Genomic DNA, 57671 nt, shown 5'->3' with positions numbered 1-57671 from the left:
GCGAGCGTTTCGGTGTAGTCGCCGTCGATATCGACAGCTGCGCCGTCCTTGCGAACTGCAACGCACTTTGCAGCGGCTTGCTTGGCGTCGGTGATGAGCGTCTTGATGACGTCGGTGGCGCCGGCTTCCTTGCAGCCGTCAGCCATGATCTTCTCTTCGAAGACTTCGCGCGTGCCGTGCTTGGAGCCCGGGATGTAAGCGGCGATAGCGACGTCAGGCAGTTCCTTGTTGATTTCCGACCACTTCTTGTAGGGGTTGGCAACGAGCTTGCCGTCCTTGACGACTTCAGCGGCGAGCGCAAGGTAAAGATCCTTCGGCTCCAGCTTGATGTCCTTGTTGGAAGCGTCCATCGCAAAAACGATACCGTCGTAACCGATCTTCACTTCCTGAACGTCGGTAACACCAGCAGCCTTACAGGCGGCCAGTTCGTCGGCCTTGATCTTGCGCGAAGCGTTTGCGATGTCGATGGTGCCTTCGCCGACGCCGGAGCAGAACGCCTTCAGACCGCCGCCCGTGCCGCCGGACTCAACAACCGGAGCCTTGAAGTTCGGGAAGGTTTCGGCAAAGGTCTCGGCAACAATCTTGGCGTAGGGCAGAACCGTGGAGGAACCGGCAACCTGGATCTGGTCGCGAGCAGCGGCGGCGCCAGCGAAGGCGACAGAAGCCACCAGAGCTGCTGCGGAAAATTTAACGATGTTCATTTGTCTCTCCCGTCGTGGGCTTTGTTGTGGACGCAGCCGATAGCGACACTCGCTCTTAGCTTGCGCTCGGCGACCTTTTCTTAACCACCGTAGCCACTTCCTTTTATGTCACTTTGACGAAAGATTTGTGACAATTTAAACTATTGATTTTATTTATAAATATTTACCACATCAAAAACAGATGCATATTTTATGTCAAAATCTGACCGTGAAGTCCGTGCCGCTGCCCAATTCCGATTTAATGATGAGGCGGGCGCGATGGCGGGTGAGGATGTGCTTGACGATGGCAAGGCCGAGACCCGTGCCCTTTTTCGACCGGCTGTCGGCGACGCTGACACGATAAAAACGCTCTGTCAGGCGGGGCACGTGTTCGGCGGGAATGCCCGGCCCCTTGTCGATGACGCTCACCTCCACAGGTTTGCCGGGTTCGGCCCGCAACCAGACATCCACGACCTTGCCTTCCTGGCCGTATTTGCAAGCATTTTCAACGAGATTCTGGAACACCTGCACCAGTTCGTCGCGATCTCCCTGCACTTCCGCCGGCCGGTCCGGCAGGTGCAGCGTGATGGTCACCTCAAGCTCGTCGGCAAGCGGCAGCAACGTATCGCGCACATGGCCGATGACGGGAACGAGATCGACCCTCTGGTCCGGCGCGATATTTGCACGCAGTTCCAGCCGCGAAAGGGACATGAGATCGTCCACCAGCCGGCTCATGCGGGTTGCCTGATCCAGCATGATGGCGAGGAAGCGCTCCTGCGCCTTGGGATCGTTGCGCGCCGGCCCCTGCATGGTTTCGATGAAACCGCGCAGAGAGGCAAGCGGCGTGCGCAATTCATGGCTCGCATTGGCGACGAAATCGCTGCGCATACGGTCGATGCGGCGAAGCTCCGAGACGTCGCGGAAGGACAGGATGTAAAATGGCGGGCCTGCTCCCTCACCCACATCCGCACGGGCGATGCGGACGATGAAGACCCGTTCGGAAGGGAAGCGCTCCGAATGTTCGACCTGATTGGGCTGGCCGGTGGTGATGGTTTCGCGAATGACATCCAAAAGGCCGGGAGAGCGCAACCGGGCGGAAATATGCGCGCCGGCAGGCAACTGGCCGAAGGCGCGCTCGGCCGCGCCGTTCTGGAACAGCACGCTGGCGTTCCTGTCGAGCATGAAAACGGGCGTGTCCAGAACCGCGAGCCCCGCCCTTACGCCGGAAATGACGTTTTCGCCGGGCACTTCTTGTTCATCCGTCTCGGCAGCCGGACTTCCGTCCTTTGCGGAATCTGGCACCGGGCCCTCCCGGCCGGTGAGGATGGCAATGACGGCGCAAAGCCACAGGGCGGCGGGCATATAGGGCGTGTTAAGCTCGGCAACGGCCACGATGGCGAGCATACTGACGATGAGAAGGGGCAACCAGTTCCGGCCGAGCTTCTTTCCAAAACGCCTTAATCCACCATCGCCTTCCATGACTGCCATTTAAGCCTGCTCTTTCCACTTTCATCTGACAGCGCATCGAAATCTCATAGGCCAGCTTCATGACAGAGATTCATCACCGCGCATTTTCCACAACGTATATGCGCAAAATCGACGCCGCAATTGCCCTCGCCACCGCGGGCCGGTCAAGCGGTTCTGTTTCACTTGAATTCTGGCAACGGATGTGAACTCATTGGCGTTGAGTTGCCTTTACACAACAACGGCCGGAGGAAACCATGGGCGAAGAAACGAAGAAGCGGACGGTCGATATCACCGTAGACGGCAAACTGCGCAGCTTCGACATCGACGATCCCGTTCTTCCTGACTGGGTTGAGGAAAAGAAACTTTCCGCCGGCAACTTTCCCTACGACAAGAAGATGAAGAGGGAGGACTACGACACCACTCTCGAGGCGCTGCAGGTGGAGCTTGTCAAGGTGCAGTTCTGGCTGCAGACCACCGGCAAAAGGGTGATGGCGGTTTTCGAGGGCCGTGATGCGGCGGGAAAGGGCGGCGCGATCTTCGCGGCGAGGGCCTATCTCAATCCCCGCTATGCGCGCGTGGTGGCGCTGACCAAGCCGACGGAAACCGAACGCGGCCAATGGTATTTCCAGCGCTATATCTCGCATTTTCCGACCGCCGGCGAATTCGTTCTCTTTGACCGCTCCTGGTATAACCGCGCCGGGGTCGAGCCGGTCATGGGGTTCTGCACGCCGGAGGAACACAAACGCTTCCTCAAGGAAACGCCGCGCCTGGAAAAGATGCTGGTCCACGACGATGTTCATCTGTTCAAATTCTGGCTCGATATCGGCCGCGAAACGCAGATCGAGCGTTTTCATGACCGCCGCCACAGCCCGCTGAAATGCTGGAAGCTTTCGGATATGGATATAGCGGCGCTGACGAAATGGGACGACTACACGCAAAAACGCGACGAAATGCTGGCAAATACCCACACCGACGACGCCCCCTGGACGGTGGTGCGCGCCAACGACAAGCGCCGCGCACGGGTGAACCTCATCCGCCACATCCTTCTGGCGCTCGATTATGAGGGGAAGGACAAAAAGGCGATCGGCGAAATCGACGACAAGATTGTGGGATCGGGGCCGGATTTTATCAAATAGGACCCAAAACGCTGACAGGCGCCTCCTTTCGAGACGCCTGTTTTTCTCTTACTGGCCCGGCAGAATGCGCACGGAATAAAGATTAACCGGGCGGCCGCTGCCATCGATATCGCTGTTGATGAAGATCTTGCCTGGCGCATTGGGGGCGAGAGATCGTTCGAATGTCGTATTTAGCAGCATGTCCGCGCGCTCGGCCGTGGCGGTGAAGCGGTGGCGGGAGCAATCACCCAATGTCGCGAAATCACAGGCGACGGAAACCTGGGTCTGCCGGTCGCTGGAGGATTGCAGCGTGATCGAAATGGTCGAGGACTTGCCCGCCATATCCCGCATCACCTCCACCGGAACCTCGACGCTGACGGCGCCATCCTGCGAGACACTCCTCGAGGTCAGCTTTATCGCCTTGCCGGCGGGTGTGGCGATGTTTTCCACATTGGCGCGCGGGCCGGCCGAAACACCGGAACCGCCACGCTCCGCGTTGAAGATTTCCACCCAGTCATCGGAAAAACCACGGCCGGCGGAAAGGCGCGGCGCGGGCTCCGTCCCGTTGAAATCCTCCGCCTGCACCTGCGCCGGCGGATTGGGCACGCTGGTATCGCGCTGCTCCGGCGAGAGCAGGAGGCCAGAGGAATAAACCCACCAGGCGCCGAAACCGATGAAGGCCAGAAGCGTCACGTAGATGAAAAGCCGGGCGAAAAGCCCCCGGCGCTTGCGGCGGCCCACCGCGCCTTCCGGGCGGAAGGCAAGCGAAGAATCGCTGGCGCGGGAGCCTCTCTTCGGCGGCTTTCCATTGCGCTGTCCCGCATTCAACGGCGCCGGAGCGACGGCAGCACCCGGTCGAACATCTCGCGTTTCACCACGCAGTTCCGGCTCAACACCCAAATCGCCGTGGTGAGGCGTCTGCGAAACGGGATCGACCGCGTGATCATCCTGTGCCGGACTTTCCGCTACTGGCGGACGCAATTGCTGTTCCACCATATCCAGAAGCCGGTTGCGCTCTTCATTCTCGATCTGGTGGATCAGCCCTTCAAGCCGCTGGCGCTGCTGGGCGACAAGCTGCGGATCGTCTATGCCCTGCTTGCGCAGGCCCGCTTCCAGCGCCTGACGGGAAGATTGATAAATCCGCGCACGAACTTCGGCGTTCGATCTGTCCGATTTTTCCAGAGCATTTCTGATTGCCGTTTCCAGTCCGCTCACGACCGATCCTTGTTCTATTGCGCTTTGCAAAAATATGCGGCGCTGCGCCATGGGTTCACGATTCGGTAACGGCTATACCGCCCCTCCGCAAGCTTCGTTTATGATAAAGACCGGATTGATTTCAGGAAAATCGATCCATTGTGGCGCTACGAACGCAGATTCGAGAGGCGAATGCCGTGCTGTTTTCGCTTTCAATCTGCTGCTGAACGCGATATTGACTTACGTGCGCGTAAACGTAATTCATGGGAGGAGACATGCTACCGTCCGTGCTGAAAGACAATCTGCGTCTTCCGGTCATAGCATCACCGCTATTCATCATTTCACATCCGCAACTGACGCTGGCGCAATGCAAGGCCGGCGTCATCGGCGCTTTCCCGGCACTCAATGCGCGGCCTGAAAGCCAGCTTGACGAATGGTTGGCAATGATTACCGAGGAGCTTGAGGCTCATAACCGGGCCAATCCCGAGCGCCCGGCAGCACCCTTCGCGGTCAACCAGATCGTGCACATGTCCAACCGGCGACTGGAACATGACCTCAGCCTTTGCGTGAAATACAAGGTGCCGGTGGTGATTTCCTCACTTGGCGCGGTGCCGGAGGTCAATGCGGCCGTGCATTCCTATGGCGGTATCGTGCTCCATGACGTCATCAACGACCGCCATGCCCGCTCCGCCATTCGCAAGGGTGCGGATGGGCTTATCGCGGTGGCGACGGGTGCCGGCGGACATGCGGGCACGCTTTCACCCTTCGCCCTCGTTCAGGAAATCCGCGAATGGTTCGACGGCCCGCTGCTGCTGGCCGGCGCCATCGCCAATGGCGGCTCCATTCTCGCGGCGCAGGCCATGGGCGCGGATATGGCCTATATCGGCTCCCCTTTCATCGCCACCGAGGAAGCGCGCGCATCCGAAGGCTACAAGCAGGCGATTGTGGAAGCGCAGGCCAAGGATATCGTCTATTCGAACTATTTCACGGGTGTGCATGGCAACTACCTGAAAAGCTCGATCGTCGCCTCGGGCATGGACCCCGACAATCTGCCCGAAGCCGATCCTTCAAAAATGGACTTCGAAACAGTCTCCGGCGGCGCCAAGGCCTGGAAAGATATCTGGGGCGCGGGGCAAGGAATCGGCGCCGTCAAGGCGGTGGAACCGGTGGCGGTGCTCGTCGATCGCTTGGCAAATGAATATGAAACGGCCAAAAAGCGCATCTGCGGGAAAGGCTGAAGTCTCGGGCGGACAATGGACAGGCAAAGCTTTTTGCGGAAATTTCAAAACCAGCACATTCAAGGCTTGAAATCCGTGAACATTGCCTGTATCAGCCCGCCATGAAGCTGATCCGCAACAAGCGGGTCAAAATCGGGCCGCTTTAGCTCAGTTGGTAGAGCACGTCATTCGTAATGACGGGGTCACGTGTTCGAGTCACGTAAGCGGCACCATTTCTTCCTTCCAAGGAGTGATCATTACTCGATCAACGCGTCCATGCGATTGATCTTCGCATTGCAACGACCTTGCCGATCAGAGCGAGATTTGAAACCAAATTGCGGTTATACACGTTGACTGGCCAGTGATCACAAACTGGAAAGCCAATCCTCGTGGACGTCATTCGTATTCTCATCGCCATCATCCTCCCGCCCGTCGGCGTATTTCTTCAGGTCGGGCTCGGCCTGCATTTCTGGCTGAATATTCTTCTGACGCTTTGCGGTTATGTTCCCGGCATCATCCACGCGATCTGGGTGATCCTGCGGAGATGACACCCGCGCTCATCGGCGATCGGACGTCCGCAACATTTTAGTACGTGATTAAATTCTTATTGGATGTTGGAACTTCGTCTTCTCCTTCACGTTATGGTGATGACACCAGCCAAGGAGAAAATCATGAACCAGATCATCTACATCGTCGGCCTCGTCGTCATCGTTCTGGCGATCCTTTCGTTTTTCGGCTTCCGCTGATCCCCGTTGTCAATTCGCTTGCTTGCGCATATCCTAAGTGACAGTGACACACGGCTGCGTTCATGGGTTGCTTTGCTGTCGGGTGTATTTCGGGATCGCGTTGCTCTGGGAGGTGCACGATGAAGAACGAGAGATGGACAGAACCTGTCGAGGTCAACCTTGAGGCGAAGGGCAAGAGTGTCATCGCCGGCCCCTTCGAAGCGCTGACATTGTTGACGGAAGGCTGGCCCAGGATTGGCGGATTGAGCTTCGTGAAAGCCAGAAGCGCCTGCCGTGCCGCCCTTGACGGGCGAAAATCGCCCGAAGAAGCGCGCAAATGCTTCACCGATGCGGTTTCCGAGATGCAGAAAAACCCGCATTGATGCACCCAAAAGAAAACGGCTCCTGAAAAGGAGCCGTTCTTTTGTTTGCGACGCTTTCGATGATTAAACAGTCGGAAGCGCATTCTCCTTGGACCTTACATCCAATATGGTGCGACGCCATAATAGTCATAGACCTTACGGTCCCTGGCGTTTAGCAGGTCGTTATCATCGAGATTGGCGAAGTGAGGCGCATTTTCGATCTTTTCCTTGGTGAGGTCGATACGATAGCCGTCGAGTTCTTCGTCGTAATGCAGCTTTTCCCAAGGCAGCGGATAATAATCGTCGCCGATGCCGAGGAAGCCGCCGAAGCTCAACACCGCATAGGCGACGCGCCCGCCGCGCTTTTCGAGAATGATGCGCTGTATCGAGCCGATATGCTTGCTGTCGGCTCCATAGACACGGGTGCCTTCCACCTTGTCGCTGGCGATCAGGCTCGGCGTATCCTTGACATAGGGGTCCTGTCCGACGCGGGGTTCCTGATGCAACATGATAGTTTCCTCCATCGATTTCTTCGTTGGTGTCACGCCTGGTAAACCCCGGCACCCGGCAAATCGTTCCGAAGAGTTTCCGGCTTCGTGACCGGATTTTTTTGAAGGAGGAGGGAACGAAACGGCGCCTATTGGCGGATTTTCTGCCAGACGGAAGGGGAAACGCCGACCATCTTGCGGAAGACGCGGGAAAAATGCGCCTGATCCGAAAAACCGGCGGCAATCGCGATATCAGTCAGCGCCATGTCCGGCCGCATCATCAGTTCCTTGACGCGATCGATGCGTGCCTGCATCTGCCATTGGTGCGGCGGCACACCGGTTGACGCCTTGAAGGCGTGGCTGAAATGGGATTGCGACAGGTTGGTGAGTTCCGCCAGTTCCTCCAGCCGGATCGACCGCAGGCAATGTTCACGGATATAATCGGTCGCGGCCCGCAATTGCCAGGCGGCAAGCTTGCTGCGTTTCCTGACCGGCTCCCTTTTCACCTTGAGGAAATCCGTCAAGAGCGCCAGCACGAGGCTTTCGCCGTAGAGGTCATGCAGCGGATCGGGATTATCGCATTCCGCAGCAATCAGCCGCGCGAGCGCCAGCAGCCGTTCATCCTCGAACATCAGATGCGGGTCGAGCAGGCTGTGCGGATCGAAGCCCTGCGCCAACCGGGCGCCCAGCAATCCCGCATCGAAATGCAGATCGAGATGGCGCACGAAGGAGACATTGCTGAGTTCGGCGTGCACATCGAGATCGGCGGGCACGAAGGAAATCCGGTTCGCCCTGGACGAGCCGTAAGTGTCGCGGCGGCAGCGGTTCATCATGAAACGGCTGTCATCCGTCCCGTCCATATCCAGCAGGAAAACGAAACGCGGATCCTTGCCGACATAACGGCCGCCCGCCTTCGGGGCGCAACGCACATCCCAGAGATCGGCGACGACGCCGTTCCACACCCGCGAACGCGGCCCGCCGATGACGGCAAAGCCCTCGATCTCATTTTCCATCCGCACGCGGAAAGCCATGGCCTCTCGATCCCGCAGGGCGCCATGGCGCCACTATAAACATGATAAATCTATTCATGTTTATAGTGGCAAACTGCTTACCCCGCAACTGCCGGCCTTCGGCCAAGCATTACCACTTCTTGGAAAGCTTGAAGGTGACGGTGCGGCTATCGCCCCAGCCGCAAACGGAGACGCCGGCGCAGCTTTTCACATATTCCTTGTCGAAGACATTGGCGACGTTGACTGAGGCCGTCCAGTCGTTCTTCTCATAGCGGATCGCGGCATCAAAGACCGCAGCGTCTGGAACACGCAGCGTATTTGCCTCATCCGCCCAGGATTTACCCTGATACCGTACGCCGCCGCCGAGGCTCAGCCCATCGAGTGCATCATTGGTGAAGGTATAGTCCAGCCACAGCGAGGCGGTTTGGGTGGGCACGATCCAGGGCGATTTGCCGATAAGGTTCGGGTTGGCATCGCGGGTAATCTCCAGATCCGTATAGGAATAGGAGGCGAGCGCCTTCCAGTTCTCGCTGAGATTGGCTTTGGCCTCCAGCTCGAAGCCGGTGGATTCCACCTGCCCGAACTGACCGCTCGTGGTTATGCCGCCGGCGGTATAGGACACGATGGCGTTGTCCTTGACCAGTTTGAAAACGGAAGCCGTGATGCTGCCGTCGAAGAAGCTCGGCTCGTATTTGATGCCGGCTTCGAACTGATGCCCTTCCTCCGGGGACGCCGGGGTGCCGTCGGCAAGCGTATCGATCAGCGGATTGAAGAAGGTGGCGGCCGAGATATAAGGGGTCAGACCATTATCGAATTCATAGGCGAGACCGGCACGGCCGCTCAGCGCGTCGTCATTGGAGCGGCGGGAAACACCCGCCGGCAGCCTGTTGTTCAGTTCCGTATCGACGTAATCATAACGGCCATTCAGCGTGACCAGCCAGCCATCGCCAAACCGCAACTGATCCTGGGCATAAATGCCGATCTGCTGCTGGGTGACGATATTGTCGGCATAAACGAAGTTCGTTCCCTGTGTCGAGCCATAGACTGGCTTCAGCGCGCCGATCGCATTCGATCCGCAGCAGGCCTGCACCTGATCCAGCCGGTAATATTTATAATCAAGGCCGAACAGCAGCGAATGGCTGACCGCGCCGGTATCGAACTGGCCTTCGACGCGGTTGTCGATGCCGAAGCTGTCGACCTTCGACAAACCGTCATAACCGAAGCGGGTCAGCATATAGTCGTTGGTGGTGGGATCGAGGATCGGCTGACCGTTGGCATCGGCATTGGCCCAGCCGCCCGGATAGGGCCCTTTCTCATGCTTGTAGAGGTGGCCATAGCGGGCGTTCTGGCTGATCTTCCAGCCGTTGTCGAATTCATGGCTGACCTCGTAACCCACCATGGACTGGTAGACGCGGCCATTATCGATATCCGGCTCGCCATAAAAGGCCTTGCGGTCAAGCTTGCCGAAGGGTGCGTCGACCACGGTGCCGACATAGGGCAGGAAACCGTTGCCGATATGAACCTGATCAAGCGCCGAGAAATAGCCGTAGAGCGTGGCGCTTGTCTGTGCGTCCGGCTCGAAGGTGATCTGCGGCATGATGAAACCGCGCAGATCCTCGGAATAGTCAGTGTAATTGTCGCCGCCCGAGACCTTGCCGGTGACGCGGTATTTCCACACGCCTTCACCATCGACCTTGTCGCCGAGATCGAAACCGAAGAAGGCATTGCCGAAATTATTGATGCCGATTTCCGTTTCGCGCACCGGCTCATCCTGCGGGCGCTTACGGACCATCTGCACGATACCACCGGGATTGGCGCCACCGTAAAGCACAGAGGCGGGGCCCTTTAGAACTTCCACGCGCTCCAGACCGTAGGCATCCATCTGGAAACCGCCGAAACCGTAGCTGAACAGGTTCAGACCATCCAGAAACACGCCCGTCTGGGTGGCCTGGAAGCCACGAATGTAAAACCAGTCCGTGTCGGGGTCGGCGCCGAAAGGCTCCGCCGTCACACCGGGGGTATAACGCAGCACCTCGTCGATTTTCGTCACCGCGCCGCGGTCATCCATTTCCTGGCGGCCGACGACCGATACGGATTGCGGAATATCCTTGGTTTCCGTCTCGGTTTTCGAACCGCTGGCGCTTTTCGTCGCGACATAACCCCGGACCGGGCCAGTCGCGTTTTCCGCGCCCTGCCCGTCAACGGTAATCTGCTGCAGAACGGTCGTTTCCTGCGCGTGGCCCATCACGGGCCCCATCAGAACAACGGCAGCCGTTCCCAACAGCAGACGGCTCAAAAACATCCCATGCAAATTTTTCAAAGATATGCCCCGAAACAGATCGCAGCCGGTGTCATATCCGACAGGCCGCAGCGCCTCAATTAAGATGAGTGTTTACATCAGGATTAAGGCGGGATGCTTGTCGTTTTCGGGGCTGATTTGAAGCTTATTGGCTTCTCACACAGTTTCAGACCCGCCATTTGTGAGGGCGGACATGGAATCAGCCCTTGCGTCGGCCGATCCTCGCAAGCAGCACCACAGGGAGCATGCCGATGACGACAATCGCCAGAGCTGCGATAGACGCCTCCTCATAGGTGCCGCGTGCCGCTTCACCATAAAGATGGGTGGCGAAGGTTTCGAAATTGAGCGGGCGAAGGAGAAGCGTGGCGGGAAGTTCCTTGACGCAATCGACGAAGATCAGCAGTGCCGCCGCCGCCAGCGAAGCCTTGGAAAGCGGCAGATGAATCTGGCGGAAGGTCTGGGTCGCGGAACGCCCAAGCGTGCGCGAGGCGTGATCGAAGGATTGCGGGATGCGGCTGAGCCCCGCATCGACACCACCAGCGGCAATGGTAAGGAAACGGGCGCAATAGGCATAGATGAGGGCCGCACCACTGCCGATGAAGATAAGGCCGGTAGAAATGCCGAACCAGTCACGCATGGTCTGATCTACAAAACGGTCGAAACCGCCAAGCGCGATCAGCACGCCGATGGCGATGACCGTGCCCGGGGCCGCATATCCAACCGTCGAAAGGCGATAGGACCAGCGCGCGAGACGTCCCGGTGCAAGCCGCATTGCGTAAGCAACCGCGAGCCCGAGGATAAGGGTGATCGTCGTCGCCAGCCCGGCAAAGAGGATGGTGTTCGCGGCCTCCTCGGCAAAGCGCGCCGACAGGCCGCTGAAGCGGAACCGCTTCCATGCCTCGATGACGAGATAGCTCGCCGGCGCCACGAAGCCGATCAGGACCGGCAGGCTGCCAAGCGCAAAGGCCGCCCAGCCCTTCAGGCCGGTCAACCGCAGCGGCTCCAGTTCCCTGTTTTTCTGCGCCGAAACCGCATAACGCTGCCTGCGCCGCGCCCAGCGCTCCAGCGCCACGAGGGCAACAACGATGAACAACATGGATAGCGCGATCTGCGCCGCACCCGGCAGGTCCGATTTCGTGACCCAGGTGGTGTAGACGGAAACGGTGAGAGTGCGGACGCCAAGGAACTCCGAAGCGCCTATATCATTCAGCGCTTCCATCAGCGCAAGACTGATGCCGACCGCAATCGCTGGTCGCGCCAGCGGCACTGCCACCTTGAAGAAGGCCGCGCGTCTGGAAACGCCGAGCGTTCGCGCCGCTTCCAGCAGGTTTCCCGCCTGCGTCAGGAACATGGCGCGCACGGGAATATAGACATAGGGAAACAGCACGAAGCCGAGAAGGACGATGCAGCCCTTCATGGACCTTATGTCCGGCAGACGGAACTCACGCGGGCTGGAATAACCGAGCAGCCAGCGGATCGCACCCTGCACCGGTCCTATCGGATGCAGAATATCCAGATAGGCGTAAGCGACGATATAGGTGGGCATGGCCAGCGGCAGCAGCAGCGCCCATTCCAATATTTTGCGGCCGGGAAAATCATAAGCGGTGACCAGCCAGGCGGCATAGGTTCCGACGACACCGGCCAGCAGCCCGACCCCGGCGAGAAGGATCGCCGTATCCGGAAGCGCCGTCCAGAGCACGGTCGAGCCGAGATGCGCCCACAGACCGTCTGAGCCCTGCACCGCCTGCGAAACAAGCGCCAGAACCGGCACCATGGCGCCACAAACCGCCAGCAAAGAAAGGCCCAGCCACCAGGAGGTGGAGGAAAACCTGGCTCTCGTCGGGGATGTCGATGGCTGAATGGCGTCTGGATTCATGTGCTTCTGGAAAATACGCGGAAAGGCGTCCGCGGGTGCGAACGCCTTCCACATTGTTATCGTCGACTGGCCTTACTTGTCGAAACCGACCTTGTCGACCAGCTCGCTCGCCTGCTTGCGATGCGAGACGATTTCCGTGAGCGTCTTGTTGTCGATCTTCAGCGTGCCGAAGGAAGCGATGATCTCGTTGAGAGCCGCGCCCTGCTTGACCGGATATTCGTAGTTGGCTTCAGCATAAATCTTCTGGGCTTCGTCGGAGACGAGATATTCCAGAAGCTTGACGGCTTCCGCCTTGTTCGGAGCGTTCTTGGCCACGGCTGCGCCGCTGATATTGACCTGCGTGCCGCCATTTTTGAAGGTCGGCAGAACCACCTTGATGGCATCGCCCCACTTCACCTGCTCCTCGCCGCCCTTGCCCGAGCGCATCAGGCCGACATAATAGGAGTTGGCAATGCCGATATCGCAAATGCCGCCGAGAATGTCCTTGGCAACGTCACGATCGCCGCCGCCGGCCTTGCGGGCCAGGTTTTCCTTGACGCCAGCAAGCCACTTTTCGGTGTCCGCAGCGCCGTAATGGGCAATGTAGTCGGCAAACAGCGCCGTGTTATAGGGATGCTGGCCGGCGCGAATGCAGACCTTGCCCTTCCACTTCGCATCCGCCAGATCTTCATAGTTGAAGGCGGCGAGATCGAGATCCTTCGCTGCGTAGAGAACACGGGCGCGCATGGACAGCGCGAACCAGTGACCCTTGGCATCGCGAAGCTCAGCGGGAACAGCCTTGGTCAGGGTCTCGGATTCGACCGCCTGGGTGACACCCTGTTCGGCGAGATCAACGAGTTTACCGGCATCCACCGTCATCAGAACGTCGGCAGGCGAGCTTGCGCCCTCGCTCAGAACGCGCTCGGCAAGACCATCCTTCAGGAACACGGTATTGACCTTGACGCCGCTCGAGGCAGTGAAAGAGTCGAGCAGCGGCTGGATCAGGCCCGGTTCGCGGGTGGTATAAATGTTGAGTTCAGCAGCGCTGGCCGTTCCGGCCGCAAAGGCAACCGTGCTGGCAAGCAGGGCAAATCTCGTAAATTTCGTCATGTTTTGTCTCCCTCTGCGATAGCGGCAATATGGAGGAGCAGACATCATACATGACGCGCCAAATCAAGTTTTATTTCTCTGTTTTCAAGGCGGAATCGATCACCAAGAGTTGAAAATGAAGCGAGAATAAGCATGCAAATCCGCTCACTCAACCTCCAGTAAATATCAACACTCCCTTGGGATCGATACCGAAGCGCACCGTCTTGGTCCGGGTGGGTGTGCGCTGCATCGTCCTCACACGCAGATCTGCCGAAAGTCCGGGCACGGCTATGCCAAGCTGCTCGATCTCCCCGAGGAAGACACGGCTCGATATTTCGCCGGCAATTCCTTCTTTCGCCGCACCGTCCTCGATGATCGAAATCGCATTTGGGCGAACATAGGCAACGGCGGCGAGACCGTCAGGCAGATCGGACGCATCGCCCAGAAGCCCGAGCGGCGTTTCGACGCGGCCCTGTCTCATCCGGCCCTCGATCTTGTTGAAGGCGCAGAAAAAATCGGCGGCATAACGGGTTTTGGGATGATCGTGGATTTCGTAACCCGTGCCGCTCTGCACGATGCGACCTTGCTGCATCAGAACCACACGGTCGCCTGCGGAAAGCGCTTCTTCAGGATCATGGGTGACCATGATCGCCGTGGTGCCCAGCTGCCGCAGGAGCCCGAGCGTTTCCTCACGCACACTGTCTCGCAGCCCCCTGTCCAGATTGGAAAAGGGTTCGTCCATCAGAAGTAGGCCCGGCTGCGGGGCAAGCGCGCGGGCAAGAGCCACACGCTGCTGCTCCCCGCCCGACAGCGTATGCGGATAACGTTTCGCCAGTTCCTGCAGGTGAACATGTTCGATCATTTCCGCAGCACGACGACGCGCCTCCGCCTTCGGCAGCGACCGTAGACCGAACATGACATTCTGTTCCACGGTCAGATGCGGGAACAACGCATAGTCCTGAAAGACGAAACCGATATTGCGCTTTTCCGGCTCCACGAAAACAGCGGGACCGGCAACGACAGCGCCGTTCAGGGAAACGCTGCCATGGTCTGATGTCTCCACACCCGCCACGATGCGCAGCAAGGTCGATTTTCCACAGCCGGAGCGCCCCACCAGGCAAATGATTTCGCCGCGTTCGACGGAAAGATCGATATCGGACAGCACATCCGTATCGCCGAATCTCTTCCCGACCGATTTCAGTTCCAGCGCTACTCTGCCTGCCATTTCCAATCCTGCCCTGCTTTGCGAATTATGTTGATCGCTCAAATCAGGATTAAAGTCAAAAAAGCCTGGCGAAATGCGTTTCTCCTCACGGATTGGCGCAATGTGCGGCAGCAATATTGACGTTTACGTTAGAGTTAAATAAGCTTTGCCGACAAGATGGACGTTAAGGGATTACGCGTCTATCATTCGTCACCGGGGAGCGAGAGGAGCGGTCGATCCGGTGACGCCACACGGGGTTCCCTCAATCAGGCTGATTGGGCCGCCTGAATGCGGGCGCTTCGTGAATGTCAGGCAGCACAAAGCGCCTCTTCGCGGTTCATCGAACGCGCGGCGCGACAAAGACTCTGGGAGGAGCAGCATGAGTGAATTGTCCCTGGGACATCCGGAGAATGTCGGTGTTACCAAACGCTGGCTGGCATCCTATCCGCCGGGCGTGCCTTCAGAGATCCCCACCTCGACAAATGCCTCGCTCGTCGACCTTCTCGAAAAGAGCTGCAAGCAATTTGCCGATCGCAAGGCCTTTTCCAGCATGGGAAAGTCCCTGACCTATCGGGAACTGGACGCCGAGACCCGCGCGGTCGCTGCCTGGCTGCAGTCCAGAGGGTTGGAAAAAGGCGACCGGGTTGCCGTGATGATGCCGAATATCCTGCAAAATCCCGTCGCGGTTTATGGAATTCTACGGGCGGGCATGGTCGTGGTCAATGTCAACCCGCTCTATACCCCGCGCGAACTGGAACACCAGCTGAAAGATTCCGGCGCGAAAGCCCTGTTCGTGCTGGAAAACTTCGCCCATGTGGCGCAGCAGGCGGTACCAAAAACCGCGGTGCGGCATGTGGTCGTCGCCGCGATGGGCGATCTTCTCGGCCTCAAGGGTCATATCGTCAATCTGGTGGTTCGCAAGGTCAAGAAGCTGGTGCACGCCTACGCCATTCCCGGCTCGATCAGCTTCAAGGCCATGCTGAAGGAAGGCCAGGGATTTTCCTTGAAGCCGGTTAGCCTCACGGCACAGGACATCGCCTTCCTGCAATATACCGGTGGAACGACTGGCGTCTCAAAGGGTGCGGTTCTCACCCATGCCAACCTTCTGGCCAACAAGCTTCAGATCAGCCTGTGGCTGGACGCCGCCTTCAACGGCCGAAAGGACCGCCCTGATGTTCTGAACTTCATCTGCGCGCTGCCGCTCTGTCACATCTTCGCATTGACGGTGAATTCGCTGATGGGCATTGCGCTCGGCGGCCACAATCTGCTGATCGCCAATCCACGCGACATTCCCGGCTTCGTGAAGGAACTGACGCATTATCAGCCGCATATTTTCCCCGGCATCAACACGCTTTTCAACGCGCTGATGAACAATGAGGATTTCCGCAAACTCGATCTGTCATCGCTCATTCTGGTTCTCGGTGGCGGCATGGCCGTGCAGAGGCCTGTCGCGGAACGCTGGCTTTCCATTGTCGGCTGCCCGATTGCCGAGGGTTACGGCCTCTCCGAGACATCACCCGTTGCAACGGTCAATCGTCTCGATTCCACGGAATTCAGCGGCACCATCGGCCTGCCCATCTCCTCTACGGAAATCGATATTCGCGACGAGGACGGCAAGAGCCTGCCAACAGGTGAAGTCGGCGAGATCTGCATTCGTGGCCCGCAGGTCATGGCCGGCTATTGGCAGAGGCCGGATGAAACCGCGAAAGCCATGACGGCGGACGGCTTCTTCCGTTCCGGCGACATGGGCTTCATGGACGAGCGCGGTTACACCAAGATCGTCGACCGCAAGAAGGACATGATCCTCGTTTCCGGTTTCAACGTCTATCCGAACGAAGTAGAGGAAGTGGCCGCCAGCCATCCGGGCGTGCTGGAATGCGCTGCAATCGGTGTTCCGGATGAACATTCCGGCGAAACCGTTAAGCTTTTCGTCGTCAAGAAGGACCAGTCGCTCACGGAAGCGGAACTCAAGGCCTTCTGCGCCAAGAGCCTGACCAACTACAAAAGGCCGAAAATCATCGAGTTCCGCACCGAGTTGCCGAAATCGAATGTCGGCAAAATCTTGCGGCGCGAATTGCGCAATCTGAACTGATTGTCACGCGCAATGGGGAGAGCCGGACGACCGGCTCTTTCTTTCGTCCCGGCCCTTTTCTTTTATCAAAGTCGCCTTGATTTGGCCGCCTGAAAAAGAATAGTTTCCTCATCCTTCCACGGAAGCCGAGGAGCACAAGATGCAGGCCACCATCGAAAAACTGAAAGCAACGGCGAGCAGCACAGCCGCAACCGATCTGCGCGCCGCCTTTGCGGCAGACGACAAGAGATTCAGCCGTTTCAGCGCCAAATTCGATGACCTGTTGATGGACTACTCCAAATGCGCCGTGAATGAGGAGATCGTCACACTTCTCGAACAGCTCGCGCGCGAAGGCGGCGTCGAGGCCAAGCGCGAAGAAATGTTCTCCGGCAAGGCGATCAACTTCACCGAAGACCGCGCCGTGCTGCATACGGCGCTACGCAATCGCTCCAACACGCCGGTTCTCGTGGACGGCAAGGACGTGATGCCCGATGTGAACGCCGTTCTGGCGGCCATGGGCAAGTTTGCCGATGCGATCCGTTCCGGCTCCCTCAAGGGTGCGACCGGCAAAAAGATCACCGACGTCATCAATATCGGCATCGGCGGCTCCGATCTCGGCCCGGTCATGGCGACGCTGGCGCTCGCACCGTTCCATGATGGCCCGCGCGCGCATTTCGTTTCCAACATCGATGGCGCGCATATTGCCGATACGCTGAAGCTCATCGACCCCGAGACCTCGCTCTTCATCGTGGCGTCGAAGACCTTCACCACCATCGAGACGATGACGAACGCCGCCACCGCGCGCCGCTTCATCGCCGAGAAGCTCGGTGAGGCTGCCGTCAAGCATCACTTCGCCGCCGTTTCCACCGCGCTGGAAAAAGTTGCCGCCTTCGGCATCGAAAGCGACCGCATCTTCGGTTTCTGGGACTGGGTGGGCGGACGTTATTCGATCTGGTCGGCCATTGGCCTGCCGCTGATGATCGCCATCGGCCCGGATAATTTCGGCAAGTTCCTGGATGGTGCACATGCCATGGACAGGCACTTCCGCGAGGCACCGATCCGAGAAAACCTGCCGATGTTGCTCGGTCTCATCGGTTTTTATAACCGTAACGTGCTGAATTATCCGACACGCGCAATCCTGCCTTATGACCAGCGGCTGTCGCGTTTCCCCGCCTATCTGCAGCAGCTCGACATGGAGTCGAACGGCAAGGGTGTGACCATCGACGGCACGCCCGTCGAAGGCCAGTCCGGCCCGGTCGTCTGGGGTGAGCCCGGCACCAACGGCCAGCACGCCTTTTACCAGCTCATCCATCAGGGCACGAGCGTCATTCCGGCGGAATTCATGATCGCCGCCAATGGTTTTGAGCCAGAACTGCGCCCCCAGCACCAGCTTCTCATCGCCAATTGCCTGGCGCAATCGGAAGCGCTGATGAAGGGCCGTACGCTTGCAGAAGCGAAAGCCCAGCTCACCTCCAAGGGCATGGAAGACAGCCAAGCCGATTTCATCGCGCCGCACCGCGTCTTCACCGGCAACCGCCCGTCCATCACCTTCGTCTACGACAAGCTGACGCCTTTTGCGCTTGGCCGCCTCATCGCGCTTTACGAACACCGCGTTTTCGTCGAAGGCGTGCTGTTCCGTATCAACTCCTTCGACCAATGGGGCGTGGAGCTTGGCAAGGAATTGGCAACCGGCCTGCTTCCGGTCGTCGAAGGCAAGGAAAGTGCGGCGGGCCATGACAGCTCGACGCAGGGACTGGTGAAGGCGCTAGCGGGTCTGGCGGGCTGAGGTTCGTTACGACCAAGATCCAAAAAAGCCGGAGACACCTCCGGCTTTTTTAATGGGGCGGCTCAAATATAAAGCGCGGCCATCTTGCGCCACGCACCCGCACGGTGGGCGCGGCCGTCCCAGACGTGCATCCGATGCCCCACCTGCTTATCCGACAGGACACGGCTCAGATGATGATTGTTGTCCAGAAACGGGTCGGCATCGCCGATGGTGAAGACCATGTCGATACGCCGCAGGTGATCAAGCCGCCATGGGCAGTCAAGGCCCGGAAGAAAGTGGCTGGGTGTATGGAAATAGACGTCGTCGTCGTAATAACCGTCTAACAGATCGCCGAAGGATTCCACCTTCATCGTCAGATCATAACGACCGGAAAAGGCGACGAGCTTGCGAAAAAGATGCGGGTGGCGAAAGACGAGGCTGGCGGCCTGAAATGCACCGAGACTGCAACCCTGCACAATGGTGCTGCCGTGAGGATTTTTCTCGGCCATCAGCGGCAGCACTTCGTTCAGAATATACTCTTCGAAAGCGGCATGGCGGCGAATGCGATCGGCGGGATGATGCCGTGCCGCATAGAAGGTCTCTCTGGCCAGCCCCTCTATGCAATAAAGCTGAAGGTGGCCCGCCTCCAGCTTGTCGGCGAGACTGCCGACAAGGCCCAGTTCCTCATATTCGAAAAATCGCCCGTCGCGTGTCGGGAACATCAGCACCTTCGCACCGGCATGACCGAATATCAGGAGCTCCATGTCACGATGGAGCCTGTGACTATACCAACGGAAATATTCGCGTTTCATGGCACCTTGAAAAACCGTCTGACCTTGTCCTTATGGACCGCATCTTGCGATGCGCTGTCAGGGTAATCGAAATGTCCGGCGTCGAGGATGAAGATTTCATTAAATTTCGATTCTGGCAAAGCATTGGCCACGGCGAACTGGCAAGGTGGCGCCACTGCCGGATCGAAAAGCGCAGGCGCGACCAGCATCGGGACTTTTATGCGGGCGGCAGCACAGGCGGCATCGAACAGGCGCAGCGTTTCGAGCACATGGGCGTGGGTCTTGGAATAGGCCTGGACGGCATCCGCGCTGCCAACAGTCGGTAACGTCAACCAGAACGGCCTGTGGCCGAATGTCGGCACGACAAGGTGGCCACGATCAATGCGCTTGTCGAAAGGAATGGCCAGGGCACCGATGCCGCCGCCGAAACTGATGCCGCTGTAACCCACCTGCCCGTCCAGCCAGGGATAAAGGCTTATGAGCGTGGAAACGGCAACCCACAGATCGTCAACGCAGCCGCCGATGACGTAATCGTCCTTCCTGTCGATATTATAGAGAACATGTAGGGCCGGATCGGACGAGATCGGCGGACAGGTGCTGAGCGAAAGCCCACGAAAACAGGGAAACAACACGGCCGTCTCTTCCACGGGCACGTCAAAATCAGGAGCCTCGCGACCGCCATAACCATGGCCAACAACGAGGCCGCGACGCACCTGTCCCTCGCGCGGCAAAAGCAGCCATCCGCCGATGCGAAAACCGTCGGTGGATGTGTAGGTCAAATCTAGGACATGCCAGCGGGGGTCGCTGAGCCTGCTCTTGCGCAGCACCGGCCGGGGATCCGTGGCGAGCGCGCGGCGATAGCGCTTTTTCCAGAAATCATCGAAGCCGGGTGGCGCCTCGGGCGGGGTGATGGCCAGCAGCTGTTCACGCTGCATGCCATAGGTCGGGTCGAAATCAAAAGGATGGGACTTGGGAACGCTCATGCGACGCTTGTTTCGTGAAAAAACAGCGGACACAAGCTTCATAATATCGAAATAACGGTTTTTTACGGCTTTAGCGCCGGGAAGAGTGTTGAACCACTCGTTCAAAATGGTTCAACCGCGCCCATCACAAACCGATTTCATGCGCAAAGGGCGGATTTGCCCCGGCCCGCGAAACGGTGACTGCCGCAGCCTTTGCCCCCAGCGCAAGCGCCTTTCTGATCTGCTCTTCCGTCAGTGAGGCAACCTGCGCCTTGGTGAGAAGACCCTGCATTTTCAGCGAAGCCAGAATGCCGGCATCGAAGGTGTCACCAGCACCAACGGTATCCACGACCTCGACGCGTTCAGAGGCGACTTCAACCTTCAAGCCGGAGGTGTAGCCCACCGCGCCCTTGGCGCCACGGGTGACGACGACCAGCTTTGCACCGTGATGCAGCCAATGGCGGGCAAGCGTGTCCTCATCCCCTTCAAGACCGAACCAGGCGAGGTCCTCATCCGAGAACTTGACGATGTCAGACATGGCGGCCATGCGGCGGATGCGGGCCATATGCGACTGCTTGTCCTTGATGAAACCGGGGCGGATATTGGGATCGAGCGAAATGACACGGCTTTCATGCTCGCGTGTCATCAGCGCCTCATAGGTGCTGCCGCAGGGCTCCGGGATGAGGCTGATCGCGCCGAAATGCAGCGCCTCGCAATCCGCGCCCAGTGCCGGAAGCTCCTTCTCGGTAATCATCCGGCCAGCGGTGTTCTCGTCGTAGAACGCATAGGTCGCATGACCTTCCACCAGCTTCACGAAGGCGATGGTGGTCGGGCGCGAAAGGGTGGCGCAATAGCTGAAATCGACATTGCTGGCGCGCAGGGTTTCCCGCAGGATATCACCCATCATGTCATCGGAAAGACCCGTGAAGAAGGCGGAAGGAACGCCGAGACGCCCCAGCGCAATTGCCGTGTTGAAGACCGCTCCGCCTGCATAGGGGGCAAAACCCGCCTCGCCCAGCGTCGTCTGCCGGGGCAGCATGTCGATCAGGGCTTCACCACAACACAGGATCATTACGGTCCTCCTCAAAACAGCAAATCAAATGAACTTAAATCGATTTAGACGAAGATCGATCGGAAGGCCAGCCACAAGCTGGGCTGGCCACATCCGAAATCACGATTGCGGCAATTCGCTGACGCCGCCGTGCTTTGCCGACCAAGGCAGTGGATTGTCGAGGAAGGCTTCAACCTCTGACAGGGTCTTTTCGTCGAACAGTTTTTCAGCGCGGGCAACAGCCAGAACATCGCGCCAGGTCGTCAGATAATGCAGTTTGACATTGCCGTTGGAAAAGCGCGCTTCAGCCTCTTCGAAGATGCCGTAATAGAACAGCGCGATGCCGTGATCGACAATGCCGCCAGCCGCCCGGATAGCATCGATGAAGGTGAACATCGACCCGCCGGCCGTCGTCAGATCCTCGATGACCAGAACGCGAGCGCCTTCCGGCATATGGCCTTCGATCTGGGCGTTGCGGCCGTGGCCTTTCGGCTTCTTGCGGCAATAGATCATCGGCAGGCCGAGGCGCTCGGCAAGGAAAGCAGCAAAGGGAATGCCTGCCGTTTCACCGCCGGCGACACAGTCGAACTTCTCGAAACCCGCCTCGCGCATCACCGCCGCCGCCGCAAAATCCATGGCTGCGGAGCGAATGCGCGGGAAAGAGATCAGCTTGCGCATGTCGATATAGACAGGGCTCTTCATGCCCGAGGCAAAGGTATAAGGGCTTTCGGAATTGAAATGGACAGCCTTGATTTCCCACAACATTTTCGCAACCAGTTCCGCAACGACGGTGCGATCGGTGAATGTGAAGTGGTTCATAGGCGTTCTCCTTTTAGGCCTTGGTTTCTCGCTCCGAAAACCCGGATGGGTGTTCGGAAAGCACGCGTCTTTGTTCGGTATGCCGTCGCCCGCCGAGGTACTGGCAGACCATAACAAAACCGCCGGCAGTGCCGGCGGTTATAAAATCAGTCTACATCCCAATGGAGCGGGAACATCGGGTCAAATACGGTGACCGGCCCCGCGCCCGTCTCGATCTTGGCCGGGAATGATACCGGCTCGTCGCGCTTGACCAGCGTGATTGTCTCCTCGTTCGGAGCCAGCCCATACCAGGCCGGGCCGTTGAGCGAGGCGAAGGCCTCCAGCTTGTCGAGGGCGTTTTCATCCTCGAAGACGTGGGCGAGGCAGCTCATGGTGTTGATCGAGGTATAGATGCCGGCGCAGCCGCAGGCGCATTCCTTCAGCGGGTCCACATGCGGAGCGGAGTCCGTGCCGAGGAAGAAGCGCGCGTCGCCCGACGTCGCAGCAGCCCGCAGCGCAAGCCTGTGCTCCTCGCGCTTGGCGACGGGCAGGCAATAATAATGTGGCTTGATGCCGCCAACCAGAATGGCGTTGCGGTTGATGATGAGATGATGGGTGGTGATTGAGCCGGCGATGTTGGCCTTGGAAGACTTGATGTAATCCACGCCGTCGCGGGTGGTGATGTGCTCCATCGTCACCTTGAGCTCCGGCAGGCGCTGGCGCAGCGGTTCCAGAACCGTATCGATGAAGGCCTTTTCGCGGTCGAAAATATCGACCTCCGGCGTCGTTACCTCACCGTGCACGCAAAGCGGCAAGCCGATCTTCGCCATGCGTTCCAGAACCGGCATGGCCTTGTTGAAATCGCGCACCCCGCCGTGGGAATTGGTGGTCGCACCCGCCGGATAGAGCTTGACGGCAGTGATGAGGCCGCTTTTTTTGCCCTCTTCCACATCGTCGGCCTGCGTGTCCTCGGTCAGATAGAGGGTCATCAACGGCTCGAAACGGTCACCCGCCGGAATTGCCTTGACGATGCGTTCGCGATAGGCGCGGGCGTCGGCCGTGGTAACAACCGGCGGCACCAGGTTTGGCATAATGATGGCGCGGGCGAAATGGCGGCTCGTATCCCCGATCACCCCTTCCAGCATGGCGCCATCACGAAGATGCAGGTGCCAGTCATCAGGGCGGCGCAGGGTGAGCGACTTCATCGGGATACCTCGGAGCATGACGGAATTGGCGCCCGCTTAGCATCTTTTGCCGCGGGAAAACAGCCGCCAAAGTTCATCGGGCGGCTGTAAATGTCATTTTTTTAAAGCATGCCTCAGATGTTGCCCGCTTCCGGACCCCAGACATCGGTCATGGCAAAACCATCGGCCAGCGGGTCGAAGGGATCGAGGCCAACCTGGTGCAGACCGAAGGTGAAGCCGCGTCCGGCAATGGTCGGAATGACGGCAGGTCGGCCCGCCACCTCGGTGACGGCGGAGAGGCCGACATCGAATTCCGAACCGATGATCGAGCGGGATTTATATTCATCTCCCACCTTCACCTTGCCTCGAGCATAAAGCGTTGCAAGATTGGCGGAGTTGCCGGTACCACAGGGCGAGCGATCCGCGCGGCCTGGCCACATGGTGGTGCAGGTGCGGATCGAGCCATCGGCATCAACGTCCCGGAACATCACATAGGCGACGCCTGATATTGCCGGGATTTCCGGATGCACGACGGTCATTTCACGGTTGACCAGATCCTTCAGGATCATGCCGGCCGAGACCAGCTTGGCGGCATTGGCCTTTTCGATCGTGAGCCCGATCTGGCGGACATCCACCAGCGCATAAAAAATGCCGCCGTAGGAGATATCCATCGTCACCTTGCCCCATTCCGGCGTGTCGATGCTGACATCCAGCTCATGCACGAAGGACGGCACCATGGTCAGCTTGACCTTTTCGCAGCGTCCGTCACGGCAGGTGGCCGTCGCTTTGACGAGACCAGCGGCCGTTTCCAGAATGATGACGGTTTCCGGTTCCTGCATCTCGACCATGCCGCTTTCCAGAAGCGCGGTCGTCGCGCAAATGGAATTCGAACCCGAACTGGCATGCGCCTGATCCGGCTGGAGAATGACGAAGGCGGCGTGCGCATCGGGATGTTTCGGCGGCAGGAGCAGGTTGACCGACCCCATGGGCGTACCGCGCGGCTCCAGCGTCAGGAAGCGGCGCAAGGCTTCCCCTTGCGGATCGGTGTTCATCCAGTGCAGCTGTTCGGCCACGGTGTTGCCGGGAATTTTCGGCGCGCCGCCAGTGACGACACGGCCGATTTCGCCTTCGCAATGAACATCGAGAAGCTGGAGGGTGCGTTTCCAACGCATGGGGTCTACTCCGGAAGTTGGGTTGTTGGCCCGACCATACAGATAAAAATACAAGCTGTATACAAATCTGCGGGAGTGTGGTGACAAAAACGCCTGACGTTTCCGCCACCCCCGGTCGTATCGTGGCTTAGCGACTACGGCATTCCGCCCGGTTTCGATTTGCGGCGGCATCGCAGTTGACCCTTGACGACTGAAGCGCCTGATCGTCCACCACGGAACCGGCTGTATCGCCCACCGACCCGACGGTGTTTTCCACAGAGCGGCCAAGCCGCTCCACCTGCCTGCCATAATTTTCCCGCGTGCGTGGATCGAAGACCGCGATCGGCGCACTGACCACCACGCTCGCCGCCGTTCCGACGGTTTGCGCAGCACCGATACTGACGGCACCCAACGCTTCGCCCAGGCCGACATCGGAATCCGTCACCGTCTGGCCCGCGATAAGACGGTCGCCGATCAGGCGGACGACCTCGGGGCTCTCGGCAAATTTTCCGTGATTCAGACGATCACCGGATTGCAGCTTGGTGAGATCGAGAACGGTGATGCCAGCTTTTTCCAGCTGGCTGCGATAGGGCTCCACGGAAGGATCGATCTGGCCGAGGCGATCGACATTGCCGGAAATGCGACGCGACAGGCTGAGCGCGCGGTCATCCTGCGACACGAAGAGGGTGAATTTCGGCGGCGTTTTACCGAGGCTGCTGAATTGCCGGCTGAACACGTCGACATCGAGATCCGGAGCGGCCAGGATGACATTGCTTATCTTGGGATCAACGCGGCCGTTGCGGATGGCCATCTGGCGCAGCGCCTCCACCGCAAGCCAAGTGCCCATGGAATGGGCCATGACGGTGACTTCGCCGATGGACTTGTCCTTGGCGAGGCGGGTCAACATTTCCTCAAGCGCATCGCGCGAGTAATTGGTGCTTTCCTTGTCGTAATTATAATCAAAGATACTGGCTCGCGACGGCCAGGTGAACACCACGGGTACGACATCCGAGCCGGAATCATAGACGATCTGGGCAAAGCGATAGACGGATTCCTCGTAACGGTTATTAAAACCGTGCACGAAGACCAGCACGCGGCGGTCTTTCTGGATATGCTTGCTGATCCAGCTTTTCGTCTCCGCTTCGGAACGAATAGGCTCTACGGCCACCGTCGTGAAATCTTTCAGCGGGTTGGGCGGCAGCTTCTTCGGCCATTGCACCTGTCCGACCTTACGGTTGGCCTTGGGCGGAATGGAAATCGTGACCGCATCAACCTTCAGGCCCGTTCCACGCTCGCCGCCGAAAAGCACGGCGGCATTTTCGGACGGCGCCCGCGTGGTGGCGACGAGAAGGTTGACCGGCGTCGTGCCCGCCACCGTCTGGCCCGTCGGTGTCATGACCCCGATGGGCCGCCCGCCGCAGCCTGCAAGCAGGGCGACAATCGCGATCACGGCCACGAAACGAATGGGCATCACATCACTCTCCTACAACCCACAGCAACCGGATAGTGGCCAGGGTAAGAGGATTTTCTACCGGAGGCGGAACTGCCGCGCCAGCAACCAACTGGGATCAGCGACACTTTCCGCCCCGGTGTGTCCGAACGGACCCAATTGCCGGGCGACAGGCCGGAAACTCGGCCGCCAGCAAAAACGCCGGCCTATCGCTGCGGCAGCATGGTGCCTCTTTCCCGAACCGCGTTATGCCAGGACAGTGCCTCTTCGATGAGATGCGGCGTGTGCCCGCCCCGCGCCACCGCCCGCTGGTAATAATCCGTCAACGCATCGCGATAGGTGGGATGCACACAGTTTGCGATGATGACCGCTGCACGCTCACGCGGGGCCAGACCGCGCAGATCGGCAAGCCCGATTTCGGTGACGAGGATATCGACATCGTGTTCGGTATGGTCGACATGGCTGACCATGGGCACGACGCTTGAGATCGCGCCACCCTTGGCGATCGACTTGGTAACGAAGATCGACATATAGGCGTTGCGAGCGAAATCGCCCGAGCCGCCGATGCCGTTCATCATATGCGTCCCGCCGACATGGGTGGAATTGACGTTTCCGTAGATATCGAATTCCAACGCGGTGTTGATGCCGATGATACCGAGGCGGCGGATGACTTCCGGATGGTTGCTCACCTCCTGCGGACGCAGGATCAGCCTGCTTTTGTAATCGGCCAGTCGCGGCATGACCTGCTCGTTCATGGCAGAAGAAAGCGTGATCGATGAACCGGAAGCAAAGGTCAGCTTGTCAGCGTCGAACAGTTCGAAGGTCGAATCCTGCAGGACTTCCGAATACATTTTCAGATCATGAAACGGCGTATCGATGAAACCATGCATGACAGCATTGGCAATGGTGCCGATACCGGCCTGAAGCGGCTGGAGTTCGTGGGTCATGCGCCCATGACGCACCTCGTTCAACAGAAAGTCGGTGAGATGGCCGGCAATCGCCTTGGTCTCGTCATCCGGCGGCAGGACCGTGGAGAAACTGTCGCTTTTGTCGCTCAGCACGATGGCGGCGATCTTTTCCGGCGGCACCGGAATGAAAGGCAGACCGACGCGGCTATCCGTCGCGACAACGGGAATGGGCATACGGGTCGGGCGCTTGGCGGGAATGAAGATATCATGCAAACCCTCCAGCACCTCGGGCTGCGACAGGTTGATCTCGACGATGACCTTATCGGCCAGAATGGCGAAGCTTGCGGAATTGCCGACCGAGGTTGTAGGCACGATGCCGCCCTCCGCAGTGATTGCTACGGCCTCGATAATGGCGACATCGACGCCGTGGATCTGGCCGCCGCGCAATTGCTCGACCGTTTCGGAAAGGTGTTGATCGATGAACATCACCTTGCCGTCATTGATCGCTTTTCGCAAAGCCGGATCGGACTGGAACGGCATGCGGCGCGCCAGCATGCCGGCCTCGACCATTGTCTTGTCGAGATCGTTGCCGAGGGAGGCGCCGGTCATCAGGGTGATTTTCATGGGGTTCGTCTTGGCGCGCTCGGCCAGCGCCAGCGGCACTGCCTTGGCTTCACCGGCGCGCGTAAAGCCGCTCATGCCCACCGTCATGCCATCCTGAATGAGACTGGCGGCCTCTTCGGCGCTGACGATCCTGTTCAAGAGGGACGCGTTGCGGATACGCTTTTCAAGCATGCAATTCTCCATGATCTGTCATCACGATGGTACGGCATTGGTCGGCCACCTTTCGGCGACTATGGCGTGCCGTTTCATCGATGAAACTGACATAGATCAAGGGTGCGCACGGAACCATGGTTCCGATGCATCACATCCCGTTCAACAAACCAGAAGTGGCGCATCCCCGCGACAAGCAACGGGGGTCTTCTCACCACCGCAACCCTGTAATCGGCAAAAAACCTCGCACCCTACACCGGGAACAGGCACGAGGCGAAGGTCATCCCCGTATACCACGGAAACGGCCGGTGTCAGGGACCTTCGCAGACAGGCGCCTGACCGAGCACGAGCTGCCCAACTTCCGCGTCATAGGCACGCAGGCCGAATGCACCAAGGCTTATGATCCGGTAACAGGGATTGCCGCCCGTCCACAGCGGATCGACAACATCGATATCGGTGATGAAACGATGCGCGCAGGCCTGACCGGAACTGTAGGCGATGCCTTCGGCGGTCGTCCCTGCCATCGGCACATGTATATGGCCGAAAATGATGTGACGTATTCCGGCCGGATGAGCGGCGAGCCGGCGCATGACAGCACCCTCATCATGCATACCGATATGTTCGAAATGGCGGATGCCGCAATCCATCGGCGGGTGATGAATGAACACCGTCACCGGCAGGTCGTCCGCGCTTTCCAGCGCATTCTCCAGCCATGCCAGACGATCCGCGCCATACATGCCGCCGATGACATCGGCCTCGTGGCTGTCGAGAAACAGCAGCCGACCGAATTCCGTGTCGATGAAGGACTGGATATAGCCGTTGTCGTCACGCGGCTGCTCGGGAAAGGCAGCCACGAATTCCGGGCGACGGTCGTGATTGCCGAGCATCAGCCGCACAGGCACGGAGACCGGCGCGAGGATGTCTCGCAGCAGTTCATAGGCTTCCGGCTCGCCGTAATTGCAGAGATCACCCGTCATCACAAGAAGATCGGCGTCGGCGTGTTTTTCGACAATATCGGCCACCGCCGCGCGCAGCTGCTTTTCCGGATCGACACCGTTTACAGCAATGCCGGGGGGTACGAGATGAGTGTCGGTGATCTGGATGATCTTCATAACAGGGCTTTCTGCGCAAAATAGCTGCGGGAACGGATTTCCCCGCAGCCTTTTCAATGGTTTTGCTTATTTCAGCAGGGCGTTGGTCTGCTCGACGATCTGCTTGAGACCGTCTTCCGGCGTCACCTCACCGCGCATGACGGTGCCGATGATGTCGCGCTGGGTGCGCCAGATGCGGACGGAATCGCCACCCGGATAACCGGCCCAAGGCATAGAACGATCAGCCTGAAGCGAAGCGGTCTTCACATTCGGGTTCTCGACATAATAAGGAGCGAGGAAGTCCGGGCCGGTGGCCAGCTTGTTGGTCGGCAGGTAACCGGTGATGCGAACGATGGTGTTCTGTGCTTCCGGACCGGTGATCCACTTCAGGTACTTCCACGCCGCGTCCTGCTTGGCCTTTTCCTGGGTCAGAATAACAGCCGAGTTACCGCCGGTCGGCACGCCGCCCTTTTCCTTGTTGTCGAGCGGAAAGGTTGCGGTCTTCAGCTTGAAGCGGTCGCCGACCAGACCCTGGATCGTCTGAACGTGGGCGGGCGTTGAGAAGATAAAGCCGGTGAGGCCTGCACCGAACTGCTGGCGGGACTGGTCCCAGTCGAGCAGGTTCTGACCACCTTCGGTGACGAACTGACGGGTCATCTTCAGGGCGTTGAGGCCGATCTCGTTGTCGAAGCCAACGGTCTTGGCCTTCTCGTCAACGAGCTTTCCGCCCTGTTCGACGATGAGCGCCTGCCACAACCAGTCGTCCGGCCAGCCGTTGATGTCGTAGCTCATGCCGGCGAACTTCGGGTCGAGCGCCTTGATCTTCTTGGCGAGAGCAATGAGCTCAGCAAAGGTCGTCGGCATCTTGTCCGGGTCGCCGCCAGCCTTGGTCACGAGGTCGGAGTTGATGTAGATGATCGGCGAGGACGCATTGACCGGCAGGCCGTACTGCTTGCCGTCGATCTGGCCGAGGGCGGCCATCTTGGGACTGTAGTTCTTGTCGAGGAAAGCCTGACCGCCTTCAGCCTCAATGAACGGGCCGAGATCGGTGATCTGGTTGCGCGGTGCGAGCGTGTGAACGAGTTCAGCCGTCAGGTTGTAACCCGAGAAATAAACATCCGGCAGATTGCCTGTGACGGCGGAGCGCAGAACCTGCTGCTGGCCTTCATTGTAACCGGCGGCCGGAGCGAGGAAGTTGATCTTCACATCAGGGTTCTTCTTCATGAATTCATCGGCCAGCGGCTGATGGAATTTGGTGAACCCCGGCAGATTGTAAAGAACATTGAGCGTGATTTCGTTGGCCAGAACCGGCTGTGCGAGGCCAGCAAAAGCCATGCCAAGAGCCAGACCGCCCATCACAGCGCGTCGGTTGAGTTTCATATCAGTCTCCAGAAAGGTTGCGAGGAGGAAATCTGAACGGCGTCACTTGACGCCGGTCATCGTAATACCGGCGATGAAATGCCGCCGTGCGAGGAGGAAGCACAGCACCATCGGCGCGGTAATCAGTGTTGCGCCCGCCATCAGCGCACCGTAATTGGCGCCGGATTCGACATCCGCGAAAAGCATCATGCCAAGCGGCGGCGGGGCGAGATTGGTGTCGGAGACCACGATCATCGGCCAATAAAGGTCGTTCCAGTGGGCAACGAGCGAAAAGATCGAAAAAGCGGCAAGCGAAGGCAGAGAACCGCGAAGGACCAGCCCCCAGCAAATCTCCATTTCCGAGAACCCGTCCATGCGGGCGGCCTCGATGATTTCATTCGGATAGCTGCGGAAGGACTGGTTGAACAGGAAGATGGCGAAGACCGACAGGAAGAACGGCATCATCATCGCGAAATAGGTATTCAGCAACTCTGTCTTGGCCAGACCGACAAAGAGCGGCAGTGCCAGGGCCTGAATGGGAACGCAGAGCGCGGCAATAACAAGGCCCAGCAGCAGCTTGCGGCCCGGAAACCTGAGCTTCGCCAACGCATAGGCGGCCGGAACCGATGTCAGGACCTGTACGACGAGAATACCGACGCAGACGATGACGCCGTTCAGCATGAAACGCGCCATCGGCACCTGACCCGCCGCCCGTGCATAATTGTCGGCCGCGTCAAATTTCTGCGGGATGGGCCAGAGCGACACATCGAAAATCTCTGCCGGCGAGCGGATAGAGGTCAGCACCATCCAGTAGAATGGCAGGAGCATCACGAAAGCGCCGAGAGCCAGTACGAGATGCGGGAAATATTTGCGGAGTGCGGCCATCAGTAATGCACCTTCCGGTCCATATGCAGCGTCTGGCCGATAGACAGGACCAGCACGATCACAAGGAAGATAATCGTCAGCGCGGCGGCGTAACCGGTGTTGGAATATTCGAAACCTTCGAGATAGAGGTCGAACAGCAGGGTTTCCGAGCCGAAGCGGCCCTTGGTCAGCACAGCCACCGTCTCGAACACCTTGAAGGCTGAAATGGAGGTGGTGACCACCACGAACATGGTCGTGGGTCCGAGCATCGGCCAGGTCACTGTCAGGAACCGGTCAACCGGGTTCTTGGCGCCATCCAGCCGCGCTGCCTCGTGCAGATCCTTAGAAATGGCGGTGAGGCCGGCAAGGAACAGCACCATGTTGAAACCCAGAATCTGCCAGACGCCCATCAGCGCCATGGTGGGAATGAGGAGCACGGGATTGGAGAGAAAAGCGACGGGCTCGAAACCCAGCCATTTGATCGCCGCGTTCACTGGCCCAAGCGAAGGGTGCAGCAGGAACTGCCACACGGTCGCCATGGCGACGAGGGTTGCGGTGACGGGAAGGAAATAGGCCACCTCCCAGAAAGCGCGGCTGCGCTTGCGATTATACACGAGCAAAGCGACGCCGAGCGCCAGAAACACACCGAAGGGAATGACGATGAGCGCATAGATGGCGGTATTGGCCAGAGAGCGCAGGAAAACCGGGTCCTGAAACGCCTTGACGAAGTTTCCAAGGCCGACAAAGCGGGTGGAAAGCGAACCGAGCTGATAATCGGTGACGGCAAAACCGGCCAGAACGAACATCGGAACGATATAGATCGCCAGCAGCAGCAGGCTTGCGGGAGCAGCGAACATCAGGCCGCGCCAGATCATCCGCCGGTCCGCCTTTGACAGCCGCGGGCGAGCCTTCGCGCGCGCGGCCGTGGAAAAATCGACCGCCGTCATGCCGGCGCCCGCTCGCGCACCGTCACCTTGCGGCGCAGACCGTCGGCCGCAAAAAGATGCGCGCGTTCCGGCGCAAAGCCGAGATTCATCACGCCATTCATATCCGCGCCCACAGCATCGCCGGCGCCCTGACGCAGGGTGATGGCGACCGTCTCGTCGCTCAGCAGGCGGCAGCTCACAAAGCGGTCGGCGCCATGGGTTTCGCTGCGCACCACGCGCACGGCAAAACCTTCTTCGCCCGGACGCAAATCCTCGGCGCGAAGGCCGAGCGTCGCCGGGCCGGCATCACGGCCAGCACCTTCAATGCCGAGATCGCGTCCAAAAGCGGCGATCTTGCCTTGCGCATCGATTTCGACCGGCAGCAGGTTGATCGAGGGCGTGCCGATAAAACGCGCGACCGTCAGCGTCGCGGGCTTGCGGTAAAGCTCGTCCGGCGTACCAAGCTGCTCGATACGGCCTTCCGACATCAGCGCGATGCGGTCGGACATGGTCATGGCTTCGATCTGGTCATGGGTGACATAGATGAATGTTGCGCCGAGCCGGCGGTGCAGGCCCGCCAGTTCCTCACGCATATGGGCGCGAAGCTTCGCATCGAGGTTGGAAAGCGGCTCATCCATCAGGAAGGCGGCGGGCGAACGCACGAGAGCCCGGGCGAGCGCCACACGCTGACGCTGGCCGCCGGAAAGCTGCGCCGGCTTTCGATCCAGCAGATGCGCGATCTGCAGCGTCTCGGCCGCCTGCTCGACGGCGGCATCGATCTGCTTCAATGTTTCCGCAGGGGCCGCAAAACGTCCGATCAGCGGCAGGCGCGCGGCAAAAGGCAGGCGCCGCATCCTGAGCGGTGTGGCAATGTTCTGGCGCACGCTCATATGTGGATAAAGGGCGTAGGACTGGAAAACCATCGCCAGATTGCGATCGCTCGGATCAACCTCCGTCACATCCTGTTCGCCGATGGACACCGAACCGCGATCCGGCGTTTCCAGCCCCGCAATGATACGCAGAAGCGTGGACTTGCCGCAGCCCGACATGCCGACGAGAGACAAAAACTCTCCAGGGCGGATGGAAAGATCGATCTCTTTCAGAACATCGTCGGCCCCGAAGCCCTTGCCGATTCCTGAAAGTTCAAGTGATTGTGGCGTCATTCTGCGCTCCTTTTCTGGAGCGCATATGCTTTTATTGTATGACAATATGACGAAGGTTTGAGGAAGGTTCGATGACACTCGAAAGCCCGACAATCTCGGACTATCGGAAAACCCTTTGGTACAGGCCCTCAACCAAAACCACTAATATTTAGGGGGTATTGCTAAAATATTCCCCACTAGCATTTATAGACTGAGAACCGGGTCGGCAGTGCCGGTTTAAACGGCGGCGAGAATCACATGCGGTCGTAATTTTCCGGAATCGAATCCGCAAACACCTTGTCCGTTTCCAACGCGGCTTTCACCCCGGGCGCAGCTGATGAAGCGGTGATTTTAGCACATATTCGGAACGTTCGGAATTCGCGCGGCCCTACGGAGCCTCGAAGCATCCGTCTGAAGGAGTTGCCAATACCAGCGATATCGCGCGTGAGAGCGATTGTTTCAGGACTTCATTTTATCGGAAGAGAAATGGCGCACCCGAAGAGATTCGAACTCCTGACCCCCAGATTCGTAGTCTGGTGCTCTATCCAGCTGAGCTACGGGTGCGTGCCGTTCCGGTCGTTTCCGGTGGCGTGGCGATCCTCTAAAACGTCCTCATTCCGAATGCAAGCGATTTCGCTTCGAAATTGTCATTTTTCCGCAGCAATTCATGTATCTAATTGATTTTGTTTGACATTCCATGAAGATCATTTTCCACGGGCCAGATACCATGTCCGTTTGGGTGTGGAGAACGATTGTGCGAACCCACTGCGGAGCAGGTTTTTCAGGCGGTTCTAGCCGCCTGTACGGAAGCGGCGCGGTCGGCGATCTCGATGCGGAACTGCGTGCCGGGACCGGGCTTTTCGACGAGCGCGATCGTGCCGCCATGGGCAAGCACGAGTTCGCGGGCAATGACCAGCCCGAGGCCCGTGCCGCCGGAGCGAGCCGAACCCCTGAAAGCGGAAAACAGGTTCTCCTTGGCCTTGCGCGGCATTCCCGGCCCATTGTCATCGATGACGATGCTGACGACGCTGCCAGCCCTCTGGGCCGAGATGGAGAGGTGTCGAAGCCCGGCATTCGCGGTATCGGATTGCAAGGCCTGAACGGCATTGCGACAGAGATTGTGGATGACCCGGAAGAGCTGCTCGGAATCCGCATCCACCGTGAGATCGGAGGGAACGCTGTCCTGAAACTCGATGCCACTATCCGGATCGAGCGCCAGAATATCGCGCACATCCCGCACCAGAAGGCTCAACTGCACCATCTTGCGTTTCGGCGCGCCTTCGGTCGCCTGGCCATAGGCCAGAACCTCGCCGGTATAGGCCACGGCGCGGTCGATGGTGCGCAAGAGTTTCGGCGCGAAGCTCCTGACCATCGGGTCCTTGGCATCCACCAGACGGTCTGACATGAGCTGGGCGGAGGAGAGGATATTGCGCATGTCGTGGTTGATCTTCGAGACCGCGAGGCCGAGATCCACGAGGTTCTTCTGCTGCCGCAGGGTCTTCTGCAGTTCGGTCTGCATATCGGCGAGGTGGCGGCCGGCAACCGATAGTTCATTCGTTCCCTCATCAGGTACGAAAATCCGCTCGGGATTGCCCGGGTCCTCGGAGAAGTTCTGCATGCCGAGCGTCAGCCGGCGTATGGGCCGGATCATGATGCGGTTGATGGAGATGAAGATCAGGCCTGCGGTGATCAGCGACAGGACGATGGAAATCAGGAAAACGTTGCGGGCATAAGCAAGCATTGCCGCCCTAAGCTTGTTTTCGCCAAGCACCAGTTCGATGATCGTGTCGCTGTCGCCGACGACGTCGAAAACGCGGATGATGCGGTTGCCGCCGAACAGCAGGGTGGAAAAGGCGTCCCGCACCGCCGCCACCTGCGAAACGTCGGAAAGATCATATTGCTCATCGACGCCCGGCGGCGTTTCCGCCACGGCGAGCAAGCGCGACGTGCCGTCCTTGCGCAGGGCGATAAGCTTCGCTCCGGTTGCCATCAGCGTGTCGTTCTGCACGCTTCTCGGCAATTCAGCCTGCAGGCCGTCGATGACAGCCCCGGCGGCCGCAGCCGTATTCAGACGGTCGCGCAACCATGAAAGACGCATATTGGCGACGGAAGGTACGAAGATCAGCACTTCGGCGATCATCACGAAGATGACTGTGAGCAACAGCAACCGCCCCGAAAGACCGGCGGTCAATCCCGGCATGCAATGCACCCGATCGTCTTGCGTGCGGTCCAAGCTGTCTACGCCTTTAGAAAACACCGGGCCCATGATCCTGTATGCGCGCCGCTGCTTGCGTGGAACGGCTCGGTTTATATGCAGTGATGATAATAGGACCTAATGGATATTTTTCCAATGCACTGCAAAGTAAAGGTTTTCATTGCCGGAAAAACAAACGCCGCCCGGCAGGGGCGGCGTTCGAAAATGAGCCGGTCTGAAGCGGACCGCTTGTCGTCTAAAACTCCTGCCAGTCGCCATGCGCGGGTGCCGCCGCAGGCTGGGCATTGAGCGCGCGGCTGACGCTGTTCATCAATTTACGGGCCGGAGACGCCACTGCCGGTGTCCTGCCGGAGACCGCCACCGGACCGGCGGAGACCGCCGTCGGTCTTGCGGGCTGCTCAATGCGGGGGCTGCGCTGCACATTCTCCACGCCGACGTTAAAGCGCGCCACGAGCGTCACGAGATGGTCCGCCTCGCTGCTCAGCTTGTGGGTTGCGGCCGAGGTCTCCTCCACCATGGCGGCGTTGCGCTGCGTTACCTGATCCATCTGGTTGATGGCGGTATTCACCTCGTGCAGTCCGGTGGACTGTTCCCTGGCGGCCGTGGCGATCGAGTGGATGTGCTCGTTGATTGCCAGAACGCGGGTCTCGATCTCGCTCAGTGCGCCGCCAGTTCTTTGCACCAGCGATACGCCGCGCCCAACCTCCTCGCCCGATTTGGTGATCAGCGCCTTGATGTCCTTCGCAGCGGTTGCGGATCGTTGCGCAAGTTCTCGCACCTCCTGAGCGACGACGGCAAAGCCCTTGCCCGCCTCGCCTGCACGGGCGGCCTCCACACCGGCATTCAGCGCCAGCAGGTTCGTCTGGAAGGCGATTTCGTCGATGACGTTGATGATCTGGCTGATTTCGCGCGAGGCATGCTCGATACGATCCATGGCGGACACGGCGTCGCGCACGACATTGGCGGACTCCTCCGTCTTCTGCTTCGTTTCGGCAACCATGGCGCTGGCTTCCTGCGCACGATCGGTCGAATTGCGAACAACGGCGGTAATCTCATCCAGAGCGGCTGAGGTTTCCTCCAGCGCCGCCGCCTGCTGTTCCGTCCGCTTCGACAGGTCATCGGCCGCCGAGCGCAATTCGTTCGCGTTGCCGCTGATGCCTTCCGTGCTGCCGCGCACTTCGCGCATCGTCTCGCGCAGCTTGGTCAGCGTCTGGTTGACGTTCACCTGAAGTTCGGCGAAAACGCCGCGGAACTCGCCATCCATTCTCTCCGTCAGATCGCCCCGCGCAAGGCCTTCAATGACGCGGCTGGTCTCGGACACGCCATTATGGACCCCGATGAGGAGCGAATTGATCGTCGCGGCAAAACGATTGAGGTTGTCGTCGCCATAATCCTTGTTGATGCGGCGGCTGAAATCGCCCTGGGCCGCAGCGTCGACGACGATGGCCATGCCGGCCTGCAGATCGTCGCTTTTCGCGCGCATGGCGGCTTCCTGCGCATTCATGCGGCGCACTTCGCTGCCGTTTTTCTTGAAGACCTCGACGGCCGCGGCCATTTCGCCGATTTCATCGTTGCGGCCGAGATAGGGGACGGCGGCGTCGAGATTTCCGTCGGCCACAGCATTCATCACCTGCGAAACCCTGCGGATGGGTGCGCTGAGTTGCCGCGTTCCCATATACAGGCCGAAGGCCGCTCCCGCGCCGACACCTGCAACCGTCACCGCGACAATCACCCAGAATATGGCGGTGCTGAAAGAATCGACCCCCGCCTTCACGACTTCGAGTTCGGCAAGGTCGTTTTTCACGACACTGTCGATCTCCGCCTGATAAGCCTTGCGGTTGGTGCGGTTAGCCTCGTTATTACCCTGCTGGTTGGCCGCCTGGGGCCCGACTTCCTTACCGAGACGGACCGTCTCCAAGCGGAAGGACCGAAACTCCTTGGATCGGCTGACAAGCTTGTCGAAACTCGCTTTTTGCTCGGCCGGCACCAGCGGGGCCCAAGTAGCGATCAGCTTTTCCATGGCGTCGAGATTTTTCACCATGCCGTTAGCAAAGGGGGTGGCCGCAGCCACATCGGCGGCCGCATAGATACCGCGCGCGTCCATGACGACTGCCGTCACCAGTCGGTTGAGCGCCTCTCCCTTATAAGCCCTTTCGGCGGCTTTCTCGAAATGATGCGAACGAACCCAGAATTCGTTGATCGCATAGATGGACAGCCCGCCAATGGTACAGGCAACAAGGCTCATCAGCCCGACAAGTAGATTGATACGACCGCGAATTCTCAACTTCGTTCCCCCAACAAAAACCAGCTGCGCGATGAAAATGGGAAGCTGGCATAACTTTTCGCGTCACAAGATTTATCAATGCCGCGTTAAGAAAGAATTTCGGATTTTACCGATGACGCGCTGGAATTGGCCTCTATCGGCTGTCGGCGAAGAAGATGGCGATGCGTTTTCCGCAAAAGGTGAAGCGCGAAAACCCCTTCGGCAATTGACTTTGCTCGGCCTATGCCCTTATAAGCCGCGCACGCTCGGCCATTGAAAGCTCGCCCAGGCGGGGTTAGCCGTGCAAAAAACGAAACGCTCTTGCAAATTATTGCAAATTCAAGAAGGGCCGCACACCGCGGTATTAAATAAATGTCGAAGCGTACTTACCAACCGTCCAAGCTCGTCCGCAAGCGTCGTCATGGCTTCCGCGCCCGTATGGCTACCGCCGGCGGCCGCAAGGTTCTCGCAGCCCGCCGTGCGCGCGGCCGCGCTCGTCTTTCGGCTTAATTGCCGTCTCTGTGACCCGGTGAAAGTCGCGGGCACATGAGTAAGACAGGAAAACTGCCCGGCCGGCTTAAAAACCGGTCGGATTTCCTTGCCGTTCAGGCAGGAGAAAAACGGCGGGGAGGCAGCTTTCTTCTGGAAGTGCTTGACCGGAAAGCCCCGGAAACCGAGCCTCGCGTCGGTTTTACCGTAACGAAAAGACAAGGCAACGCGGTCGAGCGAAATCGCATGCGCCGCCGTCTCAAGGAAGCCGTCAGGCTTTCTGCCGGGGTCGCAATGAAGCCCGGTCATGACTATGTGATTGTCGCCCGCAGGGACGTGCTTGATACAGCCTTCCCGAAACTTCAGTCTCTCCTTAACGAGCGAATTGAAGGAACGGCGAAACCGAAACGGTCCCAGGAGACCCGCTCCAGGAAAGAATGATGGAAAAGAACCGCAATTACTTCATCGCGATAGCCCTTTCGGTTGTCATCGTCCTCGCCTGGCAATTCCTTTACATGAATCCGCGTATCGAGCAGCAGCGCCGCGCCGAAGAGGCCCGCCAGGCGCAGCAGCAAACGACGCAGCAACAGCAGCCTGCGCCGGGCGCCGCACCGGGGGCCGCCGTTGAAGGCGCACCGCCCGCATCCTCCCCGCAGGCCGCCGCCACCGCGACCCGCGAAGAGGCAATCGCAAAGACCCAGCGTGTCGCCATCGAGACCAGCGCCATCGCCGGCTCGATCAACCTTACCGGCGCCCGCTTCGACGACATCCGGCTCAAGGACTACCATGAGACCGTCGATGACTCGAGCCCGATCATCACGCTGTTCTCGCCCTCCGACACCAAGGAGGGCTATTTCACCGAACTCGGTTACGTTGCGGCACAGGACGTCGGCGGCGTGCCCGGCCCGACCACCGTTTGGACGCTTGCCAACGGCGACGAGCTGACGGAAACCACTCCGGTCACGCTGACCTACACCAATTCCAAGGGCGTCATCTTCTCGCGTACGGTTTCGATCGACGAGCATTATATGATCTCGGTGGCCGACAAGGTAGAAAACCCGGGACAGGCTGCGATCTCCTTCGCCACCTATGGCCGTGTGACGCGCAACAACAAGCCCGCGGTTCCCCCGGTCTTCGTCATCCATGAAGGTTTCCTCGGCGTCTCCGGCAAGGATGGCAGCCTGACGGAAGAAAAATACAAGGACGTCGAAGAAGCGCCGGTAACAGTTGCAAAGGCGACCGGCGGTTGGCTCGGCATCACCGACAAATATTGGGCCGCGGCCATCGTTCCGCCGCAGACGACACCGTTCGAGACGCGCTACTCGCACATCACCGGCAATCAGCCGAGCTACCAGGCAGACTTCAAGAGCGATGCCCTGACGGTCGAGCCCGGCCAGTCGATCGAGCTGAAGAGCCTCGTCTTTGCCGGCGCCAAGGAAGTGCCGCTGGTCGACCGTTACGAAACGACCTACGCCATTCCGAAGTTCGACCTTCTGATCGACTGGGGCTGGTTCTACTTCATCACCAAGCCGATGTTCAAACTGATGGATTTCTTCTTCCGTTATTTTGGCAATTTCGGCGTGGCGATCCTGCTCACCACCATCGTCGTCAAGGCTCTCTTCTTCCCGCTCGCCAGCAAGCAATATGCCTCCATGGCGAACATGAAGCGCGTGCAGCCGAAGATGGAAGAGCTGAAAGCCAAGCATGGCGATGACCGCATGGCCATGCAGCAGGCGATGATGCAGCTCTACAAGGAAGAGAAGATCAATCCGGTCGCCGGCTGCTGGCCGATGCTTTTGCAGATCCCGGTCTTCTTCGCGCTCTACAAGGTCATCTACGTCACCATCGAAATGCGGCATGCGCCGTTCTTCGGCTGGATCCACGACCTTTCCGCGCCGGATCCGACGTCGCTGTTCAACCTGTTCGGCCTTCTGCCCTACGACGTGCCGCACTTCCTGATGATCGGTGTCTGGCCGCTTGTCATGGGCATCACCATGTTCCTGCAGATGCGCATGAACCCGACGCCCCCCGATCCGACGCAGGCGATGATCTTCAACTGGATGCCGCTGATCTTCACCTTCATGCTGGCCTCCTTCCCGGCCGGTCTGGTCATCTACTGGGCATGGAACAATACGCTCTCCATCACCCAGCAGGCCGTCATCATGAAGCGCCAGGGCGCCAAGATCGAGCTGTTCGATAACATTAAGGGGCTGTTCAAGCGAAAGCCGGTGCAATCGAAATGAGTGAGACCGGCACGGCAACCGAAAAGCCCCTGTTCGGGCGACCCTGGATTTTCATTCGCGGCGTTCCCGCAATGAAATTCCTGCCGCCCGAAGGGCCGCCGGAGATTGCCTTCGCCGGTCGTTCGAATGTCGGCAAGTCCTCGCTCATCAATGCGCTGGTGGGCCACAAGGGGCTTGCCCGCACGTCCAATACGCCCGGACGCACGCAGGAACTGAACTATTTCGTTCCGGATGGTTATTCCGGCGAAGCGGGCGATCTGCCGCCGATGGCGTTGGTCGACATGCCCGGTTACGGTTATGCGCAGGCCCCCAAGGATCAGGTCGACGCCTGGACGAAGCTCGTCTTCGATTATCTGCGCGGCCGTGCGACGCTGAAGCGCGTTTACGTGCTGATCGATTCCCGCCATGGCGTGAAAAAGAATGACGAGGAGGTTCTGACCCTGCTCGACAAGGCGGCCGTTTCCTACCAGATCGTGCTGACGAAGACGGACAAGATCAAGGATGCCGGCGTTCCGCGGCTGATCGGTGAAACGCTGGAGAAAATCCGCAAGCGTCCCGCCGCCTATCCGGAAGTTCTCGCCACATCCTCGGAAAAATCATTCGGGCTGGATAGCCTGCGGGCCGAGATCGTCAGAACGATCTCTCTTTGAGGGGCATGCCTCTCAGGCGATGGTGAAAAGCAGAACGGCGGTCCAGAGCATCGCCGTTAACGCCAGAAGGCGCCAGAAGCGCACGGAATGCCAGACCTCCGAAAATATGGCTGCGAACATGCTGCCGCCCCGTAGCGGCTGGCCCCTGAATGGCAGGCCGGAGCGGCTCGGGTCCCGTTCCAGCAGTGCGGCGACGGTTGCGTTTTCGCGATATTCGGTTTCCGCCAGATTGTCCCGCCAGCGCCTGACCATGGCCGCGAACTGGCGGTCGCGTTTGACGCGCTTGGCAAGCTCCGCCATGCTTTCCGGCGGCAGCGCACCCAGCACATATTCGCCCGCAAGCACTTCATCCTGCAAGCCGCTTTGCTTGTCTCGATCGGGTGCCGTCATGTAGTTTCTCGCTCCTCGGTCGTTCAGGTCAGCATCGCTCCCGCGGCGCGCGACATCACCTGTCACCCTGAATTAACCCCTCCCCTTTTCGGTGTAAGGCTGGTCCCATTGGACCTTTATGTCAATCTCATTACGGGGCCGGGACAGCCAAAAAAAAGAAATTTGACCGTTGCCGACACAATAAGGCCAGGAGGTTATTTCATCCGTCAAAGACTTGCTTTAGAGCGGTGGCAGGCTTTCAACGGCCGCAACCACAGACCGAGGTTTTTAGATGACGTCTTCCGAAAGCGAAACTCAGGCGCGGCTGCTCGCACAGGCTCTGCCTTTCATGCAGAAATACGAGAACAAGACCATCGTGGTGAAATATGGCGGTCACGCCATGGGGGATTCCACGCTCGGCAAGGCTTTCGCGGAAGACATCGCCCTGCTGAAGCAATCGGGCATTAACCCCATCGTTGTGCATGGCGGCGGCCCGCAGATCGGCGCGATGCTGACCAAGATGGGCATCGAATCGAAATTCGAGGGCGGTCTGCGCGTCACCGACGCCAAGACGGTCGAGATCGTCGAAATGGTCCTGGCCGGCTCGATCAACAAGGAAATCGTCGCCCTCATCAACCAGACGGGCGAATGGGCGATCGGCCTGTGCGGCAAGGACGGCAACATGGTCTTTGCCGAAAAGGCGAAAAAGACCGTCATCGATCCTGACAGCAATATCGAACGTGTGCTCGATCTCGGCTTCGTCGGCGAAGTCACCGAAGTCGACCGCACCCTGCTCGACCTGCTCGCCAAGTCGGAAATGATCCCGGTGATCGCCCCGGTCGCGCCCGGCCGCGATGGCGCCACCTACAATATCAATGCCGATACCTTTGCCGGCGCGATTGCGGGTGCGCTTCACGCCTCGCGTCTGCTGTTTCTCACCGACGTTCCCGGCGTTCTCGACAAGAACAAGGAACTCATCAAGGAACTCACCGTCTCGCAGGCGCGTGCGCTTATCAAGGACGGCACGATTTCCGGCGGTATGATCCCGAAGGTCGAGACCTGCATCGACGCCATCAAGGCCGGTGTTCAAGGCGTTGTGATCCTCAACGGCAAGACGCCCCACTCCGTCCTTCTGGAAATCTTCACGGAAGGCGCCGGCACGCTCATCGTGCCCTGATGTGCTTCAGGTGGCGGACGGCAAGCCTGTCCGCCACAACTGACATTCAGCCGAATGCCAAAAGCGACAGCACACCCACGACAATCAGCAGGCAGCCGGACAGTTCGAGCCGGTTGATCTTCTCCTTGAAGAAAAGCACGGTCGAGGCGAAGGCGAAGAGCATCTCCACCTGCGCCAATGCCTTCACCACGGCGGCCTGCTGCAGGGTCATCGCCGTGAACCAGCCGAACGAGGCCGTTGCGCCCACGAAACCGACCGCAAGCGACGGTTTCCACACCTTGGCGATGCGCCGCAACTCTTCCCGCTCGCGCCAGACGATCCACAGGAACATCGACACCGTCTGCATGACGATGACGACAACCAGAGTAAAGCCCGCCTGCATCATCGCATCCGGAGTGGGAAGGCTCGGCGCAAGCGCGAGCGACGCCGACCGGTAAGCGACTGATGACAGGCCGAAGAAAGCGCCCGAGGCAAGACCGATACCCGCTGTCCGGCTGAAGATCGAGGTGAAGAAGGAAGCGGGCGTGACTTCCGTGCGCGCCACCGAAATTAGCATGACGCCGGCGACCGAGATGGCGATGGCCGCCAATGTGCCGCCATTGACGCTTTCCCCGATGAAAATAAGCGCGAACAGTGCCGCCTGCGCCGGTTCTGTGCGGGAATAGGCCGTTCCAACCGCGAAATTGCGGAAGGAGAACAGGTGCACGAGCAGGAAGGTGGCGGCAATCTGCGCCATGGCGCCGACCGTCGCCCACACGGCAAAGGACATGTTCGGCACCGGCAGAGGGCGACCGAGCCCGAAATGCAGGAAAGCAAGATAAGCGAGAGCGAAAGGCATGCCGAACACGAAGCGCACGAAGGTCGCGCCCGTGGTGCCCATCATGCCTTTGAGGTGCTTTTGCAGGGTCGAGCGCAGGTTCTGCAGGAACGCGCTTGCGAAAGTGATACCAATCCAGAGTTCCATGGCTTTGCCGGTATCATGCGCGGGAGCCCGCAGCCAAGCCCGATTTTCTGATCAATCGTCGTCTTTTCGATTTTCTTCGGCCTTCGAAACAGGCATAAAGCAGCCCATGGACACAAAGCCGAAAAACCTGCCCGAAGCCGCCGATTTCGCCCATGTGAGCGAATGGGTCTTCGATCTCGACAACACGCTCTATCCGCATCACATCAATCTGTTTTCGCAGATCGACCGTAACATGACGGCCTATGTGGCGGAGCTTCTGAAGCTCGATCCCGACGAGGCGCGGGCGCTGCAGAAGCGCTATTATCACGACCACGGCACGACGCTTCAGGGCCTGATGATCCATTACGGCATCAGCCCGGACGAGTTTTTGGAACGTGCCCATGCCATCGACTATTCGGCGCTGAAACCGCATCCGGAACTTGGCGAGGCGATCAAAGCTCTGCCGGGCCGCAAATTCATCCTTACCAACGGCAGCGTCAAACATGCGCAGGCCGCCGCCGGTGCGCTTGGCATTCTCGATCATTTCGAGGATATTTTCGATATCGTCGCCGCCGGCTATCTGCCGAAACCGGCCAGCGCGACCTATGAGAAGTTCGCGGCGCTTGCGAAGCTCGACACGCAAAAAGCCGCCATGTTCGAGGATTTACCCCGCAATCTCGCGGCGCCCAAGGCGCTTGGCATGAAGACCGTCCTGCTCGTCCCCGCCAATCTCGAGGGTGTCGTCATGGAACGCTGGGAAATCCCGGCCGTCACGGATGCGCATATCGACTACATCACCGACGATCTGACCGGCTTCCTGACGAAAACCATCGCAGGCTGAGCAGCGAACATTACCGAAGCTTCATACACCTTACCGATGTTTAAGTGGTGGGGCTTGCTGGACGTCACTATCTTCTCTTCAGGGACACCAAAGAAAGGTAATGACGATGACCACACGTAAAATCGCCCTGTCTGCTCTTGGCGCAGCCCTTGTGCTCAGCACGGCCGCAACGGCAAGTTTCGCCGCACCCGGCAAAGGCCATAAGGATCGCATGCCAATCCGCCAGGAAGCCGCCTTCGTTCACCTCTTAAAGGTTGCGGATGCCAACAAGGACGGCAAGATTTCCAAGGAAGAATTCGCCGCCCGTCAGGACGCGCTCTTCACCGAGATCGACAAGGACAAGGACGGCTCGATCACGCCGAAGGAAATGCGTGAGTATCGCCAGGCGAAAATGGAAGCTTTCCGCGCCGCCAACCCCCGTCCCGAGCGTGAGGAGGCCAAAGCCGAAGACGGCAAGGGCCCCGAGGGCAAGCGCGCCGAAAGACATGCCGAGCGCGAACATGGCGGCCGTTTCGGCCATCAGGGATGGGGCAAGCATGGCGGCAAGGGCGCAGGTTTCGCGCTGATCCGCTGGGCCGATACCGACGAGAACGGTCAGGTCAGCAAGGCCGAATTCACCGCCGCCGGCGAAAAGATGTTTGAACGGCTGGACAAGAACAAGGACGGCGTCATCTCCATCGACGACATGCCGGACCGCCCGTTCCTTTAACCCGCGAAAGAAAAGCCCGCTCAAAAGCGGGCTTTTTTCTTCAATGCAGGCTGACGGTCTGGAGATCGTCTTCGGCAGCCTTGAAAAACGTACTGGACCGGTTGTCCGTCAGGAGGATCGGCGTACCATCTGCACCGAACAGCGCCCAAAGGTCCAACTGCGGATCGAGATCGGGCGCTTCCGGGAAACAGCGGCTGACGTCTTCCGCGCGAATCTTGCGGATATATCCCACTTCTCCTTCGCCGATATGGGCGAGCTGGGATTGGGTGAGACGCGCATGCGCTTCTTTCAACAGCATATTTCAGCCTCCTTCTTCACGCCGAGCGATTCGTGTCGGATTCCGGCGTTCATGGTCTACTCTGAGACGGAAATATTAATTTTCTTCACCACGTTTGAAATTTCCGGCCGGACCAGATCGATGGAAAGAAGGCCGTTGCGCAGGCGCGCCTCCCTGACCTGCATGCCGTCGGCAAGCACGAAGACCCGCTGGAACTGGCGCGCCGCGATTCCGCGATAAAGAAAATCGCGCTTCTCCTGTTCCTGCTGGCGGCCGCGGATGACAAGCTGGTTATCGGCCGTCGTGACATCCAGATCGTCCTGCGAAAAACCGGCAACCGCGATGGTAATCCTCAGGCGCTCGGGCACGTCATCGTTGCCGGGCAGACGCTCTATGTTATAGGGAGGATAGCCGTCATTGGCCTTCGCCATGCGCTCCAGCGTTTTTTCCATGGCATCAAAACCCAGCAAAAGCGGGTGGGTGAATGGCGTCATGCGGCTCATGTCTCTTTTGTCCTTGCAACCAAGCGACGTTTCGCGGCCCCGCTTCCGGCAGCCTTGCCGGTCAATCGCACCGACCCTTGCAATATGGGAAGCACAACCGCAATACGCAAGACGCGGCGACGAGCAAAGGGGATACCGGGGAATGAGGCTTGACAAGTGAGCACCCGCCGCTCGAAAAAAGCGCTCATCTCAACGGCGGGCAAGACATGGCAGAACGCAGAAAAATCATTATCGACACCGATCCGGGCCAGGACGACGCGGCGGCAATCATGCTCGCTTTTGGGAGCCCTGACGAAATCGACATTCTCGGGCTGTGCGCTGTTGCCGGCAACGTTCCGCTGAAACTGACCAGCCGCAACATCCGCATCATCTGCGAATTGTGCGGCCGCACCGATATTCCCGTCTATGAGGGCGCGGAGAAGCCGCTGGTGCGCAAGCCCATCACCGCCGAGCATGTTCACGGCAGCACCGGCCTCAACGGCCCGGTTCTCGATGAGCCGACCATGGAAGCGCAAAAGCAGCATGCGGTCGATTTCATCATTGAAACGCTGATGCGCGAACCCGCCGGCACCGTAACGCTCTGCACGCTCGGCGCGCTGACCAACGTGGCGCTGGCGCTCCTGAAGGCCCCGGAAATCGCCGATCGCGTCAAGGAGCTGGTGATGATGGGCGGTGGCTTCTTCGAGGGCGGCAACATCACACCGGCGGCGGAATTCAACATCTATGTCGACCCGCAGGCCGCCGATATCGTCTTCCGCTCCGGCATGCCGATCGTCATGATGCCGCTCGACGTCACCCATCAGTTGCTGACGACCAAGGCTCGGGTCAGCCGCATTCGCGACATTGGCACGCGGCCGGCCATCGCCATGGCTGAAATGCTGGAATTCTTCGAACGTTTCGACATTGAGAAGTACGGTTCGGATGGCGGTCCGCTGCATGACCCGAGCGTCATTGCCTATCTCATCAAGCCCGAGTTGTTCGAAGGTCGCGAATGCAATGTCGAAATCGAGGTCCATTCCGAGCTGACCATGGGCATGACAGTGGTGGACTGGTGGAATGTTACCGAACGGCCCGCCAATGCCCGTGTGATGCGCAAGGTGGACGCCGACGGCTTCTTCGAATTACTGACGGAACGTTTCGCCCGTCTGTGACGGAATACGAACACCAAAAAGGGCCGCTGGTATCCCCAGCGGCCCTTTTTATTTGAAGTCAGGAAGGCCTGTCAGAACTCCGTCCAGTCATCCTGCGCCAGCGCGTTTGCACCGCTGGTTCTCGGACGGGCGCGAGGAGCCGCAGCCTGCGCCCTTGCCGGAGCGGCGGGGGCGCGCATTGCCGCCGCCGTGGCGCGCAGTTGCTGGCTGGAATGACCGCCGGAAACGGAGAAACCGGCCACGAGCGACTTCAGCGTTTCGGCTTCGCTGTTCAGCGTCACGCTGGCCGCCGTGGTTTCTTCCACCATCGCCGCATTCTGCTGGGTAACCTGATCCATCTGCGTGACAGCGGAATTGATCTCTTTAAGGCCTACCGCCTGCTCGCTGGCGGAGGCGGAAATCTGCCGTATCAACTGGTTGATCTGCAGAACCTGATCGGCGATCTTTTTCATCGTCGCACCGGCCTTGCCGACCAGTTGGACGCCCTCGTCCACCTGGGTGGCCGAGGTGTTGATGAGGCCCTTGATCTCCTTGGCCGCGGTGGCGGACCGCTGCGCCAGTTCGCGCACCTCCTGTGCTACGACGGCAAAGCCCTTGCCGGCATCACCGGCGCGCGCGGCTTCCACACCCGCATTCAGCGCCAGAAGGTTGGTCTGGAAGGCGATCTCGTCGATAACGCCGATGATGCGGGAGATTTCGGCAGAGGATTGCGCGATGCCTTCCATGGAGTTCACGGCCTGCTGCACGACTTCACCCGATTTGCCCGCATCGTCGCAGGCATGGCTGACGGCTCCGGCCGCCTCTGCGGCGTTTTCCGCGCTGGAATTCACCTGCGCGGTCAGCTCATTGAGGGCGGCGGCGGTTTCTTCCAGGCTTGCGGCCTGCTGTTCCGTGCGGTGCGAAAGATCGCTGGCTGCGCGGGTGATCTCGCCGGTGCCGTTCCCGATGCTGACGACGGTTGCGTTGACCGTGGAAACGGTTTCCTCGAGGCTGGCGAGCGCCGAGTTGAAGTCCTCGCGCAGCTTCGCATATTCGCCGGGGAACTCGTCTTCGATACGGTAGGTGAGATTGCCCTGCGAAAGCGCATTGAGGCCAGCACCCAGCACGCCGACAATGTGCTGCTGCATGCGGCTGTTTTCAGTACGCTCGGATTCCGAGCGCTGGCGCGCCGTTTCCGCGTGACCACGCTGGGCCTCGGCTTCGGCCTCCATCTCGCGGATACCGGCAAGCTTCGCGCGGAAACCTTCAAGTGCAGTAGCCACCGCACCCGTCTCATCCCGGCGCTCCTGTCCGGAAACCGGTACATCGTAGCGACCGTCGCTCAGCGTCCTGACGTCGGAAACCAGCGAGGCAAGCGGATTGCGGACGAAATGGCGCACGGCGAAATAAAGCGCAGTGATGACGGCAGCGAGAATGACGATCGCACCGATGATCATCATGTAGGTCTGTTCCTGAACCGGTGCGTTCAGGGCCTGATGGGGAATATCCACCAGCACCACCCAGGTCGCGTTGAGGCCCGGAACGGCGAAGGGATAGACGAGACGGTTATAGGGCGCGTCCGTATCGAGGCCGAGATTTTCAATGAGGCCCTGTTTGCCGGAGGTAATCGCCGCCTGCACGGTGCTCGCACCGTCTCCGTCGTAAGCCTTCATGTTCTGCTCGGGCGTCGGCGGCACCAGCCACTGGCCGCCCTGCGAAACGAGCGTTACGCGGCCGGTTTCGAAAGGATGCAGCGCCTGCAGCTTCTGCGACAGCGAGGCCAGCGAGATATCGACACCCGCCACACCAATCATCTTGCCGTCCGACATGACCGGATAGGCAAGCGAGGTCATGGTTGTGGGTACTTCCGTGCCTTCGGCGAGATAAGGCTGGGTAATGGCGCCCTTGCCGGATTTGGCGGCGAGCGCATACCATTCCGCCGCATAATCGTTCTTGAAGGTCGAAAACTGGATGTCGCCCTTCTGGGTCTTCGACCAATAGGGGGCAAACGCGCCGTTTTCATTGGTGCCAAGATCGAGCCTGCCCGCAATCTCCGTGCTCTGTCCATCAAAAAGGCCGAGCTGCTCGCAAAACCAGCTTCCGAAAGCAAAAGTATTCTGCTCGACATTGGCCTTGAGGATGTTGACGATGCCGGGCCGGTCCATCGATTTCGCCTGATGCGCGCGGCCGATGACGCCGGCCATGGAGCGTGCGGCGCTGCCGAGTTCGCCCACATCGGCGGCGATCACATTGGCGATAGCGCGCGCTTCGGTATTGGCCTGATCCATGGTCAGCGCGTGCACGCGCTCACTCGTCTGGGAAATGAGAAAGGAATTCGATGCAACGAGAACCGTGGTGATGGCGCAGCCGGTTACGAGGATCAGCTTCGTCGCAAGCGACTTCACTTGGAAATTGAACATTTTGGCCTCGATCAAATCGCCCGCCCGAAGAAGGCTGACGTCAACGGATGATAAATCTCCGTCATGGAGGCCCGTCCGCAGGGGACAGTGCGCTGCAGCGCGACGAGGTGAAATTAGAAGAAGATTGCTAATTAAACCCTAAAATTACTTCGCCGCGCCAAGCATAATCAGTGTTCGTAGTGGGCCGAGATGAGTTTCCATGCATCTTCGGCCGTTTCGGCGAAATGCAGCAAATTCATATCATCCGGTGCAATGGTGCCGAAATCCGCCAGGAATTTGAAATTGATTACCGATCGCCAGAATTTCTCACCGAACAGGACGAGCGGAATGGGCTCCATGCGCTTCGTCTGGATAAGCGTCAACGTTTCGAAGAGCTCATCAAGCGTGCCGAAACCGCCGGGAAAGATCACCACCGCTTTCGCCCGCATCAGGAAATGCATCTTGCGAATGGCGAAATAGTGGAAGTTGAAGCTCAGCTCCGGTGTTACATAGGGGTTCGGCGCCTGCTCGTGCGGCAGGACGATGTTGAGGCCTATAGACGGGCCGCCGGCATCGGCAGCGCCGCGATTACCCGCTTCCATGACACCGGGACCGCCGCCGGTGACCACGACATATTCGAGGTGATCTGATTTCGCGGCATAATCGGTGCAGAGACGGGCAAATTTGCGCGCCTCGTCGTAATAAACTGAGGATTGCTCCAGATTGCGCTTCTGCGTCTCGTTGCGCGCCGCCCAGGCCTCGCCGCCGGGTTCAGGAATACGGGCGCCGCCGAACATGACGACGGTGGATTTGATGCCCCGCTCGGCCAGCGCCATTTCTGTCTTCAGAAGTTCTAGCTGAAGCCTGACGGGACGCAGTTCCTCGCGGCAGAGAAAATCCATGTCCGCATAGGCAAGCCGGTAGGACGGGGAATCCGACTGTGGCGTCCTGGGAATGACCTCGGCCTGCTGCTTGTCCGCAGAGCTGCGCTTCAACGGGTCCCATACCCCGTCCTTGCGCCGCAATTTGCCGTTTTTCAGTCGTGTCATTTCCATGCCTTTCGTCTGACGCGCCAAATCATCCAAATCACATTGACGCCTTTCCAACACTCCCTTAGATCAAATGACCAAAGCCTTCCAGCGGCGCGGGACCATCCGTGACCACGAACACCACGCGACATTCAAGGAATTTTCCATGAGCCTTACGGATCTAACCTCCCTCGAAACCATCATCGAAACCGCATTCGACAACCGCGATGGTGTGAACGTATCGACGAAGGGCGAGGTTCGCGATGCCGTGGACACATCTCTTCAACTTCTCGACAGCGGCAAGGCGCGCGTGGCCGAAAAGCAGGCTGACGGAAACTGGAAGGTGAACCAGTGGCTGAAAAAGGCCGTGCTTCTGTCCTTCCGCCTGAACGACATGGAAATCGTGACCGGCGGACCGGGCGAATCCACCTGGTGGGACAAAGTGCCGTCGAAGTTCGAAAACTGGGGTGAAAACCAGTTCCGCGCCGCCGGTTTCCGCGCCGTGCCGAACGCCGTCGTGCGCCGCTCTGCCTATGTCGCCAAAAACGTCGTTCTGATGCCGTCCTTCGTCAATCTCGGCGCCTATGTCGATGAAGGTACGATGGTCGATACCTGGGCAACGGTCGGCTCCTGCGCGCAGATTGGCAAGAATGTGCATCTTTCGGGCGGCGTCGGCATCGGCGGCGTTCTGGAACCCTTGCAGGCGGGCCCGACGATCATCGAGGACAATTGCTTCATCGGCGCCCGTTCGGAAGTCGTCGAAGGCTGCATCGTGCGTGAAGGCGCGGTTCTCGGTATGGGCGTCTTCATCGGCAAGTCCACCAAGATCGTGGACCGCGCCACCGGCGAGATCACCTATGGCGAAGTGCCACCCTATTCCGTCGTCGTTGCCGGCACCATGCCGGGCAAGCCTTTCCCGAACGGCGAACCGGGCCCAAGCCTCTATTGCGCCGTGATCGTCAAGCGCGTCGATGAAAAGACCCGTTCCAAGACCGGCATCAACGAGCTTCTGCGCGACTGATAAAAGCTGATACCATGACCACGACCGATCCCGTTGCCAATCTCGCCGCCCTCATCCGTTGCCCTTCGGTAACGCCTGCGGAAGGCGGCGCGCTTTCCCTGCTCGACACCCTGCTTTCGCCGCTCGGCTTTAAGGTGGACAGGATGGTGGCGAGCGAGGCGGGAACGCCTGACGTGGAAAACCTCTATGCACGGCTCGGCACCGAAGGTCCGCATCTGATGTTTGCGGGCCATACGGATGTCGTTCCCGTGGGTGATGAGGCCGCATGGAGCCATCCGCCCTTTTCGGCAGACATCGCCGGTGGGGAAATGTACGGTCGCGGTGCGGTGGACATGAAAGGCGGCATCGCCTGTTTCGTGGCGGCCATTGCCCGCCATATCGAAAAACACGGCAAGCCGGACGGCTCCGTTTCTTTCCTGATTACAGGCGATGAGGAAGGCCCGTCGATCAACGGCACTTCCAAGCTGCTGGAATGGGCAGCCGCCAGAGGCGAGACATGGGACGCCTGTGTCGTGGGCGAGCCGACCAATCCCGACCAGTTGGGCGACATGATCAAGATCGGCCGCCGGGGTTCGCTCTCGGGCCGAATCACGGTCCACGGCGTTCAAGGCCACGCCGCCTATCCGCATCTCGCCGACAACCCCATTCGCGGTCTTTTGCAGCTTACCCATGCGTTGATGCATCCGGCTTTCGATCACGGCACGGATGATTTCCAGCCTTCCAATCTGGAAGTGACGACCGTCGATACCGGCAATGCCGCCACCAATGTCATCCCGGCGCGGGCGACGGCGGCCTTCAACATTCGTTTCAACGACAGCTGGACGGCAGAGAGCCTGCGGGCGGAAATCATCCGCCGCCTCGATGCCGCCGCAGCCGAAGGCGAGCTTCGCCCCGACCGGGCTCCGGTCAAATATGAGATCGTCTGGGCGGACCGTCCGAGCCATGTTTTCCTGACGCGCAACAATGCGCTCATCTCATCGCTGTCAGGTGCGGTGGAAGCCGTGACAGGCAAAGAACCGAAGCTTTCGACCACGGGCGGCACCTCGGATGCGCGCTTCATCAAGGATTATTGCCCTGTCGTGGAATTTGGCCTTGTCGGGCAGACCATGCATATGGTCGACGAGCGCGTGGCCGTTGCCGATCTCGAGATGCTGACACGCATTTACGAGACCTTTATCGAACGCTGGTTCGCCCATGCCGACGGCAAGTGAAGTAAGGCTCTATCTGACAGGCCTGTGGCTTCTGCTGCTCGGCGATCATAATGGCGCGCGGTATCTCGATCTCTCCGAGCGCGGCATGTGGCGGTCCTTCTATTCAGCGCTGTGGTGCCTGCCGGCCATGCTGGTTTCCTGGCTGTGGCTGCGTGCCGCCTTTCTCGCCAGCTATCCGCCCGGAACCGGAACGGGCTTCATCTTCTTCTTCCGCCTGGCCATGGTCGAGGCCATCTGCTGGATCGTGCCGCTGCTGTTGATCGGCATGCTGCTCTACGCCTTTGGCGCCCGGGAAAAATTCGCGCCGCTCGTCACCACCGTGAACTGGCTGTCGCTGCCCTTTTCTTATGCCTATGCGGTTCTCATCCTGATCGCATTCTTCCTGCCGCCGCTGCAGGGGTTGATCGCCATTCTCTGGCTGGCACTGCTTCTGTCGCTGGTCTTCGCTTTTTCGCGGATCGTCAGATTTTTCATCCGCGACCAGTCGCTGCTCGTCTCGGCCGTCGTCATGACGCTGCTGGTGCCCGCCATGTTGCTGTCGGAAGCATTGCAGCGTTTTCTCGGCGTATATCCGGCCTGAGAGGCAGTGAGGCTTCAGGTCAGTCCGCGTCTTCCGTCACTTCGACTTCGGGGCGGCGGCGCGGCGGAATGACATCGGGATAATCGACCTGCATGAAATAAAGACCGTCCGGCGGCGCAACGGGACCGCAGGCCTTGCGATCTCGTGCCTCCAGCGCGGCACGCACATCATCAGGCGTCATAGTGCCTTCACCTGCCATCTTCAGCGTGCCGGCGAAGGAGCGTATCTGATTATGCAGGAAGCTTTGCGCGGTCGCGCGGATTTCGATGAGGTCGCCGTTGCGGGTCACGTCCAGCCGGTCGAGCGTGCGGACCGGGCTGTTTGCCTGGCAATGGACCGAACGGAAGGTCGTGAAATCATGCCGGCCGACCAGCATCTGTGCGGCTTCATGCATGCGCTCGTGGTCCATATCCTTCGATACCCACCATGCCCGCTTGTGCTCCAGCGCCAGCCGGGATTTGCGACAGATGATGCGATAGAGATAATGGCGGCGCAGCGCTGAAAAACGGGCGTCGAAATCCTCGGTCACGGCGGCGGCATCGAGCACGGCCACGGCCTCACCCGCCATGGCGAGATGCGCGTTCAAGGCATTGCGGAGCTTGTAGGGTTCCCAATCGCGGGAAAGATCGATGTGGGCGACCTGTCCAACGGCATGCACGCCGGAATCGGTGCGGCCGGCACCGCGAATGGAGACGCTCTCTCCCGTCAACGAGCGAACCGCAGCCTCCAGCGCGCCCTGAACCGAGGGGCCGTTATCCTGTCTCTGCCAGCCGTAATAAGGCGTGCCGTCATATTCGACGGTCATGCGGAAACGTGGCATCAGCCGAGCCTCGTTGCGGTCGGAACCGGTGTGCCACGCACGAAATCGGCCGCCGACATCGGCTTGCCACCCGCCTTCTGCAAACGGGTGAGCCGCACGGCGCCGCTACCGCAGGCAATGGTCAGAGCATCGTCGAGCGCTGCGCCCGCTTCTCCCATTCCGCTTGCCAGTTCGGAGGCCAGAACCTTCACGCGTTCGGGTTTGCCGCCGATATTCATCTCCAGCCATGCGCCGGGAAACGGCGAAAGCCCGCGAATGTGGTTATGGACATCCTGTGCGGGCCTTGAAAAATCGATATGGGTCTCGCCCTTGTCGATCTTCGCGGCGTAGAGCACGCCCTCTTCCGCCTGCGTGACGAGGGGCAGGTCGCCTGCCTCCAGCTTGTCCATCGCCTGCCGCATCAACCGCGCACCCGCCAGCATCAGGCTGTCATGCAGTTCGCCCGCCGTCATATTCTCGTCGATCGCGACCTTTGCGGTGAGCGCGACGGGGCCGGTATCGAGCCCCTTTTCCATTTTCATCACCATCATACCGGTTTCGGCATCGCCGGCCATGATCGCCCTCTGGATGGGGGCAGCCCCGCGCCAGCGCGGCAGCAGGGAGGCGTGACCATTATAACAGCCGAGACGCGTGCCGGAGAGGATCGCTTCAGGCAAAAGCAGACCGTAAGCGACGACGACGGCTACATCGGCGTTGAAATCCCGGAAATGCTGGCGGTCTTCCTCGGCCTTGAAGTTTACGGGCGTCAGCACCGACAGCCCCAGCAAGTCGGCTGCCTGATGGACCGACGACTTCTGCAAATCGAGACCACGGCGGCCGCCGGGACGCGGCGGCTGGGTGTAGACGGCAACGATCTCGTGGCCCGCATCCACCAGTACACGCAATGTGGGAACGGAAAAATCCGGCGTGCCCATAAAAATGATGCGAAGAGCCATCGTCGCCCCCTTCCCTGTCGTCCACTCCAGCCCAAAGAGGACGGATCAGATCTTTGCGCGGGCCGCTTTCGTGAATTTCTTGATGACCATGTCGCGTTTGAGCCGCGAAATATGGTCGATGAAGAGAACGCCGTTGAGGTGGTCGATCTCATGCTGCAAACAGGTCGCGAGCAGACCGTCCGCCTCGACCGTCTGCTGCTTGCCGTCACGGCCGACATATTGCACGGTGAGCGACGCTGGGCGCTCCACCTCGGCATAATAATCGGGGATGGAGAGGCAGCCTTCCTCATAGGCCGAGACATCGTCCGACACTTTGAGGATTTCCGGATTGATGAAAACGACCGGAGCCTTTTCTTCACCTTCGCGTGCCACGTCGATCACCAGCATGCGGCGCGGCACGCCGATCTGAATGGCGGCGAGGCCGATACCCGGCGCATCATACATGGTTTCGAGCATATCGTCGGCAAGGCGCAGCACCTCAGCATCCACCTGTTCGATGGGCTTGGATTGCTGACGCAGCACGGGATCGGGCAAAATGATAAGCGGTTTGATGGTCATGGCTTCCCATAACGTATCTCTTGCGCGGAGGAAATAAAAAACACGAGGTTCAAACCGCCTCCGGCATGTGCCCCGCCTGACTCATTTCTGCCGCAGGAATGTTCTTGTTTTGATCTTACGAATCATTGGAAATCTGTTAGATTTGGCCATGAGCATAGACTTTTCAGTTCTCCTTCAACCCGCGCTGCGGGCCGGCTCCGTCGATATCAGCTTCGGTGCGCTTCTCGCTGCCGCGGTTTTCGGCCTCGCCGTGGCGTGGCTTGTGACGGCAAACCGGTCGAAAAAGGCTGGAGCTGACGGTGAAATTTCCGATCTCCTGAAAACACAGTCCGAACTGCACGGGCGGATCGCGGCCATGGCGGAAACGCTTGGCACGCGCCAGACCGAGATGAGCCAGACGCTGAACCAGCGCCTCGACGGCATGTCGCAGCGCCTTGGTGAAACGCTCACCGAGCAGACCCGGTCGACCCATGAAAATCTGAGCCGCCTTCAGGAGCGCCTCGCTGTCATCGATGCCGCGCAAGGCAATATTCAGGATCTGGCAAAAGACGTTGTCGGGCTTCAAGCCATTCTTTCCAACAAGCAGACACGCGGCGCTTTCGGACAGGCGCGCATGGAAACGTTGATCGCCGATGCGCTTCCCGCCGGGGCCTTCCAGCTTCAGCCGACGCTTTCCAACGGCTACCGGCCCGACTGTATCATCAAGATGCCGAACAATGCCCCGGCACTGGTCATCGACGCTAAGTTTCCGCTGGAGGCATGGAATGCAATCAAGGCGGACGAGACGCCCGAAACCAAACGCGCCGCGGTTCAACAGTTCCGCCGCGATATGGAAGTGCATATTCGTGATGTGGCCGAGAAATACCTCATCCGCGGCGAGACACAGGATACGGCCTTCATCTTCGTGCCCTCCGAATCGATCTTCGCCGATATTCACCAGCATTTCGAATATCTGGTGCAGCGCGCCCATCGCGCCCGGGTCGTCATCGTTTCGCCGTCGCTCTTGATGCTGTCTGTGCAGGTCATCCAGTCCGTGCTCAAGGATCAGCGCATGCGTGAGCAGGCGCATCTCATTCAGGGCGAGGTCGCCCTTCTGATGGACGATGTGCGGCGGCTGGACGACAGGACGCGCAAGCTGCAGGCCCATTTCGGGCTGGCCCAGAAAGACGTCGACATGATGCTGATCTCCTCCGACAAGGTGCTGGCGCGTGGCCAGAAGATCGAAGGCCTCGATTTTTTGCCGATGGAAAAAGAGGCTTCGCATGGAGAAATCGAGCAGGCCCGGCGCTTTGCGGAAAACCGGGCCGGTGCGGCGAAATTGCGGGTAGTTGACGACGAGTGATCGTCTCGGGCAAAGTCGCCGCCTTGCTCAAATTTCATACGGACCCAGCGCCCCATGATTACTGTTTTCGGTTCCATCAACATGGACCTCGTCGCCACCGCCAAACGCCTGCCCAAGCCCGGTGAAACCGTGACCGGTGAGACATTCTCCACCGCCGCCGGCGGCAAGGGAGCCAATCAGGCGCTGGCCGCACGGCGTGCAGGCGCCACGGTGAAGATGGCGGGTGCTGCGGGCGATGACACCTTTGCCGCACCGGCGCTGACCTTGCTGCGCGACGCCGGCACTGATCTCTCACTGGTGAAGACCACGCCCGGCCCTACGGGGACGGCAGTGATCCTTATCGGCGAAGGCGGGGAAAACATGATCTCGGTCATTCCCGCCGCCAATGGTGAAGTCTCCGCATCCGACGCCGCGAAAGCCCTGGCTGAAATGTCGGCGGGTGATATCTTGATGTTGCAGTTTGAGATACCCGCGTCCGCTATCGAAGCGGCGCTGACGGCTGCGAAGGCAAAGCGCGTCACCACCGTCATCAATACTGCGCCACTGACCGCGGATGGACCGCGCCTTGCGGGCCTTGCCGATATTGTCATCGCCAACGAAACCGAGTTCGAATTGCTGGTCGGAAAGAACGGCCTTTCCGCTTCTGAGCGGGAAAATGAACTGAAAAACCTGCACGACAGGACCGGCCAGACATTGATCGTAACGCTTGGCGCCGATGGCGTGATCGCCATGCGCAACGGCAAGGTTTTCCGGGCTTCCGGCCTCAAGATCGAGCCGGTCGATACGGTCGGTGCGGGCGATACTTTCTGCGGTTATCTTGCCGCCAGCCTCGATCAGGGCATGGATTTCGAAAAGGCGCTGAAGCGCGCCGCTGTCGCAGGCTCGCTCGCCTGCACCCGCGCCGGCGCGCAGCCTTCCATTCCGCTTGCAGCGGAAGTGGATGCGGCTCTCTGAGGGATATTTTCGTTAGCGCATT

Annotated in this window: 52 protein-coding genes and 2 tRNA genes (1 of these 54 cut by a window edge); 20 read left to right on the top strand and 34 right to left on the bottom strand. The window is 59.4% G+C overall.

The genetic code is table 11. The features are described from left to right. Both PL597_RS06745 and phoR read right to left on the bottom strand, forming a co-directional pair. Positions 1-701, bottom strand: the 5' portion of a protein-coding gene (locus tag PL597_RS06745; protein ID WP_142912664.1) for a substrate-binding domain-containing protein. The gene continues 334 nt to the left of window position 1, outside the view; the window shows 701 of its 1035 coding nt (coding positions 1-701); the start codon lies at positions 699-701; its stop codon lies off the left edge, out of view. 195 nt (positions 702-896) lie between these two features. After that, entirely contained in the window at positions 897-2168 is a 1272-nt protein-coding gene (gene phoR / locus PL597_RS06740) for a phosphate regulon sensor histidine kinase PhoR (protein WP_271364802.1), read from the bottom strand. A 233-nt stretch (positions 2169-2401) separates the two neighbouring features. On the opposite strand from phoR, the gene ppk2 reads away from it, so the two are divergent. Continuing rightward, complete coding sequence (ppk2, locus tag PL597_RS06735) at positions 2402-3283, top strand: polyphosphate kinase 2 (protein WP_173988031.1); 882 nt, start codon at positions 2402-2404, stop codon at positions 3281-3283. Between the two features lie 48 nt (positions 3284-3331). Here ppk2 and PL597_RS06730 read toward each other — a convergent pair whose 3' ends face one another. Then, a complete protein-coding gene (locus PL597_RS06730) occupies positions 3332-4477 on the bottom strand; it encodes a hypothetical protein (protein ID WP_162520450.1) in 1146 nt (381 codons plus the stop codon). 254 nt (positions 4478-4731) lie between these two features. Here PL597_RS06730 and PL597_RS06725 point away from each other — a divergent pair, with 254 nt between their 5' ends. The 4 genes from PL597_RS06725 (at position 4732) to PL597_RS06710 (ending at position 6781) form a co-directional block, all read left to right on the top strand. Further along, complete coding sequence (locus PL597_RS06725; RefSeq protein ID WP_137409728.1) at positions 4732-5694, top strand: NAD(P)H-dependent flavin oxidoreductase; 963 nt, start codon at positions 4732-4734, stop codon at positions 5692-5694. Positions 5695-5830: 136 nt separating this feature from the next. Beyond that, positions 5831-5906, top strand: a tRNA-Thr gene (locus PL597_RS06720). A 156-nt stretch (positions 5907-6062) separates the two neighbouring features. After that, positions 6063-6221 (top strand): YqaE/Pmp3 family membrane protein, encoded by a 159-nt coding sequence (locus tag PL597_RS06715; protein WP_020811433.1) that lies wholly within the window; start codon positions 6063-6065, stop codon positions 6219-6221. A gap of 317 nt (positions 6222-6538) precedes the next feature. Beyond that, a complete protein-coding gene (locus PL597_RS06710) occupies positions 6539-6781 on the top strand; it encodes a DUF982 domain-containing protein (RefSeq protein WP_137409720.1) in 243 nt (80 codons plus the stop codon). Between the two features lie 95 nt (positions 6782-6876). On the opposite strand, the gene PL597_RS06705 is transcribed toward PL597_RS06710, so the two are convergent. From PL597_RS06705 to PL597_RS06680, 6 genes are all read right to left on the bottom strand, one after another. Continuing rightward, positions 6877-7269, bottom strand: coding sequence for a PRC-barrel domain-containing protein (locus PL597_RS06705; protein WP_170985438.1), 393 nt, complete (start codon positions 7267-7269; stop codon positions 6877-6879). A 128-nt stretch (positions 7270-7397) separates the two neighbouring features. Then, on the bottom strand, positions 7398-8279 hold the full coding sequence (locus PL597_RS06700) for a helix-turn-helix transcriptional regulator (RefSeq protein WP_271364801.1): 882 nt from the start codon (positions 8277-8279) through the stop codon (positions 7398-7400). Positions 8280-8388: 109 nt separating this feature from the next. Beyond that, a complete protein-coding gene (locus tag PL597_RS06695) occupies positions 8389-10578 on the bottom strand; it encodes a TonB-dependent siderophore receptor (protein ID WP_269823408.1) in 2190 nt (729 codons plus the stop codon). A 178-nt stretch (positions 10579-10756) separates the two neighbouring features. Next, positions 10757-12433 carry an ABC transporter permease gene (locus tag PL597_RS06690; protein ID WP_269823422.1) on the bottom strand — a complete coding sequence of 559 codons (1677 nt, stop codon included), beginning with the start codon at positions 12431-12433 and terminating at the stop codon, positions 10757-10759. Between the two features lie 72 nt (positions 12434-12505). After that, positions 12506-13522: an extracellular solute-binding protein gene (locus PL597_RS06685; RefSeq protein ID WP_271364800.1), complete on the bottom strand. Its 1017-nt coding sequence runs from the start codon at positions 13520-13522 to the stop codon at positions 12506-12508. A gap of 148 nt (positions 13523-13670) precedes the next feature. After that, positions 13671-14726, bottom strand: a complete 1056-nt coding sequence (locus PL597_RS06680) for an ABC transporter ATP-binding protein (protein ID WP_077984460.1) — start codon at positions 14724-14726, stop codon at positions 13671-13673. A gap of 358 nt (positions 14727-15084) precedes the next feature. Between PL597_RS06680 and PL597_RS06675 the strand changes: the two genes are divergently transcribed. Together PL597_RS06675 and pgi are read left to right on the top strand one after the other, a co-directional pair. Continuing rightward, on the top strand, positions 15085-16797 hold the full coding sequence (locus PL597_RS06675; protein ID WP_271364799.1) for a long-chain fatty acid--CoA ligase: 1713 nt from the start codon (positions 15085-15087) through the stop codon (positions 16795-16797). Positions 16798-16936: 139 nt separating this feature from the next. Next, positions 16937-18562 (top strand): glucose-6-phosphate isomerase, encoded by a 1626-nt coding sequence (pgi, locus tag PL597_RS06670; RefSeq protein ID WP_271364798.1) that lies wholly within the window; start codon positions 16937-16939, stop codon positions 18560-18562. 62 nt (positions 18563-18624) lie between these two features. Here the strand turns inward: pgi and PL597_RS06665 are convergent, their stop codons facing one another. From PL597_RS06665 to PL597_RS06590, 16 genes are all read right to left on the bottom strand, one after another. Further along, entirely contained in the window at positions 18625-19353 is a 729-nt protein-coding gene (locus PL597_RS06665) for an esterase family protein (RefSeq protein WP_271364797.1), read from the bottom strand. Then, positions 19350-20315, bottom strand: a complete 966-nt coding sequence (locus tag PL597_RS06660; RefSeq protein ID WP_077984479.1) for an acetylxylan esterase — start codon at positions 20313-20315, stop codon at positions 19350-19352. The genes PL597_RS06665 and PL597_RS06660 overlap by 4 nt, the downstream gene beginning before the upstream one ends. Positions 20316-20439: 124 nt before the next feature. Next, positions 20440-21366: a carbohydrate kinase family protein gene (locus PL597_RS06655; protein WP_137409710.1), complete on the bottom strand. Its 927-nt coding sequence runs from the start codon at positions 21364-21366 to the stop codon at positions 20440-20442. A gap of 99 nt (positions 21367-21465) precedes the next feature. Then, positions 21466-22164, bottom strand: a complete 699-nt coding sequence (locus tag PL597_RS06650) for an orotate phosphoribosyltransferase (RefSeq protein ID WP_077984455.1) — start codon at positions 22162-22164, stop codon at positions 21466-21468. Between the two features lie 146 nt (positions 22165-22310). Next, a complete protein-coding gene (gene pyrC / locus PL597_RS06645; protein WP_137409709.1) occupies positions 22311-23348 on the bottom strand; it encodes a dihydroorotase in 1038 nt (345 codons plus the stop codon). Between the two features lie 113 nt (positions 23349-23461). Next, a complete protein-coding gene (locus PL597_RS06640; protein ID WP_003503625.1) occupies positions 23462-24499 on the bottom strand; it encodes a 4-hydroxyproline epimerase in 1038 nt (345 codons plus the stop codon). A gap of 127 nt (positions 24500-24626) precedes the next feature. Further along, positions 24627-25949 (bottom strand): alpha/beta hydrolase, encoded by a 1323-nt coding sequence (locus tag PL597_RS06635; RefSeq protein WP_271364796.1) that lies wholly within the window; start codon positions 25947-25949, stop codon positions 24627-24629. A gap of 185 nt (positions 25950-26134) precedes the next feature. After that, complete coding sequence (locus tag PL597_RS06630) at positions 26135-27631, bottom strand: acetyl-CoA hydrolase/transferase family protein (RefSeq protein ID WP_271364795.1); 1497 nt, start codon at positions 27629-27631, stop codon at positions 26135-26137. A gap of 290 nt (positions 27632-27921) precedes the next feature. Beyond that, entirely contained in the window at positions 27922-28722 is an 801-nt protein-coding gene (locus tag PL597_RS06625) for a phosphodiesterase (RefSeq protein ID WP_191217382.1), read from the bottom strand. Positions 28723-28788: 66 nt separating this feature from the next. Beyond that, positions 28789-30081, bottom strand: a complete 1293-nt coding sequence (locus PL597_RS06620; protein WP_271364794.1) for an ABC transporter substrate-binding protein — start codon at positions 30079-30081, stop codon at positions 28789-28791. A 42-nt stretch (positions 30082-30123) separates the two neighbouring features. Further along, complete coding sequence (locus tag PL597_RS06615; RefSeq protein WP_077984448.1) at positions 30124-30945, bottom strand: carbohydrate ABC transporter permease; 822 nt, start codon at positions 30943-30945, stop codon at positions 30124-30126. Beyond that, positions 30945-31871, bottom strand: coding sequence for a carbohydrate ABC transporter permease (locus PL597_RS06610; RefSeq protein ID WP_191217381.1), 927 nt, complete (start codon positions 31869-31871; stop codon positions 30945-30947). The genes PL597_RS06615 and PL597_RS06610 overlap by 1 nt, the downstream gene beginning before the upstream one ends. Further along, the gene (locus PL597_RS06605) at positions 31868-33013 is read right to left on the bottom strand and encodes an ABC transporter ATP-binding protein (protein WP_271364793.1); all 1146 of its coding nucleotides are present in this window, start codon (positions 33011-33013) and stop codon (positions 31868-31870) included. The genes PL597_RS06610 and PL597_RS06605 overlap by 4 nt, the downstream gene beginning before the upstream one ends. 466 nt (positions 33014-33479) lie before the next feature. After that, positions 33480-33556: transfer RNA gene (locus PL597_RS06600), tRNA-Arg, on the bottom strand. Positions 33557-33773: 217 nt separating this feature from the next. Then, the gene (locus tag PL597_RS06595; RefSeq protein ID WP_271364792.1) at positions 33774-35192 is read right to left on the bottom strand and encodes an ATP-binding protein; all 1419 of its coding nucleotides are present in this window, start codon (positions 35190-35192) and stop codon (positions 33774-33776) included. 250 nt (positions 35193-35442) lie between these two features. Continuing rightward, entirely contained in the window at positions 35443-37491 is a 2049-nt protein-coding gene (locus tag PL597_RS06590; RefSeq protein WP_173988013.1) for a methyl-accepting chemotaxis protein, read from the bottom strand. A 351-nt stretch (positions 37492-37842) separates the two neighbouring features. Between PL597_RS06590 and rpmH the strand changes: the two genes are divergently transcribed. The 4 genes from rpmH to yihA are packed head-to-tail and all read left to right on the top strand — an operon-like array spanning position 37843 to position 40852. Further along, the gene (rpmH, locus tag PL597_RS06585) at positions 37843-37980 is read left to right on the top strand and encodes a 50S ribosomal protein L34 (RefSeq protein WP_003493611.1); all 138 of its coding nucleotides are present in this window, start codon (positions 37843-37845) and stop codon (positions 37978-37980) included. 36 nt (positions 37981-38016) lie between these two features. Next, positions 38017-38400, top strand: coding sequence for a ribonuclease P protein component (gene rnpA / locus PL597_RS06580; RefSeq protein WP_077984445.1), 384 nt, complete (start codon positions 38017-38019; stop codon positions 38398-38400). Beyond that, positions 38400-40202, top strand: coding sequence for a membrane protein insertase YidC (gene yidC / locus PL597_RS06575; protein ID WP_271364791.1), 1803 nt, complete (start codon positions 38400-38402; stop codon positions 40200-40202). The genes rnpA and yidC overlap by 1 nt, the downstream gene beginning before the upstream one ends. After that, on the top strand, positions 40199-40852 hold the full coding sequence (gene yihA / locus PL597_RS06570; protein WP_035263945.1) for a ribosome biogenesis GTP-binding protein YihA/YsxC: 654 nt from the start codon (positions 40199-40201) through the stop codon (positions 40850-40852). Before yidC ends, yihA begins: the two co-directional genes overlap by 4 nt. Before the next feature lie 12 nt (positions 40853-40864). Here the strand turns inward: yihA and PL597_RS06565 are convergent, their stop codons facing one another. After that, positions 40865-41242: a hypothetical protein gene (locus tag PL597_RS06565; protein ID WP_080791464.1), complete on the bottom strand. Its 378-nt coding sequence runs from the start codon at positions 41240-41242 to the stop codon at positions 40865-40867. A gap of 271 nt (positions 41243-41513) precedes the next feature. On the opposite strand from PL597_RS06565, the gene argB reads away from it, so the two are divergent. Continuing rightward, positions 41514-42398, top strand: coding sequence for an acetylglutamate kinase (gene argB / locus PL597_RS06560; protein ID WP_003503698.1), 885 nt, complete (start codon positions 41514-41516; stop codon positions 42396-42398). A 46-nt stretch (positions 42399-42444) separates the two neighbouring features. On the opposite strand, the gene PL597_RS06555 is transcribed toward argB, so the two are convergent. Further along, a complete protein-coding gene (locus PL597_RS06555) occupies positions 42445-43362 on the bottom strand; it encodes a DMT family transporter (RefSeq protein WP_137409701.1) in 918 nt (305 codons plus the stop codon). Positions 43363-43468: 106 nt separating this feature from the next. On the opposite strand from PL597_RS06555, the gene PL597_RS06550 reads away from it, so the two are divergent. Beyond that, a complete protein-coding gene (locus tag PL597_RS06550; RefSeq protein ID WP_077984441.1) occupies positions 43469-44182 on the top strand; it encodes a pyrimidine 5'-nucleotidase in 714 nt (237 codons plus the stop codon). Positions 44183-44282: 100 nt separating this feature from the next. Then, a complete protein-coding gene (locus tag PL597_RS06545; protein ID WP_142912646.1) occupies positions 44283-44891 on the top strand; it encodes an EF-hand domain-containing protein in 609 nt (202 codons plus the stop codon). Between the two features lie 40 nt (positions 44892-44931). Here the strand turns inward: PL597_RS06545 and PL597_RS06540 are convergent, their stop codons facing one another. Both PL597_RS06540 and PL597_RS06535 read right to left on the bottom strand, forming a co-directional pair. Continuing rightward, a complete protein-coding gene (locus PL597_RS06540) occupies positions 44932-45189 on the bottom strand; it encodes a DUF1150 family protein (RefSeq protein WP_003520040.1) in 258 nt (85 codons plus the stop codon). A gap of 56 nt (positions 45190-45245) precedes the next feature. Continuing rightward, positions 45246-45671 (bottom strand): Hsp20 family protein, encoded by a 426-nt coding sequence (locus tag PL597_RS06535; protein WP_137409699.1) that lies wholly within the window; start codon positions 45669-45671, stop codon positions 45246-45248. A gap of 206 nt (positions 45672-45877) precedes the next feature. Between PL597_RS06535 and PL597_RS06530 the strand changes: the two genes are divergently transcribed. Beyond that, on the top strand, positions 45878-46822 hold the full coding sequence (locus PL597_RS06530) for a nucleoside hydrolase (RefSeq protein WP_077984438.1): 945 nt from the start codon (positions 45878-45880) through the stop codon (positions 46820-46822). A 71-nt stretch (positions 46823-46893) separates the two neighbouring features. On the opposite strand, the gene PL597_RS06525 is transcribed toward PL597_RS06530, so the two are convergent. Continuing rightward, positions 46894-49221 carry a methyl-accepting chemotaxis protein gene (locus PL597_RS06525; protein ID WP_077984476.1) on the bottom strand — a complete coding sequence of 776 codons (2328 nt, stop codon included), beginning with the start codon at positions 49219-49221 and terminating at the stop codon, positions 46894-46896. Positions 49222-49388: 167 nt separating this feature from the next. Then, entirely contained in the window at positions 49389-50249 is an 861-nt protein-coding gene (locus tag PL597_RS06520) for an LOG family protein (RefSeq protein WP_271364790.1), read from the bottom strand. A gap of 145 nt (positions 50250-50394) precedes the next feature. Between PL597_RS06520 and dapD the strand changes: the two genes are divergently transcribed. The 3 genes from dapD to PL597_RS06505 are packed head-to-tail and all read left to right on the top strand — an operon-like array spanning position 50395 to position 53040. Further along, on the top strand, positions 50395-51249 hold the full coding sequence (gene dapD, locus PL597_RS06515; RefSeq protein ID WP_059759385.1) for a 2,3,4,5-tetrahydropyridine-2,6-dicarboxylate N-succinyltransferase: 855 nt from the start codon (positions 50395-50397) through the stop codon (positions 51247-51249). A gap of 14 nt (positions 51250-51263) precedes the next feature. Next, a complete protein-coding gene (gene dapE / locus PL597_RS06510) occupies positions 51264-52460 on the top strand; it encodes a succinyl-diaminopimelate desuccinylase (protein WP_271364789.1) in 1197 nt (398 codons plus the stop codon). Continuing rightward, a complete protein-coding gene (locus PL597_RS06505; protein ID WP_271364788.1) occupies positions 52444-53040 on the top strand; it encodes a hypothetical protein in 597 nt (198 codons plus the stop codon). Before dapE ends, PL597_RS06505 begins: the two co-directional genes overlap by 17 nt. Positions 53041-53059: 19 nt before the next feature. Here PL597_RS06505 and truA read toward each other — a convergent pair whose 3' ends face one another. From truA to def, 3 genes are read right to left on the bottom strand one after another with little or no spacing between them, the layout of a single operon-like run. Next, the gene (gene truA, locus PL597_RS06500; protein WP_077984434.1) at positions 53060-53860 is read right to left on the bottom strand and encodes a tRNA pseudouridine(38-40) synthase TruA; all 801 of its coding nucleotides are present in this window, start codon (positions 53858-53860) and stop codon (positions 53060-53062) included. Further along, positions 53860-54795 carry a methionyl-tRNA formyltransferase gene (fmt, locus tag PL597_RS06495; RefSeq protein ID WP_271364787.1) on the bottom strand — a complete coding sequence of 312 codons (936 nt, stop codon included), beginning with the start codon at positions 54793-54795 and terminating at the stop codon, positions 53860-53862. Before fmt ends, truA begins: the two co-directional genes overlap by 1 nt. Positions 54796-54840: 45 nt before the next feature. Next, on the bottom strand, positions 54841-55353 hold the full coding sequence (gene def, locus PL597_RS06490; protein WP_271364786.1) for a peptide deformylase: 513 nt from the start codon (positions 55351-55353) through the stop codon (positions 54841-54843). 148 nt (positions 55354-55501) lie between these two features. Here def and PL597_RS06485 point away from each other — a divergent pair, with 148 nt between their 5' ends. Beyond that, entirely contained in the window at positions 55502-56695 is a 1194-nt protein-coding gene (locus tag PL597_RS06485) for a DNA recombination protein RmuC (protein ID WP_271364785.1), read from the top strand. A gap of 54 nt (positions 56696-56749) precedes the next feature. Further along, a complete protein-coding gene (locus PL597_RS06480; RefSeq protein WP_271364784.1) occupies positions 56750-57649 on the top strand; it encodes a ribokinase in 900 nt (299 codons plus the stop codon). Positions 57650-57671: the final 22 nt, after the last annotated feature.

Source organism: Agrobacterium sp. ST15.13.013 (genome assembly GCF_027956525.1).
Lineage (GTDB): Bacteria > Pseudomonadota > Alphaproteobacteria > Rhizobiales > Rhizobiaceae > Agrobacterium > Agrobacterium salinitolerans.
Note: the sequence above shows the minus strand (reverse complement) of the source record. Positions and strands in the feature narration are given on the sequence as shown.

What these genes read in the sequence shown, in the direction of transcription:
- PL597_RS06505 (WP_271364788.1), top strand. Translation starts at nt 52,444, where the DNA reads ATGCCGACGGCAAGTGAAGTAAGGCTCTATCTGACAGGCCTGTGGCTT.
- PL597_RS06725 (WP_137409728.1), top strand. Translation starts at nt 4,732, where the DNA reads ATGCTACCGTCCGTGCTGAAAGACAATCTGCGTCTTCCGGTCATAGCA.
- PL597_RS06565 (WP_080791464.1), bottom strand. Translation starts at nt 41,242, where the DNA reads ATGACGGCACCCGATCGAGACAAGCAAAGCGGCTTGCAGGATGAAGTG.
- PL597_RS06640 (WP_003503625.1), bottom strand. Translation starts at nt 24,499, where the DNA reads ATGCGTTGGAAACGCACCCTCCAGCTTCTCGATGTTCATTGCGAAGGC.
- pyrC (WP_137409709.1), bottom strand. Translation starts at nt 23,348, where the DNA reads ATGAAGTCGCTCACCCTGCGCCGCCCTGATGACTGGCACCTGCATCTT.
- PL597_RS06630 (WP_271364795.1), bottom strand. Translation starts at nt 27,631, where the DNA reads ATGCTTGAAAAGCGTATCCGCAACGCGTCCCTCTTGAACAGGATCGTC.
- PL597_RS06605 (WP_271364793.1), bottom strand. Translation starts at nt 33,013, where the DNA reads ATGACGCCACAATCACTTGAACTTTCAGGAATCGGCAAGGGCTTCGGG.
- PL597_RS06635 (WP_271364796.1), bottom strand. Translation starts at nt 25,949, where the DNA reads ATGCCCATTCGTTTCGTGGCCGTGATCGCGATTGTCGCCCTGCTTGCA.
- PL597_RS06535 (WP_137409699.1), bottom strand. Translation starts at nt 45,671, where the DNA reads ATGAGCCGCATGACGCCATTCACCCACCCGCTTTTGCTGGGTTTTGAT.
- PL597_RS06530 (WP_077984438.1), top strand. Translation starts at nt 45,878, where the DNA reads ATGGCAGAACGCAGAAAAATCATTATCGACACCGATCCGGGCCAGGAC.
- PL597_RS06625 (WP_191217382.1), bottom strand. Translation starts at nt 28,722, where the DNA reads ATGAAGATCATCCAGATCACCGACACTCATCTCGTACCCCCCGGCATT.
- dapD (WP_059759385.1), top strand. Translation starts at nt 50,395, where the DNA reads ATGAGCCTTACGGATCTAACCTCCCTCGAAACCATCATCGAAACCGCA.
- PL597_RS06555 (WP_137409701.1), bottom strand. Translation starts at nt 43,362, where the DNA reads ATGGAACTCTGGATTGGTATCACTTTCGCAAGCGCGTTCCTGCAGAAC.
- PL597_RS06485 (WP_271364785.1), top strand. Translation starts at nt 55,502, where the DNA reads ATGAGCATAGACTTTTCAGTTCTCCTTCAACCCGCGCTGCGGGCCGGC.
- PL597_RS06660 (WP_077984479.1), bottom strand. Translation starts at nt 20,315, where the DNA reads ATGAGCGTTCCCAAGTCCCATCCTTTTGATTTCGACCCGACCTATGGC.
- dapE (WP_271364789.1), top strand. Translation starts at nt 51,264, where the DNA reads ATGACCACGACCGATCCCGTTGCCAATCTCGCCGCCCTCATCCGTTGC.
- PL597_RS06480 (WP_271364784.1), top strand. Translation starts at nt 56,750, where the DNA reads ATGATTACTGTTTTCGGTTCCATCAACATGGACCTCGTCGCCACCGCC.
- PL597_RS06710 (WP_137409720.1), top strand. Translation starts at nt 6,539, where the DNA reads ATGAAGAACGAGAGATGGACAGAACCTGTCGAGGTCAACCTTGAGGCG.
- PL597_RS06655 (WP_137409710.1), bottom strand. Translation starts at nt 21,366, where the DNA reads ATGATCCTGTGTTGTGGTGAAGCCCTGATCGACATGCTGCCCCGGCAG.
- PL597_RS06615 (WP_077984448.1), bottom strand. Translation starts at nt 30,945, where the DNA reads ATGGCCGCACTCCGCAAATATTTCCCGCATCTCGTACTGGCTCTCGGC.
- rnpA (WP_077984445.1), top strand. Translation starts at nt 38,017, where the DNA reads ATGAGTAAGACAGGAAAACTGCCCGGCCGGCTTAAAAACCGGTCGGAT.
- PL597_RS06675 (WP_271364799.1), top strand. Translation starts at nt 15,085, where the DNA reads ATGAGTGAATTGTCCCTGGGACATCCGGAGAATGTCGGTGTTACCAAA.
- yihA (WP_035263945.1), top strand. Translation starts at nt 40,199, where the DNA reads ATGAGTGAGACCGGCACGGCAACCGAAAAGCCCCTGTTCGGGCGACCC.
- def (WP_271364786.1), bottom strand. Translation starts at nt 55,353, where the DNA reads ATGACCATCAAACCGCTTATCATTTTGCCCGATCCCGTGCTGCGTCAG.
- PL597_RS06705 (WP_170985438.1), bottom strand. Translation starts at nt 7,269, where the DNA reads ATGTTGCATCAGGAACCCCGCGTCGGACAGGACCCCTATGTCAAGGAT.
- PL597_RS06650 (WP_077984455.1), bottom strand. Translation starts at nt 22,164, where the DNA reads ATGAACCACTTCACATTCACCGATCGCACCGTCGTTGCGGAACTGGTT.
- PL597_RS06525 (WP_077984476.1), bottom strand. Translation starts at nt 49,221, where the DNA reads ATGTTCAATTTCCAAGTGAAGTCGCTTGCGACGAAGCTGATCCTCGTA.
- PL597_RS06595 (WP_271364792.1), bottom strand. Translation starts at nt 35,192, where the DNA reads ATGCCGGGATTGACCGCCGGTCTTTCGGGGCGGTTGCTGTTGCTCACA.
- PL597_RS06700 (WP_271364801.1), bottom strand. Translation starts at nt 8,279, where the DNA reads ATGGCTTTCCGCGTGCGGATGGAAAATGAGATCGAGGGCTTTGCCGTC.
- phoR (WP_271364802.1), bottom strand. Translation starts at nt 2,168, where the DNA reads ATGGCAGTCATGGAAGGCGATGGTGGATTAAGGCGTTTTGGAAAGAAG.
- PL597_RS06550 (WP_077984441.1), top strand. Translation starts at nt 43,469, where the DNA reads ATGGACACAAAGCCGAAAAACCTGCCCGAAGCCGCCGATTTCGCCCAT.
- truA (WP_077984434.1), bottom strand. Translation starts at nt 53,860, where the DNA reads ATGCCACGTTTCCGCATGACCGTCGAATATGACGGCACGCCTTATTAC.
- PL597_RS06620 (WP_271364794.1), bottom strand. Translation starts at nt 30,081, where the DNA reads ATGAAACTCAACCGACGCGCTGTGATGGGCGGTCTGGCTCTTGGCATG.
- PL597_RS06685 (WP_271364800.1), bottom strand. Translation starts at nt 13,522, where the DNA reads ATGACGAAATTTACGAGATTTGCCCTGCTTGCCAGCACGGTTGCCTTT.
- ppk2 (WP_173988031.1), top strand. Translation starts at nt 2,402, where the DNA reads ATGGGCGAAGAAACGAAGAAGCGGACGGTCGATATCACCGTAGACGGC.
- PL597_RS06690 (WP_269823422.1), bottom strand. Translation starts at nt 12,433, where the DNA reads ATGAATCCAGACGCCATTCAGCCATCGACATCCCCGACGAGAGCCAGG.
- fmt (WP_271364787.1), bottom strand. Translation starts at nt 54,795, where the DNA reads ATGGCTCTTCGCATCATTTTTATGGGCACGCCGGATTTTTCCGTTCCC.
- yidC (WP_271364791.1), top strand. Translation starts at nt 38,400, where the DNA reads ATGGAAAAGAACCGCAATTACTTCATCGCGATAGCCCTTTCGGTTGTC.
- PL597_RS06680 (WP_077984460.1), bottom strand. Translation starts at nt 14,726, where the DNA reads ATGGCAGGCAGAGTAGCGCTGGAACTGAAATCGGTCGGGAAGAGATTC.
- PL597_RS06520 (WP_271364790.1), bottom strand. Translation starts at nt 50,249, where the DNA reads ATGACACGACTGAAAAACGGCAAATTGCGGCGCAAGGACGGGGTATGG.
- argB (WP_003503698.1), top strand. Translation starts at nt 41,514, where the DNA reads ATGACGTCTTCCGAAAGCGAAACTCAGGCGCGGCTGCTCGCACAGGCT.
- PL597_RS06545 (WP_142912646.1), top strand. Translation starts at nt 44,283, where the DNA reads ATGACGATGACCACACGTAAAATCGCCCTGTCTGCTCTTGGCGCAGCC.
- PL597_RS06540 (WP_003520040.1), bottom strand. Translation starts at nt 45,189, where the DNA reads ATGCTGTTGAAAGAAGCGCATGCGCGTCTCACCCAATCCCAGCTCGCC.
- pgi (WP_271364798.1), top strand. Translation starts at nt 16,937, where the DNA reads ATGCAGGCCACCATCGAAAAACTGAAAGCAACGGCGAGCAGCACAGCC.
- rpmH (WP_003493611.1), top strand. Translation starts at nt 37,843, where the DNA reads ATGTCGAAGCGTACTTACCAACCGTCCAAGCTCGTCCGCAAGCGTCGT.
- PL597_RS06665 (WP_271364797.1), bottom strand. Translation starts at nt 19,353, where the DNA reads ATGAAACGCGAATATTTCCGTTGGTATAGTCACAGGCTCCATCGTGAC.
- PL597_RS06610 (WP_191217381.1), bottom strand. Translation starts at nt 31,871, where the DNA reads ATGACGGCGGTCGATTTTTCCACGGCCGCGCGCGCGAAGGCTCGCCCG.